Origin of the sequence: Tardiphaga sp. 709 (assembly GCF_032401055.1) — a bacterium.
Classification (GTDB): Bacteria; Pseudomonadota; Alphaproteobacteria; order Rhizobiales; family Xanthobacteraceae; genus Tardiphaga.
In genome coordinates this window covers 5131279-5188949 of the sequence record NZ_CP135529.1, presented here as the reverse complement: position 1 = coordinate 5188949, position 57671 = coordinate 5131279, and the positions used below count along the sequence as shown (strand labels likewise).

General features: G+C 61.7%; 53 protein-coding genes and 1 pseudogene (2 of these 54 only partly in view). 32 read left to right on the top strand and 22 right to left on the bottom strand.

Annotated elements, in window-relative coordinates; all coding sequences use genetic code 11:
• Nucleotides 1–304 carry the start of a MarR family winged helix-turn-helix transcriptional regulator gene (locus RSO67_RS25175; RefSeq protein WP_315841050.1) on the bottom strand. It extends 377 nt beyond the left edge of the window, so only the first 304 of its 681 coding nucleotides appear in the window; the start codon lies at nucleotides 302–304; its stop codon lies beyond the left edge, outside the window.
• Nucleotides 305–447: 143 nt separating this feature from the next.
• On the opposite strand from RSO67_RS25175, the gene RSO67_RS25170 reads away from it, so the two are divergent.
• Together RSO67_RS25170 and RSO67_RS25165 are read left to right on the top strand one after the other, a co-directional pair.
• Complete coding sequence (locus tag RSO67_RS25170) at nucleotides 448–1029, top strand: amino acid synthesis family protein (protein ID WP_315841049.1); 582 nt, start codon at nucleotides 448–450, stop codon at nucleotides 1027–1029.
• A gap of 49 nt (nucleotides 1030–1078) precedes the next feature.
• On the top strand, nucleotides 1079–2278 hold the full coding sequence (locus RSO67_RS25165) for an amidohydrolase family protein (protein WP_315841048.1): 1200 nt from the start codon (nucleotides 1079–1081) through the stop codon (nucleotides 2276–2278).
• Nucleotides 2279–2456: 178 nt separating this feature from the next.
• Here the strand turns inward: RSO67_RS25165 and RSO67_RS25160 are convergent, their stop codons facing one another.
• The gene (locus RSO67_RS25160; RefSeq protein ID WP_315841047.1) at nucleotides 2457–3965 is read right to left on the bottom strand and encodes a 4-hydroxyphenylacetate 3-hydroxylase family protein; all 1509 of its coding nucleotides are present in this window, start codon (nucleotides 3963–3965) and stop codon (nucleotides 2457–2459) included.
• Nucleotides 3966–4151: 186 nt separating this feature from the next.
• On the opposite strand from RSO67_RS25160, the gene RSO67_RS25155 reads away from it, so the two are divergent.
• The 6 genes from RSO67_RS25155 (at nucleotide 4152) to RSO67_RS25130 (ending at nucleotide 9773) form a co-directional block, all read left to right on the top strand.
• Entirely contained in the window at nucleotides 4152–4838 is a 687-nt protein-coding gene (locus tag RSO67_RS25155; RefSeq protein WP_315841046.1) for a MarR family winged helix-turn-helix transcriptional regulator, read from the top strand.
• Between the two features lie 448 nt (nucleotides 4839–5286).
• Entirely contained in the window at nucleotides 5287–6513 is a 1227-nt protein-coding gene (locus RSO67_RS25150; RefSeq protein ID WP_170849727.1) for an ABC transporter substrate-binding protein, read from the top strand.
• A gap of 89 nt (nucleotides 6514–6602) precedes the next feature.
• Nucleotides 6603–7481 (top strand): branched-chain amino acid ABC transporter permease, encoded by an 879-nt coding sequence (locus RSO67_RS25145; RefSeq protein ID WP_315841045.1) that lies wholly within the window; start codon nucleotides 6603–6605, stop codon nucleotides 7479–7481.
• A complete protein-coding gene (locus RSO67_RS25140) occupies nucleotides 7481–8317 on the top strand; it encodes a branched-chain amino acid ABC transporter permease (RefSeq protein WP_315841044.1) in 837 nt (278 codons plus the stop codon). Before RSO67_RS25145 ends, RSO67_RS25140 begins: the two co-directional genes overlap by 1 nt.
• The gene (locus RSO67_RS25135; RefSeq protein ID WP_315841043.1) at nucleotides 8314–9066 is read left to right on the top strand and encodes an ABC transporter ATP-binding protein; all 753 of its coding nucleotides are present in this window, start codon (nucleotides 8314–8316) and stop codon (nucleotides 9064–9066) included. Before RSO67_RS25140 ends, RSO67_RS25135 begins: the two co-directional genes overlap by 4 nt.
• Nucleotides 9066–9773 carry an ABC transporter ATP-binding protein gene (locus RSO67_RS25130; RefSeq protein WP_315841042.1) on the top strand — a complete coding sequence of 236 codons (708 nt, stop codon included), beginning with the start codon at nucleotides 9066–9068 and terminating at the stop codon, nucleotides 9771–9773. Before RSO67_RS25135 ends, RSO67_RS25130 begins: the two co-directional genes overlap by 1 nt.
• A 180-nt stretch (nucleotides 9774–9953) precedes the next feature.
• Here the strand turns inward: RSO67_RS25130 and RSO67_RS25125 are convergent, their stop codons facing one another.
• Both RSO67_RS25125 and hydA read right to left on the bottom strand, forming a co-directional pair.
• Entirely contained in the window at nucleotides 9954–11069 is a 1116-nt protein-coding gene (locus RSO67_RS25125) for a DSD1 family PLP-dependent enzyme (protein WP_315841041.1), read from the bottom strand.
• Nucleotides 11069–12535, bottom strand: coding sequence for a dihydropyrimidinase (gene hydA / locus RSO67_RS25120; RefSeq protein ID WP_315841040.1), 1467 nt, complete (start codon nucleotides 12533–12535; stop codon nucleotides 11069–11071). The genes RSO67_RS25125 and hydA overlap by 1 nt, the downstream gene beginning before the upstream one ends.
• A gap of 98 nt (nucleotides 12536–12633) precedes the next feature.
• Here hydA and RSO67_RS25115 point away from each other — a divergent pair, with 98 nt between their 5' ends.
• On the top strand, nucleotides 12634–13293 hold the full coding sequence (locus RSO67_RS25115; RefSeq protein WP_315841039.1) for an aspartate/glutamate racemase family protein: 660 nt from the start codon (nucleotides 12634–12636) through the stop codon (nucleotides 13291–13293).
• A 170-nt stretch (nucleotides 13294–13463) separates the two neighbouring features.
• Here the strand turns inward: RSO67_RS25115 and RSO67_RS25110 are convergent, their stop codons facing one another.
• Nucleotides 13464–14393: an N-carbamoyl-D-amino-acid hydrolase gene (locus RSO67_RS25110; RefSeq protein WP_315841038.1), complete on the bottom strand. Its 930-nt coding sequence runs from the start codon at nucleotides 14391–14393 to the stop codon at nucleotides 13464–13466.
• A 212-nt stretch (nucleotides 14394–14605) separates the two neighbouring features.
• On the opposite strand from RSO67_RS25110, the gene RSO67_RS25105 reads away from it, so the two are divergent.
• From RSO67_RS25105 to RSO67_RS25080, 6 genes and pseudogenes are all read left to right on the top strand, one after another.
• Nucleotides 14606–15148 (top strand): DUF4142 domain-containing protein, encoded by a 543-nt coding sequence (locus RSO67_RS25105; protein WP_315841037.1) that lies wholly within the window; start codon nucleotides 14606–14608, stop codon nucleotides 15146–15148.
• Between the two features lie 80 nt (nucleotides 15149–15228).
• Nucleotides 15229–17345 (top strand): annotated as a pseudogene (locus RSO67_RS25100) (catalase).
• A 225-nt stretch (nucleotides 17346–17570) separates the two neighbouring features.
• On the top strand, nucleotides 17571–19184 hold the full coding sequence (locus RSO67_RS25095) for an ABC transporter substrate-binding protein (RefSeq protein ID WP_315841036.1): 1614 nt from the start codon (nucleotides 17571–17573) through the stop codon (nucleotides 19182–19184).
• Between the two features lie 24 nt (nucleotides 19185–19208).
• Nucleotides 19209–20186: an ABC transporter permease gene (locus tag RSO67_RS25090; protein ID WP_315841035.1), complete on the top strand. Its 978-nt coding sequence runs from the start codon at nucleotides 19209–19211 to the stop codon at nucleotides 20184–20186.
• Between the two features lie 4 nt (nucleotides 20187–20190).
• Nucleotides 20191–21021: an ABC transporter permease gene (locus RSO67_RS25085; protein ID WP_120289215.1), complete on the top strand. Its 831-nt coding sequence runs from the start codon at nucleotides 20191–20193 to the stop codon at nucleotides 21019–21021.
• On the top strand, nucleotides 21018–22652 hold the full coding sequence (locus RSO67_RS25080; protein WP_315841034.1) for an ABC transporter ATP-binding protein: 1635 nt from the start codon (nucleotides 21018–21020) through the stop codon (nucleotides 22650–22652). Before RSO67_RS25085 ends, RSO67_RS25080 begins: the two co-directional genes overlap by 4 nt.
• A 136-nt stretch (nucleotides 22653–22788) precedes the next feature.
• Here the strand turns inward: RSO67_RS25080 and RSO67_RS25075 are convergent, their stop codons facing one another.
• Nucleotides 22789–24093, bottom strand: a complete 1305-nt coding sequence (locus tag RSO67_RS25075; protein ID WP_315841033.1) for an FAD-binding oxidoreductase — start codon at nucleotides 24091–24093, stop codon at nucleotides 22789–22791.
• A 123-nt stretch (nucleotides 24094–24216) separates the two neighbouring features.
• Here RSO67_RS25075 and RSO67_RS25070 point away from each other — a divergent pair, with 123 nt between their 5' ends.
• Nucleotides 24217–25074 carry a VOC family protein gene (locus RSO67_RS25070; protein WP_315841032.1) on the top strand — a complete coding sequence of 286 codons (858 nt, stop codon included), beginning with the start codon at nucleotides 24217–24219 and terminating at the stop codon, nucleotides 25072–25074.
• Nucleotides 25075–25228: 154 nt separating this feature from the next.
• Here the strand turns inward: RSO67_RS25070 and RSO67_RS25065 are convergent, their stop codons facing one another.
• The 6 genes from RSO67_RS25065 to RSO67_RS25040 all read right to left on the bottom strand — a co-directional run bounded on the left by RSO67_RS25065 (nucleotide 25229) and on the right by RSO67_RS25040 (nucleotide 30169).
• The gene (locus RSO67_RS25065) at nucleotides 25229–26608 is read right to left on the bottom strand and encodes a M20 family metallopeptidase (protein ID WP_315841031.1); all 1380 of its coding nucleotides are present in this window, start codon (nucleotides 26606–26608) and stop codon (nucleotides 25229–25231) included.
• Nucleotide 26609: 1 nt separating this feature from the next.
• Nucleotides 26610–27953: an aspartate aminotransferase family protein gene (locus RSO67_RS25060; RefSeq protein WP_410001779.1), complete on the bottom strand. Its 1344-nt coding sequence runs from the start codon at nucleotides 27951–27953 to the stop codon at nucleotides 26610–26612.
• A 41-nt stretch (nucleotides 27954–27994) separates the two neighbouring features.
• The gene (locus tag RSO67_RS25055) at nucleotides 27995–28993 is read right to left on the bottom strand and encodes a phosphotransferase (RefSeq protein WP_315841030.1); all 999 of its coding nucleotides are present in this window, start codon (nucleotides 28991–28993) and stop codon (nucleotides 27995–27997) included.
• Between the two features lie 332 nt (nucleotides 28994–29325).
• Entirely contained in the window at nucleotides 29326–29562 is a 237-nt protein-coding gene (locus tag RSO67_RS25050; protein ID WP_315841029.1) for a DUF6719 family protein, read from the bottom strand.
• Nucleotides 29563–29567: 5 nt separating this feature from the next.
• On the bottom strand, nucleotides 29568–29708 hold the full coding sequence (locus RSO67_RS25045; RefSeq protein ID WP_315841028.1) for a hypothetical protein: 141 nt from the start codon (nucleotides 29706–29708) through the stop codon (nucleotides 29568–29570).
• 161 nt (nucleotides 29709–29869) lie between these two features.
• Nucleotides 29870–30169 (bottom strand): hypothetical protein, encoded by a 300-nt coding sequence (locus tag RSO67_RS25040; RefSeq protein WP_089268055.1) that lies wholly within the window; start codon nucleotides 30167–30169, stop codon nucleotides 29870–29872.
• Nucleotides 30170–30387: 218 nt separating this feature from the next.
• Between RSO67_RS25040 and RSO67_RS25035 the strand changes: the two genes are divergently transcribed.
• Nucleotides 30388–30849 (top strand): hypothetical protein, encoded by a 462-nt coding sequence (locus RSO67_RS25035; protein ID WP_315841027.1) that lies wholly within the window; start codon nucleotides 30388–30390, stop codon nucleotides 30847–30849.
• A 40-nt stretch (nucleotides 30850–30889) separates the two neighbouring features.
• On the opposite strand, the gene RSO67_RS25030 is transcribed toward RSO67_RS25035, so the two are convergent.
• The 3 genes from RSO67_RS25030 to RSO67_RS25020 form a co-directional block, all read right to left on the bottom strand.
• A complete protein-coding gene (locus RSO67_RS25030; protein WP_315841026.1) occupies nucleotides 30890–32209 on the bottom strand; it encodes a UDP-glucose/GDP-mannose dehydrogenase family protein in 1320 nt (439 codons plus the stop codon).
• A gap of 71 nt (nucleotides 32210–32280) precedes the next feature.
• Nucleotides 32281–33072: an FkbM family methyltransferase gene (locus RSO67_RS25025; RefSeq protein ID WP_092149417.1), complete on the bottom strand. Its 792-nt coding sequence runs from the start codon at nucleotides 33070–33072 to the stop codon at nucleotides 32281–32283.
• Between the two features lie 126 nt (nucleotides 33073–33198).
• Nucleotides 33199–33966, bottom strand: coding sequence for an exopolysaccharide biosynthesis polyprenyl glycosylphosphotransferase (locus RSO67_RS25020; protein ID WP_315841025.1), 768 nt, complete (start codon nucleotides 33964–33966; stop codon nucleotides 33199–33201).
• An 818-nt stretch (nucleotides 33967–34784) separates the two neighbouring features.
• On the opposite strand from RSO67_RS25020, the gene RSO67_RS25015 reads away from it, so the two are divergent.
• The 9 genes from RSO67_RS25015 to RSO67_RS24975 all read left to right on the top strand — a co-directional run bounded on the left by RSO67_RS25015 (nucleotide 34785) and on the right by RSO67_RS24975 (nucleotide 46438).
• Nucleotides 34785–35513: a metallophosphoesterase family protein gene (locus RSO67_RS25015; protein ID WP_315844356.1), complete on the top strand. Its 729-nt coding sequence runs from the start codon at nucleotides 34785–34787 to the stop codon at nucleotides 35511–35513.
• A gap of 149 nt (nucleotides 35514–35662) precedes the next feature.
• Complete coding sequence (locus RSO67_RS25010) at nucleotides 35663–36244, top strand: polysaccharide biosynthesis/export family protein (protein ID WP_093759184.1); 582 nt, start codon at nucleotides 35663–35665, stop codon at nucleotides 36242–36244.
• A 309-nt stretch (nucleotides 36245–36553) separates the two neighbouring features.
• Nucleotides 36554–37978 (top strand): outer membrane beta-barrel protein, encoded by a 1425-nt coding sequence (locus tag RSO67_RS25005; RefSeq protein ID WP_315841024.1) that lies wholly within the window; start codon nucleotides 36554–36556, stop codon nucleotides 37976–37978.
• On the top strand, nucleotides 37959–40271 hold the full coding sequence (locus RSO67_RS25000) for a polysaccharide biosynthesis tyrosine autokinase (RefSeq protein WP_315841023.1): 2313 nt from the start codon (nucleotides 37959–37961) through the stop codon (nucleotides 40269–40271). Before RSO67_RS25005 ends, RSO67_RS25000 begins: the two co-directional genes overlap by 20 nt.
• On the top strand, nucleotides 40268–41689 hold the full coding sequence (locus RSO67_RS24995; RefSeq protein ID WP_315841022.1) for a VpsF family polysaccharide biosynthesis protein: 1422 nt from the start codon (nucleotides 40268–40270) through the stop codon (nucleotides 41687–41689). Before RSO67_RS25000 ends, RSO67_RS24995 begins: the two co-directional genes overlap by 4 nt.
• Nucleotides 41686–42768, top strand: a complete 1083-nt coding sequence (locus RSO67_RS24990; protein WP_315841021.1) for a glycosyltransferase family 4 protein — start codon at nucleotides 41686–41688, stop codon at nucleotides 42766–42768. Before RSO67_RS24995 ends, RSO67_RS24990 begins: the two co-directional genes overlap by 4 nt.
• 65 nt (nucleotides 42769–42833) lie before the next feature.
• Nucleotides 42834–43940: an acyltransferase gene (locus RSO67_RS24985; RefSeq protein ID WP_315841020.1), complete on the top strand. Its 1107-nt coding sequence runs from the start codon at nucleotides 42834–42836 to the stop codon at nucleotides 43938–43940.
• Nucleotides 43941–43944: 4 nt separating this feature from the next.
• The gene (locus tag RSO67_RS24980) at nucleotides 43945–44997 is read left to right on the top strand and encodes an acyltransferase (protein ID WP_315841019.1); all 1053 of its coding nucleotides are present in this window, start codon (nucleotides 43945–43947) and stop codon (nucleotides 44995–44997) included.
• A gap of 1 nt (nucleotide 44998) precedes the next feature.
• Nucleotides 44999–46438 (top strand): lipopolysaccharide biosynthesis protein, encoded by a 1440-nt coding sequence (locus RSO67_RS24975; RefSeq protein WP_315841018.1) that lies wholly within the window; start codon nucleotides 44999–45001, stop codon nucleotides 46436–46438.
• A gap of 13 nt (nucleotides 46439–46451) precedes the next feature.
• On the opposite strand, the gene RSO67_RS24970 is transcribed toward RSO67_RS24975, so the two are convergent.
• Nucleotides 46452–47648, bottom strand: a complete 1197-nt coding sequence (locus tag RSO67_RS24970) for an endo-1,4-beta-xylanase (protein WP_315841017.1) — start codon at nucleotides 47646–47648, stop codon at nucleotides 46452–46454.
• Nucleotides 47649–47756: 108 nt separating this feature from the next.
• Between RSO67_RS24970 and RSO67_RS24965 the strand changes: the two genes are divergently transcribed.
• From RSO67_RS24965 to RSO67_RS24940, 6 genes are all read left to right on the top strand, one after another.
• On the top strand, nucleotides 47757–48551 hold the full coding sequence (locus RSO67_RS24965; protein ID WP_089268066.1) for a WecB/TagA/CpsF family glycosyltransferase: 795 nt from the start codon (nucleotides 47757–47759) through the stop codon (nucleotides 48549–48551).
• Entirely contained in the window at nucleotides 48548–49828 is a 1281-nt protein-coding gene (locus RSO67_RS24960) for a glycosyltransferase (RefSeq protein ID WP_315841016.1), read from the top strand. Before RSO67_RS24965 ends, RSO67_RS24960 begins: the two co-directional genes overlap by 4 nt.
• A gap of 8 nt (nucleotides 49829–49836) precedes the next feature.
• A complete protein-coding gene (locus tag RSO67_RS24955) occupies nucleotides 49837–51027 on the top strand; it encodes a glycosyltransferase family 4 protein (protein WP_315841015.1) in 1191 nt (396 codons plus the stop codon).
• Nucleotides 51024–51431, top strand: coding sequence for a hypothetical protein (locus tag RSO67_RS24950; RefSeq protein WP_175366899.1), 408 nt, complete (start codon nucleotides 51024–51026; stop codon nucleotides 51429–51431). The genes RSO67_RS24955 and RSO67_RS24950 overlap by 4 nt, the downstream gene beginning before the upstream one ends.
• Before the next feature lie 19 nt (nucleotides 51432–51450).
• The gene (locus tag RSO67_RS24945) at nucleotides 51451–51846 is read left to right on the top strand and encodes a hypothetical protein (protein WP_116664041.1); all 396 of its coding nucleotides are present in this window, start codon (nucleotides 51451–51453) and stop codon (nucleotides 51844–51846) included.
• Between the two features lie 255 nt (nucleotides 51847–52101).
• Entirely contained in the window at nucleotides 52102–53277 is a 1176-nt protein-coding gene (locus RSO67_RS24940) for an acyl-CoA dehydrogenase family protein (RefSeq protein WP_315841014.1), read from the top strand.
• Here RSO67_RS24940 and RSO67_RS24935 read toward each other — a convergent pair.
• The 6 genes from RSO67_RS24935 to RSO67_RS24910 all read right to left on the bottom strand — a co-directional run.
• A complete protein-coding gene (locus tag RSO67_RS24935) occupies nucleotides 53274–53732 on the bottom strand; it encodes a carboxymuconolactone decarboxylase family protein (RefSeq protein ID WP_244499898.1) in 459 nt (152 codons plus the stop codon). The two genes, RSO67_RS24940 and RSO67_RS24935, sit on opposite strands and share 4 nt — an antisense overlap.
• 82 nt (nucleotides 53733–53814) lie before the next feature.
• Nucleotides 53815–54729, bottom strand: coding sequence for a branched-chain amino acid ABC transporter permease (locus RSO67_RS24930; RefSeq protein ID WP_315841013.1), 915 nt, complete (start codon nucleotides 54727–54729; stop codon nucleotides 53815–53817).
• The gene (locus tag RSO67_RS24925) at nucleotides 54726–55586 is read right to left on the bottom strand and encodes a branched-chain amino acid ABC transporter permease (protein ID WP_315841012.1); all 861 of its coding nucleotides are present in this window, start codon (nucleotides 55584–55586) and stop codon (nucleotides 54726–54728) included. Before RSO67_RS24925 ends, RSO67_RS24930 begins: the two co-directional genes overlap by 4 nt.
• The gene (locus RSO67_RS24920) at nucleotides 55586–56281 is read right to left on the bottom strand and encodes an ABC transporter ATP-binding protein (protein WP_315844355.1); all 696 of its coding nucleotides are present in this window, start codon (nucleotides 56279–56281) and stop codon (nucleotides 55586–55588) included. The genes RSO67_RS24925 and RSO67_RS24920 overlap by 1 nt, the downstream gene beginning before the upstream one ends.
• Before the next feature lie 32 nt (nucleotides 56282–56313).
• Entirely contained in the window at nucleotides 56314–57093 is a 780-nt protein-coding gene (locus RSO67_RS24915; RefSeq protein ID WP_315841011.1) for an ABC transporter ATP-binding protein, read from the bottom strand.
• On the bottom strand, nucleotides 57077–57671 hold the end of the coding sequence (locus RSO67_RS24910; RefSeq protein WP_315841010.1) for an ABC transporter substrate-binding protein. It continues 626 nt past the right edge of the window; the window shows 595 of its 1221 coding nt (coding positions 627–1221); its start codon lies off the right edge, out of view; the stop codon is at nucleotides 57077–57079. The genes RSO67_RS24915 and RSO67_RS24910 overlap by 17 nt, the downstream gene beginning before the upstream one ends.

Genomic DNA, 57671 nt, shown 5'->3' with positions numbered 1-57671 from the left:
CGCCTTCGGCGGCCAGATATTTGACCGAGATCAGCACGGTGTATTCGATCCCGGCCAAGCCGATCGCGGCGGCATGCCCCTCGCGCACGGTCTCGTGTCGCGCCAGGAACGCCAGCAATGTGTGCACGAGTTGCCGGAATGCATGATCGGAGCCATCGACCAGCAGCGCCTTGCGCGACGTGGTCAGCGCCGGTGCCGGAAGTTTCGCCTTGAGCGCAGTTTTGGCTCCCGTCTTCACCTCAGGCTTTTCGGATTTACGCAGTGCCGGCGTCTTGGAGAGCGGCGCAACCTTGGAACGAGACATACCGCTTCCCAGTGAACGATCCGCTACAGGATTGGCTGGCGCCCCCTGCTTCGTCAAGCGATTCCGCATACCTTCTAAACGAAGCTATTGATCAAACGCATTTACTGCGTCAGGATCGGCGCCAAATCTGACGGGAGAACATCATGAAACTCGATATCAGGCGCCTGCTCTGCTTCACCGACCACAAGGAGGTCGAGGCCGGCCACCGGCACGAGCAGCCGCTGCGCCGCGTCACCGCCGTGGCCATCGTCGCCAATCCCTATGCCGGGCGCTATGTCGAGGACCTCTCCGAAGCGATCGCTGCCAGCGTCGAGGTCGGCGCCGTGCTGGCGAAGCTCGCCGTCGAGGCGATGGGGTCATACAAGGTCGAGAGCTACGGCAAAGGCGGCGTTGTCGGCCTCGGCGGCGAACTCGAACACGCCAATGCGATGCTGACCACGACTTTCGCGACGCCGCTGCGCGAGGCCGTGGGCGGCGCCGAAGCCTGGATCCCCTCTTTCACCAAGCTCGCGGCCCCCGGCTGCCTGATCGATGTTCCCCTGGCGCATAAGGACGCGCTCTATGTCCGCTCGCATTACGACGGCGTCTCGGTGACACTGCCACCCGACGCGCCGACCGCCGATGAAGTTGCGCTGATCGTCTGTCTCGCCAATCGCGGGCGGCTCAATGCGCGGGTCGGCGGATTGAATGCGAGGGATATCGGCGGCAAGGACGGCTTGCGCTAGGCTGCAGCTTCGTGCGGCCTTGGACGGCCTTGAGATTGCGGAGACGGGTATGAAAACGGCCATCGTCAATATCGGCACCATCGTCACCGGCGATCTCAAGACGCCGTTCGCCGACGGCGATGGCATCCTGATGCAGGACGGGCGCATCAGCGCGATCGGCACGTTGTCATCGGACCAGGTGTCATCGGCCGATGTGGTGATCGATGCTGCCGGCACCACAGCGATTCCCGGCCTGATCGACAGCCATGTGCACATCACCTTCGGCGATTACACGCCGCGGCAGCGCGTCGTCGGTTATCTCGAAAGCTACGTGCATGGCGGCACCACGACGTCGATCACCGCGTCCGAAGTGCATGTGCCCGGACGCCCCAAGGATCCCGCGGGCGTGAAGGCGCTGGCACTGGCGGCGCGCGCCTGTTTTCTCGACTATCGCCCCGGCGGCATGCGCGTGCATGCCGGCTCGATCATCCTCGAGCCGGGACTCACAGAGGCCGATCTGGAAGAACTGGTCAAAGCGGGCCTGTGGCTCGCCAAGGCCGGCTTCGGCGCGTTCGAGACGCCATTCGACTATGCGCCGTTGATGCTCGCCGCACGCAAGCTCGGCATGGTCACCACCATGCATACCGGCGGCTCATCGATCCCCGGATCATCGGGTATCTGGGCCGAACATGTGCTGAAGTCCAATCCGAGCGTGTCGTTTCACGTCAATGGCGGACCGGTGGCGATGCCGGAAGCCGGCTTTGCGCGGCTCGTGAACGAGAGCGACATCGCGCTGCAGCTCTGCACCGCCGGCAATCTGCGCACCGCGCTGCTGACGGCGAAGCTGCTCGACGAGGCCAAACAGCCGGAGCGCCTGCTGATCGCGACGGACACGCCGACCGGCAGCGGGATCATGCCGCTCGGCATGTTCTACACCATCAGCCATCTCGCCAGCCTGGGCGGCATGCCGCCGGAACAGGCGATCGCGGCGGCGACGGGCAACAATGCAACGGTCTATCGGCTCAACAACGGATTTCTGAAGACCGGCAAGGATGCCGACGTGGTGCTGATCGACGCCTGCGCCGGCGGCTCGCAGGACGATGCACTCTCGGCGCTCCGCAATGGCGACGTGCCGGCGGTGAGCGCCGTGATCACCGACGGCGTGCCGCGCTTTGTCGGCCGCAGCCGGAATACGCCAGCGGGGATGCGGAATGCTCGCGTGGCGGAAACGAGATTGCCGCGGGATTTCTCGGGCGCGGCGGCGCACTAGAGACACTCGCAGGCGTCGTCCCCGCCTAGCGCGCCGAAGGCGCGCGCGGGGCGGGGACCCATAGCCACCATCGTCGAAATTAAAGCTCTGGCACAGCCACACCTACGACGCTTCAACCAGTATTTCAGCGTGTATGGATCCCCGCCTTCGCGGGGATGACAGCTGAGGGGCTTTCGCCTTACTTCGCCCCACCGAACTCCGGCAAATCATACTTCCCCGTCATCTTCTCGGCCATGCCGCCCGCCCGCTCCCAGTCATAGGTGCGATAGCTGTGGCCGCGGGTGACGAACTGGGCGCCGGCATAGAACATCTCGTATTGCAGATGGCGCGAGGCGAATTCGGAGCCGACGGCGTCCCAGGTCAGCTTCAGCAGCTTGACGCGGTCCTGGCCCGACATCGCCGGCGAGATCTGGGTCAGCCCGATAATGTCGGCGATTTCCGGATTGCTGAAATCATCTACCGAGGACGGCAGCATCAAGAGCGCGCCGCCAGCGAGTTCGCGGATGGTCGAGATGATCTGCGGATACATCTCCTGCGATTGCACCTGCGCCGCATAGAGCAGATGCTTGTTCGGCAGGAAATACTCGCCGCGCATCGCGCCTCCGGCTTCCATGCCCAGCACCATGCCCTCGATCAGCGCTGCCTGCGAGGCCAGCTTGCCGAGCGTATCGACCACGGGCGGGAAATTGATCGTGCCAATGGTCTTGGCGATGCCGCGCGCAAGGCCGACCAGGAAACGCAGCTTCACCGACAGACGGATCTGCGCCTGATAGTTCTGATAGACATGGGCTGGCGTATCATGGAGCTGGGCGCGGCACATATCGGTGTTGCGGAGCAGGAACACGCGCTCCCATGGCACCTTCACGTCGTCGAAGAACACCAGCGCGTCGTTCTCGTCATAGCGATAGGCCAGCGGATTGTCGTACTCGTTCGGCGCATGGGCCTCGAAGCTCTTGCGCGACAGCATCTTGAGGCCCTTGATCCCCATCGGCAGCGCGCAGGAGAACGCCAGATGCTCCTCGCCCGGCCGCAGCGGCTGGCCGGAACCGACGAAGATCTCGTTGGCCATGATGGCTGACGTGGCGAACAGTTTGGCGCCGCGGATGGTGATGCCCGATGCATCCTCGTCGACGATGTGCGCGACCATGTCCTGGGCATTCTTGCCCTGATCGCCGAACGCCTTGGAGCGGTCGCCCTGCACGTTGTTGATCACATAGGTCAGGAACAGGTCGCTCTTGCGGGCGTAGTCGTACCAGTCGCGGAACGCCTGCGCGCGTTTCGGATCGTAGTTGTCGAACACCTCGATGCCCATCATCATGCCGGACATGGATGACGCCACGTGATCGGGCGAGCGGCCGAGGAAACCGCCGGACAGCTCAGCCCATTCCACCAGCGCCTTGCGGCGCTCGACCAGTTCCGCGTAGCTCGTCGGCAATTGCCAGGCGCGATTGACGCGGCGGCCGCCGCCGATATCGAAGGTCATGCGTTCGATATTGGCGGGGTCGGCTTGATAGTCATACAGCGCGCCGGCCGAGGCGACCGCATGGCGATAGGCCGGATGGGTCGAGACGTCGTCGACCTTCTTGCCGTCGAGATAGACCGCACGACCGTCGCGCACAGCGGCGACATGCTCGGCGCCATTCTTGACGCCGGCCACTGCCGCCCCGGATCCAAATGCCTTGTTCATCACTTTTCTCCGTCACCTGCTGCCGGCGGCGCGCCGGTCATCTTCATTAATAGCTATCATCCGAAGCTATTTTAAATCCGTTGTCAAGCGGACCTGTGGCATTCGCACCTTGCATCGCTCGTCGTGATTGCAATTAGCTCACGAAGCCGCCAAGCTCGGGCAAGTTTTGATACATGGGATCATCACGTGGCCAAATCCGCAGCGCGCTCCACTTCGATCGGCAAATCAGTGATCGGCAAGTCCGTTGGCAAGGAGATCAGCAAGAAGCCTGCCACGGGCCGGCCGGCCTCCCGCGCTGCACTCACGGTGTCCCGTCCGGAGCTACTGGTGGACGGTTCGGATGCCCAGTTCCGCCGCCTCGTTCACAGCCTGTTCGGCTTCCTGGTCCGCCACCAGACATTGCGTGAAGGCCATGCCGCCGTCATCGGCCTCGCCGGCATTGAATACACGACCCTGATTTCGATCCGGCACCTGTCGGCGCAAGGCGACGTCCACGTGCGCGCCGTCGCCGATCACCTGCATCTGAGTGGAGCCTTCGTCACCACCGTGACCAACAAGCTCGAAACCAAAGGGCTGATCACCAAGACCTCGCACACCGGCGACCGCCGCCGTATCAGCCTCGTGGTGACACCGCATGGCGCCGAATTGCTGGAACGCCTCGCCCCCACCCAGGCCCAGGTCAACGATGTCCAGTTCGGTTGCCTCGGCACCCGGGAATTCCACCAGTTGCTGGACATGGTGCAGCGGCTCGTCGATTCCAGCGACCGCGCCATTGCGCTGCAGCGTTATCTGGCCGACACCAATGTGAAGCAGCTCTCGCCCGAGGCGCATTCAATCGCCGTCGCCAAGCGCGGCAAGCCGCGCAAGGGCTGAATCCGGGCTAGAATCTGTACACGCGCCAGGACCGGCTGTTGCGCCCGGCCAAGGCCCCGGGATAGCCACAGCCCGGGTCGCCATTGCTGCGACAAAACGGCGTCCGTGCGTGCAGCCCCTGCCCGCCCACCGGCGACACGGGAATCAGCCCCGACGCGCCCGCAACATTCAAACACCCGTGAAACAGGCAGTTGCGCGCATTCCCGCCCGCCGCGGATTGCTGCATTTCCGGGCCGCACTGCCGCATAAATTAGCTTCTTAAGAGAACTATTTTATAAAGATACTCAGAATGACGATTGTCAAAGCCTGAAATTTATTGGACGATCCGACCAACGCTGTCATTCCGCTGTCACAGCTGGCGATGGCACATGGCGTGCATAGAAATCTTTATCTGGATTATGCTGCGGATCACCGCAGCAAAAGCATCAGCAGAAGAGGACGATCGTCGATGTCACGGATCAAATCGAATTTGCCGCGCGTATTGGGCACAGTTGCCGCCGTCACGCTCTCCGCCATGGTTGGCGGTCAGGCATGGGCGCAGGAAATCGCCATCGGTGCGGTGGTGCCAAGCTCCGGTCCGTTCGCCGAGTGGGGCCGCAGCAACACCGTGACGCTGAAGATGCTGGAACAGCAGACCAACGATGCCGGCGGCATCAATGGCGCCAAGCTGAAGATCACCATTCTCGACGACGCCGCCAAGCCGGCCCAGGCCGCAAGCTCGCTGCGCAAGCTGGCCGGCGACGAAAAGGTTCTCGCCGTGGCCGGTCCGCTGACCTCGAGCGCCGCCGAAGTGACCTTCCCGGTGGCCAATGAGATGAAAGTGGTCTCCACCTCGCAGGCCTCCTCGAAGCCGGGCGTGGCGAAGCTCAACCGTCCGTGGGCGTTCCGTAACACCATCGACGAAGGCGTTCTCGCCAAGACCACCGTGCCCTTCTACAAGAAGGCCTTCAACATCAAGACCGTCGCCGTGATCTTCGACGCCAAGGACGCCACGGCGTCCACCGTCGGCAAGGTGATCATGCCGGCCGTGCTGAAGGCCAATGACATCATCGTTGCCAACGAGAACGATCTGCTGTCGTTCAACACCGGCGACCTCGACGTGTCCGCACAGGTCACCAAGCTGAAGGCCCTGAATCCCGACGGCGTCGTTGTCAGCGCCGATTACAGCCAGGCCATCACCGTGCTGCGCGAAATGAAGCGCCAGGGTCTGATCAAGCCGGTCGTCGGCGCCACCCAGTTGATCTCTTCGGCTATTCTCAAGGCTGCGCCGGAAATCCCGGTGATCGCGCCGGCAACCTTCTACGCCACCATGACAGGCCCGGCACCGGAGAAGTTCACGGCAACCCTGACGCCGCTGCTGCGCAAGGAATCCGGCCTGCCGAAGGACATCGAGCCCTCGATGTATGACGCCAACATCTACGAGATCGTCTCGATGTATATCGACGCGATCAAGAAGACTGGCGTCACCGGCAAGCCGGCCGATCTCGAAGCCGACCGCACCAAGATCCGCGATCACCTTGCCAAGCTCGAAGGCTTTGCCGGTCTCGGCGGCCCGATCGGCTTCAATGACGACGGCGACGCGATCAAGGCCTTCTACGTGCTGCAGGGTCAGAACGGCGCCTGGGATACCAAGGTCAAGGGTTGCAGCTCGGCGCCCGGCCACCCGGCCTGCTGATCTCTCACATTATCCACGCCGCTGCGGCCGGGAAGTCCTCCCGGCCGCAGTCATGATGACGACCACCTGATTTAACGATTGCGATTCCCATGCTGATACAGCAACTCGTCAACGGCCTGACGCTCGGAGCGGTCTATACGCTGCTGGCGCTGTCGTTCTCGCTCGTGATGGGCATTCTCGGCATTCTCAATCTCGCGATTGCCGAACTCTTCATGATCGGCGGCTATCTCGGCTTCACGCTGATTACCGCAGGCTTCCCGCTTCCGGTCGCCGTACTCGGCGGCATGCTCGGCGCAGCCGTGATCGCCATCGCCATCGAGAAGATCGGCTACCAGCCGCTGCGCGACGCGCCGCTGGTGACGCCGATGCTATCAACGCTGGGTTTCTCGATCATCCTGCAGAATGTCGCCACCAACATCTGGGGCTCGGATCCTGCCCAGCTCCCCGACGAATATTTCGGCAAGCAATATTCGCTCGGCCCGGTCAATATCGGCGAGATGCAGCTGATCGTGCTCGTTGCCACCGTCGTTCTGGTCGCGCTGGTTGCCTATATCGTGCAGAAGACCCCGATGGGCCGCGCGCTGCGCGCCGTCGCCGAGAATCGCGAAGTCGCACGAATCCTGGGCGTCTCCGCCGACCGCCTGACCATGCTGGCCTTCATCCTGTCGGGCTCGCTCGCCGGCGTCGCCGGCGTGTTGATCGCGCTGCATTACGGCACCATCACGCCCTATCTCGGCGTCGAGATCGGCCTCAAGGCCATCGCCGTGATGGTGATCGGCGGCACCCGCCAGATCTGGGGCGCGCTGGTCGCGGGTCCCTTGATCGGCATCGCCGAAGTGCTGACCGTCGCTTATGGCGGCTCTCAGGTCCGCGACTTCGTCGTCTACGGCTTCATGATTTTGATTTTGTTGCTGCGTCCGCAGGGCCTGCTTGGCGGCGCGCGATCCGATCAGGGGCAGCGCGTCTGATGTCGACCTATTATGCAAGCCTGCTCGCCGAGTCCGGCATTCTCCTGCTCGGCGCACTCAGCGTCTATATCATCCTCGCCACCGGCCAGCTCTCGCTTGGCAACGGCGCCTTCATGGGAATCGGCGCGTATCTGTCGTCCTGGCTCACCGTCGCGCTGAACGTGCCGCTGACGCTGGCCCTGCTGATCTCGGCGATCGCCGCCGGCATCATCGGCGCCATCGTTGCCTTCCCCGCGCTGCGGCTGAAGGGCATCTATCTCGCCATGGCCACCGTCGGCTTCGGCGAAATGGTGCGCAGCTTCTTTCTCAATTTCGACGCGATGGGCGGCTCTGGCGGCTATCGCGGCATGCAGCACATCTCGGTTGGTTATGTCTGGCTGTGGGCCGGCGGCATCCTGATCGCTGTGATGCTGCTGGAGCGTTCGCGCGTCTGGCTGGAAATGCAGGCGGTGCATGATGACGAAACCGCCGCGGGCCTGATCGGCCTCAACACAACGGTGACCAAGATCGGCGCCTTCGGTGTCGGCGCCGCGGTGGCCGCGATCTCCGGCGGATTGTTCGCGCATCACAACGTCTATATCGAGCCGGCGAATTTCGGCTTCGATCGCTCGATCGAATTCGTGCTGGCCGTGATCCTCGGTGGCTCCACCGTCGGACCGGGCTCGCTGGTCGGTTCTCTCCTTCTGGTGTTCCTGCCTGAATTCCTGCGCCCCATCGCCGACTGGCGCCTCGCCGCCTTCGGCACGCTGCTGATCGTCGTGCTGCTCGTACGGCGTCAAGGCATTCTCGATCGTTCACTGATCCGAACGCTGACCTTCCGGAGGGCCGCGGCATGAGCAACGCGCTGCTTCAACTCACCGACGTCACCAAGACGTTCGGCGGCATCCACGCGCTGTCCGGAATGGTCTGCGAAGTGCCGGAAGGCAAGATCGTCGGCGTGATCGGCCCGAACGGCGCCGGCAAGACGACTTTGTTCAACACCATTACCGGCGCCTATCGCGCCGATGCCGGCGAAGTCAAACTCAAGGGCGTCGACGTCACGCAGTGGCCGTCCTATCGTATCGTGCGCGAGGGCATTGCCCGCACCTTCCAGAACATCCGGCTGTTCGGCAGCATGACGGTCTGGGAACATCTACTGGTGGCGCAGCCGCACAGCGAGAGCGCGTGGCGACGTCTGCTGCCGATCTCCTGGGCCAATCCGGCGGCGCAGGAGCGCGCCGAGGAAGTGATGGAGTTCTTCGGCCTCACCGAACTGCGCGACCGCCCGGCCAAGTCGCTGCCCTACGGCATCCAGCGCAAGGTGGAGATGGCGCGCGCCGTCACCGCGAAGCCGAAGCTGCTGCTGCTGGATGAACCCGTGGCCGGCATGAACCACGACGAGGCCGAGGAGATCCGCGCGCTGATGATCCGCTTGCGCGACACCGGCCTCACCATTCTCCTGATCGAACATGACATGAATTTCGTGATGCGGCTCTGCGACTATCTCTATGTCCTCGATTTCGGCGTGCTGATCGCCGAAGGCAGGCCCGAGGACGTGCGCGCCAACCCGGTCGTCCTCGACGCCTATCTCGGAAAGGACGACTGATGCTCACGATCCGAGGCTTGCAGGTCCGCTACGGCGCCATCACGGCAGTGCGCGGCGTCGATTTGGAGATCAAGAAAGGCGAGATCGTCGCGCTGCTCGGCGCCAATGGCGCCGGCAAGAGCACGATTGCGCGGTCCATTGCAGGACTGCTGCCATTCCAGGGCGACATCACCTATCAGGGTGAGAAGCTCGTGCCGAATGCGGCCGAAAAGAATCTGCGCCGCGGCATCGCGCTGGTGCCGGAAGGCCGCGGCATTCTCGCGCGCATGACGGTGCATGAGAATCTGCTGATGGGCATCTACACCCGCAGCGACAAGTCTGCCGCGATGGCCGATGTGGACAAGATGCTGGAGCGCTTCCCGATTCTCGGCAAGCGCCGCGACGGTCTCGCCAGTCTGCTCTCCGGCGGCGAACAGCAGATGCTGGCCATCGGGCGTGCGCTGCTGTCGAAGCCGAAGCTGCTGCTGCTCGACGAGCCGTCGCTCGGCCTGGCCCCGCTGATGACGGCGAGCCTGTTCAGCATGATCGCGCAATTCCGCGATGAAGGCCTGACGGTATTGCTGGTGGAGCAGAAGGCCCGGCAGACGCTGAAGATCGTGGACCGGGCCTATCTGCTGGAGACCGGACGCGTGGTGACGTCAGGTTCGGCGGAAGCGCTGATCAACGATCCGACATTGTCGGAGGCGTTTCTGGGCGGGACGCATTAGATCCCTGCGCCACACTCGTCATTCCGGGGCGTGACCGGCCTTGCCGGACACGAACCCGGAATCTTGAGATCGGTGAAACTCCGAAGAGCCAAACACTCCGGGATTCCGGGTTCGGCACGTCGCCTGCGGCGCCGAGCCGCCCCGGAATGACGAGTGTGGGGTGATGACGCGTCTGGGGCGCTACGCCCCATACCGCGCCAGCACCGGCCACGCCTCGACGCTGCCATTGTGCCCGACCACCTGATAGCTCCCATGCAGGTTCACCGTGGGATCACAATGGGTCGTCAGCAGCAGCACGCGGCTGCCGAGCTTCGGCGCTTCGGCCCCCTCCGGCAGCGTGATCATGCCGTGTTCGTCGCCGCCGAAGCGATAGGTCGAACCTTCCGGCACACCCAACATCAGCGACGGCACCGGGCCGTTGAAGGCCATTGCCTTCACGCCGGCATCCACCGTGAACTCGCCGGCACGATTCACCGACGTGACCGTCGCGAGAATAAACAAACTTGGATCGTAAGGCAGCGCAGCACCCTCGTGCTCCAGCTTGCCGTAGTCGGAATCCATGAAGACATAGGAGCCGACCTGCAACTCCGTAAAGGTGCCCGTGACATCATAAGCGCAGGCGCCCGTGCCGCTGCCGGTGACGATCTCCGCCTTGATGCCGGCTTCCGTCAGCACATGCAGATGGTCGTCGAGCATGGCGCGCACGCGCGCAGCGCCTGCCCTGCGCTCCTGGGCATCGATCATGTGCTGCACATGACCCGCGAAACCCTGGATGCCACCGAATGTCATGCCCGGCGTCGCTTCGATCAGTTGCGCAAGCGCGAGTGTCGATGCTGTGTCAACAACACCGGTGCGGCGCTGGCCGACATCGATATCGATCAGCACCTGCAGCGGACGGCTGCCGGCATCGAGCAATTCGTGCAGCACGTGAATCTGGTCGGCATGGTCGACGACGATATTAATATCGGATTGGTCGGCGACAGCGGCCAGACGCGCGAGCTTCGGCCGATCGGCGACAGGTGTCGTCAGCAGCAGACCCGTGATACCGGCCTGCGCGAAAGCCTCGATCTCGGCAACCGTCGCGCAGGAAATCCCGACGGCGCCGGCCTCGATCTGCAATTGCGCGATACGCGTCGACTTATGAGTCTTGGCATGCGGGCGAAGCGCAACGCCGTTCGCTTTGGCGAACTCGGCCATCCCCTGGATGTTGCGCTGAAGCGCAGACGCATCCAGCACCAGCGCAGGCGTCTGGATATCCGCGAAACCCGGCAGATTGGGATCGAGCATGTTTGTCATCACAGCAGCTTCGCGCCGAAGTTCTTCGCCGGGTCCATTTCGGCGGCGAGCCTGCCTGACGGCGTGGCGGCCCTGCCGCCCTCGCGCAGCATCAGGCGCCCCTCGCCCGGCTTGCTGGTGAACGTATCGCCGTCGACGAGGACACGACCGCGCAACAACACCTTCTCGGGCCAGCCGGTGACGGTGCGGCCAGAGAACGGCGAGAAGCCGGTGAGATCGTGCATCATCTCATCTGAGAGCGTCACCTTGCGCGCCGGGTCCCAGATCGCGATGTCGGCATCGTTGCCGATGGCGATCGAGCCCTTCTTCGGCAGATTGTAGATCTGCGCCGGGGCGGTGGATGTGAGCTCGACGAATTTCGACAGGCCGAGACGACCTTTCGACACCATGGCGTCGAACAGCAGTGGCAGGCGCACTTCGAGGCCGGGCAGACCGTTGGCGACCTGCTTGAATGTCGGGTTCGGCCCGGCGCGCAGCTTGCCGGTCTCGTCATAGCGATAGGGCGCGTGGTCCGACGAGATCAGTTGCAGATCGCCGAGCGACAATGCCTGCCACAACGCCTCCTGATCGTCCGTGGTGCGCGCCGGTGGGCTGCACATCCACTTGGCGCCTTCGGCACCGGGCTTGTCGAGATCGTCGGCGGTGAGGAACAGATATTGCGGACAGGTCTCTGCGAAAATCTTGACGCCGCGGCCGCGCGCCTCGCGGATCACCGCGGCGCCTTCGCGCGTCGAGACGTGGAAGATCATCACGGGCTGATCGAGCAATTCACTGAAGGCGATCAGCCGCGTGAAGGCTTCGGATTCCGACACACGCGCATGGCTGACAGCGTGATATTTCGGCGCGGTGTAGCCCTTGTCGATCAGCCGCTTCACCATCCAGGCGATGACACCGTGGTTCTCTGCATGGACGCAGACCAGCGCCTTCGCCTCGCGCGCGGCGGCGAGGATATCCAGCAGCTTCTCGTCGTCGACCTTGAGCCGGTCATAGGTCATGAAAATCTTGATCGAGGAATGGCCTTGACTCACCAGTGCCGGAATATCGTCGGCGATGACCTTGTCGGTGACGTCAGAGACGATGATGTGAAAGGCATAGTCGATCATCGCGCCCTTCTTTGCGAGCGCCGTATAATCGCTGACGACCTCCTGCACATCCATGCCGACATGCTGGGCGGCAAAGGAGATCACGCTGGTGGTGCCACCGAAGGCCGCGGACCGCGTCGCGCTCTCGAAGGTGTCGGCATTCATGATGCCGGCAGCGGAGAGCTGTTCGATATGGGCGTGGGCATCGACCCCACCGGGCAGCACCAGCCTGCCTGTTGCATCGATCTCTTTACGGCCCGCTGCAAGTCCGCTGCCCAGCGCCACAATGGTCTCACCGGTAATACCGACATCGGCGGCAAACACATCGCTCGATGTGGCGACGGTGCCACCGCGGATTACGAGGTCGTAGACGGGATCGGACAAGGGCAGAACTCCAAGATTAGATCGGCTATGCGAACATTTTACAGGCTTTGACGGTCGGCACTTTCCGGTAATACTGCTGTCCTGACAAGGAGCCGAATATGCAGCGCCGCAAGAAGATTCTGGTGGTCAATCCGAACAGCAATCCGCAGGTGACGCGCAACCTCGCCGAAGCACTGCAACCGGTGATGTTCGAGGCCGGGCCCGAGATTGAATGCATCACGCTGGCGGAAGGACCATTGGGCGTGCAGACGCAGGCCGATCTCGAAAGCGTCACGATACCGCTGAGCCGGCTGGTGGCCGCCGACAATTCCGCCGATGCCTTCGTCATTGCCTGCTATTCAGATCCCGGCCTGCATGTGTGCCGTGAGGCGACGGAGCGGCCGGTCTTCGGCATCGCCGAATCCGGCGTGCTGACTGCGCTGTCACGCGGCGACCGCTTTGGCGTCATCGCGGTGGCGCAGGGCTCGATCGGCCGGCACATGCGTTATCTCCGCCAGATGTGCCTGATGGATCGCTTCGCCGGCGAACGACCGCTCAACATGACCGTGGCGGAAGCGGCTTCCGGCGACGACACGCTGGCGCGCATGATCAAGGTCGGCCGCCAGTTGAAGGACGAGGACGGCGCCAATGCCGTCGTCATGGGCTGCGCCGGCATGTCGCGTCATCGCAGCGCGCTCGAGGATGCGCTGGGCATTCCCGTGATCGATCCGACTCAGGCCGCCGTGAGTATGGCGATCGGCACGGTGATGTTTCAGTAGAATTTGCGCGTCCCGACCGCGCGCAAAGCCCTCTCAGCCGTCATGGCCGGGCTTGTCCCGGCCATCCACGTCTTCGCTTGGAGCCAAGACGTGGATACCCGGCATACGCCGGGCATGACGGAGTTTAGACGAGCAGCTGCAAGGAGTGGGTAAGCAAGCGCGTAAGTCACTTACTCCGGCGGCAGAACCACACCCGTCTGGCTGGTGATCCGGCCATAATGCTCGATGCGTCGATGGCGCTTGAAGTCGAAGATGGTGTCCTTGCCGAACTTGGTGTCGTCGAGATCGACGGTGCAAACCAGCAGCTCATCGCCTTCGGTCTTGGCTTCGGCGAGAATCACGCCATTGGGATCGACGATCAGCGAACCGCCGATCAGGGGATGACCGTCTTCGTCGCCGGCCTTGGCGACAGCGACAACGAAGGTCGAGTTCTGATAGGCGCCGGCCTGCACCGACAGGCGATTGTGGAACAGGCGCTGCTCCGGCCCCTCGACCGACTTCTGCGAATTCACCGACGGCGTGTTGTAGCCGAGCACAATCATCTCGACGCCCTGCAGGCCCATCACGCGGTAGGATTCCGGCCAGCGTCGATCGTTGCACACCATCATGCCGAAGATGCCGCCCAAAGCGCGGAACACGGGAAAGCCGAGATCGCCCGGTTCGAAATAACGCTTCTCCAGATGCTGGAAGGCACGCTCGGTATCGAATTCCACATGGCCGGGCAGATGCACCTTGCGATATTTACCGACGATCTTGCCGGTCTTGTCGGTGAGGATCTGGGTGTTGAAGTGGTGGCCGTCATCAGTCAGCTCGGCGTAACCGATGGACAGCGCGATACCAGCCTTGGCGGCGGCATCGAACAGCGGCTGGGTCGCAGCGTTCGGCATTTCGGACTCGAACCAGGTATCGACCTCCTTCTGGTCGGTCATGTACCAGCGCGGAAAAAATGTCGTCAGCGCCAACTCGGGATAGACGACGAGGTCGGCGCCCTTCCCCTTGGCTTCGTCCAGCAGCACCAGCATGCGCTTGACCACGGCCTCGCGGCTTTCGGCTTTCTGGATCGGGCCCAATTGGGCGGCGGCGACGGTGAGCTTACGCATAAAATTATCCGGGTTCGGGTTGCGTGCGGTTTGTAACAGAACCGAAAGCAATGATCGAGCCAACACGAGGCCCTTCCGCAGGGATGGGACCGGGGCGGTCCAGACAGGCCTGATCCGGGCCTTCGCACCCATGACTCATTTGGTCCGGAACACAACACGATTGATCCGGTTGTGCTGACACCTGATGCCCTCGTCCAAACATTGGAAGAATCATGAAACGCAGCACCCTTATTGCCGCGAGCCTGTTGCTCGTGTCCTCCGCCCTCGCCCCAGCCGTTTACGCGCAGTCCGTCGGCGAAAAGACGGGAGTCAATTCCGTTCTCGGTGTCAGCCCGAGCACCCCTGATTTCGTCAAGCAGGTCGCGATCAGCGACATGTTCGAGATCCAGTCCAACACACTGGCAGAAAGCAAGGGAAATGCCGCCGAGAAATCCTTTGCAGCCATGATGGTGAAAGATCACACCAAGACCAGCACCGAGCTGAAGGCGATGGTCGGCAGCGGCAAGGTCAAGGCCGAACTTCCGGCAGCGCTCGACAGCGCGCATCAGAGCAAGCTCGACAAGTTGAAGGAACAAAGCGGCGCTGACTTCAGCAAGAACTTCAATTCGGTACAGGTCGACGCCCACAAGGACGCGGTCGATCTGTTCGAGCGCTACGCCAAAAGCGGCGACAACGCCGAATTGAAGGACTGGGCCGGAAAGACCCTGCCGGCGCTGAAGCATCACCTCGAAATGGCGCAGAACCTCGGCAAGTAACGCCTGCCAACGCCGAACTCCCTGAGGCCCGCGAACGCAATCGCGGGCCCTTCTCCCCGGTAACTTCTGCGAGACATCCCATGGCCAAATCATCGACGCCCAAGAGCGACACCACCAATGCAACGATTCACGATCAGACACTTGTTCGCGGTGAGGGCGGCGAACTCCATCAGATCGGCGGACCGGACGACGCGTTGCTGACCACGGCCCAGGCGGCCCGGTCTTCGACGATCAGAACTCGCTCAAGGCCGGGTCGCGCGGACCGACATTGCTCGAGGATTTTCACTTTCGTGAAAAAATCTTCCATTTCGATCATGAACGGATTCCCGAACGCGTGGTCCATGCACGCGGCTATGCCGCGCATGGCTTCTTCGAAAATTACGGTTCACTGGCCAAGCATACGCGCGCCGATCTGTTTCAGCGCCCAGGCGAGCGAACCCCGGCCTTCGTTCGGTTCTCGACGGTCGCGGGCAGCAAAGGGTCGTTCGACCTCGCACGCGACGTGCGCGGCTTTGCCGTTAAAATCTATACCCAAGAGGGCAACTGGGACCTGGTCGGCAACAACATCCCGGTGTTCTTCATCCAGGATGCCATCAAGTTTCCCGATCTGGTCCATGCCGTGAAGGAAGAGCCCGACAGTGCCTTCCCGCAGGCGCAGTCGGCGCATGATAACTTCTGGGATTTCATTTCGCTGACGCCCGAAAGCATGCACATGGTCATGTGGCAGATGTCGGACCGCACCATTCCCCGCTCTTTCCGTTTCATGGAGGGGTTCGGCGTCCATACATTCCGCTTCGTTAACGCCAAGGACGAATCGACCTTCGTCAAATTCCACTGGAAGCCGAAACTGGGTCTGCAATCGGTGCTGTGGAACGAGGCCGTCAAGATCAACGGTGCCGATCCGGATTTTCATCGACGCGACCTGTGGAGCGCGATCCAGTCCGGAAATTACCCGGAATGGGAGTTGCAGGTGCAGCTGTTCAACAGCGAATTCGCCGACCAGTTCGATTTCGATATTCTCGATCCGACCAAGCTTATTCCGGAAGAACTCGTGCCACCGATTGCCATCGGCCGTCTTGTGCTGGACCGTATGCCGGATAATTTCTTTGCCGAAACCGAACAGGTCGCGTTCATGACGCAGAATGTTCCGCCCGGCATCGACTTCACCAATGACCCGCTGCTGCAAGGCCGCAATTTCTCCTATCTGGATACACAGCTGAAGCGGCTGGGAAGCCCGAACTTCACCCATATCCCGATCAATGCTCCGAAATGTCCGTTCGGACATTTCCAGCAGGACGGGCACATGGCGATGCACAACCCTGTCGGTCGCGTCAACTACCAGCCAAATTCGTTCGGCGTAGGCCCACGCGAGTCCACCGCCAAAGGTTTCAAGACGTTCGCGGACATAGAGCATGGCGCGAAGCGCCGGCTGCGCGCAGAAAGCTTTGCGGATCACTACAGCCAGGCACGGCAGTTCTTCATCAGCCAGACCAGGGGAGAGCAACACCATATTGCCGCAGCGCTGACTTTCGAATTGAGCAAAGTGAAGACGCCGGTGATCCGCGAGCGCATGGTCTCGCATCTCCTGAACATCGACGAAGGCCTGGCCAACAAGGTCGGCACCATGCTGGGTCTTCCGACAATGCCGAAGCCCGCCGATGCAGCGATGCCAACGCGGCAGGATCTGGCGGAGTCGCCGTCACTCAGCATCGTCCTGAAAGGCCCGCAGCGTTTCGAAGGCCGCAAGCTCGGCATCCTCGTCACCGACGGGGTCGATGCCAAGCTCCTCGCCGCCCTGCAAGGCGCGGTGACGCAGGCCGGCGCAACATACGAGATCATTGCGCCAAAGGTGAACGGGGTTGAAGCCAGCGATGGTAGCCTGGTCGCCGCCGACCAGATGATCGATGGTGGCCCTTCTGTTCTTTATGACGCAGTCGCCTTGCTCCCGGCGGAGGCCGGCATCGACGACCTCCTGCAGGAGTCGACGGCCCGCGACTTCGTCACCGACGCCTTTGCCCACTGCAAGTTTATCGGACATTCCGAGGCAGCCGAGCGGTTGTTCGCGAGGGTGGGAATCTCGGACGACCTCGATGAAGGCGTGGTTGCGCTGGGCAGCGCCGACGACGTGCCGGGCTTCATGGACAAGCTGGCCAAGCTGCGGCTCTGGAGCCGCGAACCGAGCGTCAAGATGCGCTGAAGCGTGCGGTTGCCCGCGCCGTGTGCGGGCTGGCATAACTTTTGAGCAAAGCTTTCAGGTCGAAGCAATGGCGCGGCATTTATGCTGCGCCATTGCCATGTCTTGCAAGAATTCTCTGAGGCGCCGTAGCATTAGGGAATGACTTGGCCGCCGGTTATGCCCTAGGTTGCGCGGGCTATGCGCTGGTTCCATCTGCGCAGGCACGACGCAGGAGACTTCGACACCATGACCCGCCTGGAAATGACCCGCCGCACGGCGCTGCTGACCTCCGCCGCCATTGCCGCCAATGTCGCGAACCCGCTGCGCGCCTTCGCGCAGGAAACGCCCCGCAAGGGCGGCGTGTTCAATGTCCATTACGGTGCAGAACAGCGTCAGCTCAACCCCAGCATTCAGGCCTCCACCGGCGTCTACATCATCGGTGGCAAGATCCAGGAAGCACTGGTCGATCTCGACGCCAATGGCCAGCCGGTCGGCGTGCTCGCGGAGAGCTGGGAATCCACACCGGACGGCAAGACCATCACCTTCAAGTTGCGCAAGGGCGTGACCTGGCACGACGGCAAGCCGTTCACCTCGGCCGACGTCCAATTCACCGCCATGAACATGTGGAAGAAGATCCTCAATTACGGATCGACCCTGCAGCTGTTCCTCACCGCTGTCGAAACGCCGGACGCGCAGACCGCGATCTTCAAATATGAGCGCCCGATGCCGCTCGGCCTGCTGCTGCGTGCGCTGCCGGACCTCGGCTATATCTCCGCCAAGCATCTCTATGAGGGCAGCAGCGACATCCGCCAGAACCCCACCAACCTCGCCCCCGTCGGCACCGGCCCCTTCAAGTTCGTCAAGTACGAGCGCGGCCAATACATCATCGCCGAGCGTAACGAGAACTACTGGCGCCCGAACGCCCCCTATCTCGATCGCATCGTCTGGAAGGTCGTGACCGATCGCGCCGCGGCCGCCGCCCAGATGGAAGCCGGCGACATCCAGTACAGCCCGTTCACGGGCCTCACGATTTCCGACACGGCACGGCTCAGCAAGGACAAGCGCTTCATCGTCTCCACCAAGGGCAATGAAGGCAACGCGCGCACCAACACCATCGAGTTCAATTTCCGCCGCAAGGAGCTTGCGGATATCCGCGTCCGCCGCGCCATCGCGCATGCGATCAATGTGCCGTTCTTCATCGAGAACTTCCTCGGCGACTTCGCCAAGCTCGGCACCGGCCCGATCCCCTCGGTCTCCACCGACTTCTATCCGGGTCCGGATACGCCGCAATATGCCTATGACAAGAAGAAGGCGATCGCGCTGCTCGACGAGGCCGGCTTCAAGCCGGGGGCCGGCGGCACCCGCTTCTCGCTGCGCCTGCTGCCCGCGCCATGGGGCGAGGACATCTCGCTCTGGGCGACCTTCATCCAGCAGTCGCTGGGCGAAGTCGGCATTCCCGTGGAAATTGTCCGCAACGATGGCGGCGGCTTCCTGAAGCAGGTCTATGACGATCACGCCTTCGACCTCTCAACCGGCTGGCACCAGTATCGCAACGATCCCGCGGTCTCGACCACGGTCTGGTACCGCTCCGGCCAGCCGAAGGGCGCGCCCTGGACCAACCAGTGGGACTGGAAGAACGACGCCATCGACAAGGTGATCGACGACGCGGCCACCGAAATCGATCCCGTCAAGCGCAAGGCGCTCTACGCGACCTTCGTTAAGGAAGCCAACACCGAACTGCCGGTGTGGATGCCGATCGAACAGATATTCGTCACGGTGATCACCGCAAAGGCGCGTAACCATTCCAACACGCCGCGCTGGGGATCGTCGAGCTGGCACGATCTTTGGCTTTCCGCCTGAGCCAAACTTCGCCACAATAGCCAGATGCGCATCCTGAGCCTTGCGGGGCGGCGGCTCGCCGCCTCGATACCCACACTATTCCTGATCCTGATCGGCGTGTTCCTGCTGCTGCAATTCGCACCGGGAGACACCGTCGATGCCATGATGGCACAGATGGGCGGCGGCGATGCCGCAACCGCACGCGAGCTCCGCAAATTCTACGGGCTCGACCTTTCGATCCCGATGCAGCTCGGCAACTATCTGTGGCGGCTGATCCGGCTCGATCTCGGCTTCTCCTCGATCTATGGCAAGCCGGTGGCGACCGTGATCCTCGAACGCCTGCCGCCGACAATCCTCTTGATGACCGCGTCGCTGTCCTTTGCGTTTTTCTTCGGTCTGCTACTTGGCGTCGTCGCCGCACGCGGCGTCAACAAATGGCCGGACACGCTGATCTCCACGCTCGGCCTCGTCTTCTACGCCACTCCGTCGTTCTGGTTCGGCCTGATGGCCATCGTGGTGTTCTCGATCTATCTGCAATGGCTGCCGGCCGGCGGTTTCGAGGATATCGGCGCTGTACAAACCGGATTTGGCCGCACCGTCGATATCGCGCTGCATCTGATCCTGCCGACGCTGACGCTGGGGCTAATCTTCCTCGCGATCTATCTGCGCATCATGCGCGCCTCGATGCTGGAAGTGCTCAATCTCGATTTCGTGCGCACCGCGCGCGCCAAGGGACTCGACGAGACCCGCGTGGTGGCGAAGCATGTGCTGCGCAATGCATTGCTGCCGATGGTGACGCTGATCGGTCTGCAGGCCGGCACCATGCTTGGCGGCTCGGTTGTCGTGGAGAGTGTGTTCTCCCTGCCGGGCCTTGGACGTCTTGCCTACGAATCCGTCGTGCAACGCGATCTCAACACGCTGCTCGGCATCGTCTTCGTCTCGGCGCTTCTCGTCATCCTCGTCAACTTCCTCGTCGACCTTCTCTATGCGCGGCTCGATCCGCGCATCCAGGCGGAGACGTGAGATGATGGACGCGATCAAGCGCTATTTCCGCAGCCCGGCCGCCGTCGTGGGCTTGTTGCTCCTGCTGGTGGTCATCGTGATGGCCATCACCGCAAGCTGGATCTATCCGCGCGATCCGCTGGCGCTCGCAGGGCGGCCGCTGATCTGGCCGTTCTCCAATCCGCGCTTCCTGCTGGGTACCGACAATTCCGGCCGCGATATCGCCGCGCAGATCTTCTACGGCGCGCGCATCTCGCTGCTGATCGGCGGCGTGGCGACTGTCATCGCCGTGGTCATCGGCGTGCTGATCGGCGCCTTTGCCGGCTATTATGGCGGCTGGGTCGATACGGTGCTGATGCGCATCACCGAAGCGTTCCAGACGCTGCCGAACTTCGTGCTGCTGCTGGTGCTGGTCGCCGTGTTCGGCTCGACCATCACCACCGTCACCATCGCCGTCGGCATCGTCTCATGGCCGGCACCGGCGCGATTGACGCGCGCGGAATTCATGTCGCTGCGCAGCCGTGAATTCGTGCAGGCCGGACGCACGCTGGGCATGAAAGACATCCAGCTCATCCTGGGTGAAATCCTGCCCAATGCGCTGCCGCCCGTCATCGTCTATGCCAGCGTGGTGATGGCGCTATCGATCCTCTTGGAAAGCGCACTCGCCTTCCTGCGCCTGTCCGATCCCAATGTGGCGTCATGGGGCAATCTCATTGGTCTCGGCCGCGACGTGCTGCGCGTGCAGTGGTATGTCTCGGCAATCCCCGGCATCGCCATTCTGCTCACCGTGCTCGCGGTGTCGCTGGTTGGCCAGGGCCTCAATGATGCGCTCAATCCGAGGCTGAAGAGCCGATGAGCGCCGTGGACAATCCGATCCTCACCATCGACGGCCTCAGCGTGAAGCTGCCGAAAGGCGCCGACCGCTCGCATGCGCTGGGCGGCGTCTCGATGGCGATTGCCGCCAATGAGATCGTCTGCGTGGTTGGCGAGTCCGGTTCCGGCAAGTCTGTCATGGCCAATGCCATCATGCGGCTATTGCCCGGCGAAGTCGCCATCGATGGCGGCCGTGTGCTGTTCGAGGGCAAGGACCTCGCCAGCGCCAGCAATGCCGAGATGCGCAAGGTGCGCGGCGCCGGGATCGCGATGATCTTCCAGGAGCCGATGACGGCGCTCAATCCGCTGCGCACCATCGGCGACCAGATCGGTGAGATGTTCGAGATCCATACCGAACTCTCGAAGGTCGACATCAAGGCGCGCGTGCTGGCGTTGCTGCAGGACGTGCACATTCCCGATCCTGCGCAGGCCGCGCGTGCCTATCCGCACGAACTCTCTGGCGGACAGCGCCAGCGCGCCATGATCGCCATGGCGCTCGCGCTCGATCCGCGTCTCCTGATCGCCGACGAGCCGACCACCGCGCTCGACGTCACCACACAGGCGCAGATCCTGAAACTGATCAAGGAACTGCAGAGCCGCCGCAACACCGCGGTGCTGTTCATCACCCACGATTTCGGCGTGGTCGCCGAAATCGCCGACCGCGTGGTGGTGATGCAGCATGGCAACGTGGTCGAACAGGGCACGGTGAAGGATGTGCTGACCAATCCGCAGCATCCCTATACGCAGCAGCTGATCGCCGCGGTGCCACCGCTGACGGCGCCGCCGCCGCGCGCACTGTCCGACGACATCATCCTGACGCTCGACAACGTGTCGAAGACCTATCGCAATGGCGGCTTTCTCGGACGCGGCGTGCGCGTGACCCATGCGGTGAAGTCCGTCTCTCTGAAACTGCCGCGTGGCGCGACGCTGGGCATTGTCGGCGAATCCGGTTCGGGCAAATCGACGCTCGCCCGCTGCATTATCAGGCTGATCGATCCCGATGGGGGATCAATCGTGCTGGAAGGCAAGGACTGGGCGAAGCTCACGCGCGACGAGGTGCGCCGCGAGACCAAACACATTCAGATGGTGTTTCAGGACCCGTTCGCCTCGCTGAACCCGCGCCGCAAGGCCGGCGATCTCGTGGCGCAAGGTCCGATCGTGCACGGTACGCCGCGTGCGCAGGCGGTGGCACAGGCGAAGGAGCTGTTTCGGCTGGTCGGCCTCGATCCCTCGGCCATCGATCGCTTCCCGCACGAATTCTCCGGCGGGCAACGCCAGCGTATCGGCCTTGCGCGCGCGCTCGCGCTGAAGCCCGACGTGCTGGTGGCCGACGAGGCGGTCTCGGCGCTCGACGTCTCCGTGCAGGCGCAGGTGCTGAAGATGCTGCACGAGCTGCGCGAGCGGCTCGGGCTCTCGATCGTCTTCATCACGCACGACCTGCGCGTTGCCGCGCAGATCTGTGATCTCGTCGCCGTGATGAAAGACGGCGAAGTCGTCGAGCACGGCCTGGCCGGCGAGGTATTCGGCAATCCGCAGCACGCCTATACGCAGGCTCTGCTGGCCTCGATCCCCGGCGGCGATTTTGCGCGCAGCCGGAAGCCAGTGACGGTGTAGCTCCATTCCTCATGGTGAGGAGTGCGCACTTGCGCGCGTCTCGAACCATGAGATGGCTAGGTTCCGGAGCTCGCGGCCATCCTTCGAGACGCCGCTGCGCGGCTCCTCAGGATGAGGGCTGAGTGTGTGGCGTACGCTACGCCATCTCCTTCGCGTCCCTGCGGCGATAGACCAGCAGCATGAAGGGCGCGAGCAACCGCATCAGGCCGTGCGCTGCGATCGGCACCGGCTCGGAGAATGGCAGCGCCAATTCGCTTTCCGGCACACCGCGCACCACCTTCGAGAATTCATCGCCGAGCGCCACCGACAGCGCGACACCGCGGCCATTGCAGCCGGTCCAGCCATAGGCATTGGGCCCGAGTCTGTGCATGCGCGGCAGGAAGTCCGTGGTCATGCCGACATAACCGTTCCAGACATAATCGAACTGGACATCGCCGATCTGTGGCCATAGCCGTTTCAACCGTTCGGCCACCATGACTTTCAGCCGCTCCGTCTTGTCGCCGAGCCCGACCACATTGCCGCCGGTGACCAGACGATTGCGCGCGTCGTAGCGCGCGAAATACAGTTCGCCATGGGTATCGGACATCGACTGCCGACCGGGGATGATGGTCTTGCGTGCCTCGTCGGACAGCGGCTGTGTCGCCATCTGCCATGACAGCACCGGCATCACCTCGCTGGCGATGTCTGGCGAAAGCTGTTTGGAGAACTCGCCGGTATAGGCATTGGTGGCGACGATCAGGCTGCGCGCGCGGACCTCGCCGTTCTTCGTCTTGACGATCCAGCGATCGCCCTTGCGCTCATAAGTCTCCACCGGCGAGCGCGCATAGATGCGGCCGCCCTGCTCCAGCACCACGCGCGCAAGGCCGCGTGCCAGCGCCAGCGGATTGATATGGCCGCCGGTCTTGTTCCAGAAGCCGCCGAACCATGCGTCTGAGCCGAGCAGCGTGCGCATCTGCTCGCGTGACAGCAACTCCACCGGTGCGCCGTGTTTGGACCACTGCCGCACGCGGCGCTCGGCGATCTTGATACGCCCCGGCGAATGCACCGGCTGGATCCAACCGTTCTGTTCGGCCTCGGCCTGGATCTGATAACGGCGCGTGAGATCGAACAGGATCGAGGCGCTGTCGCGGATCAGACCGACGAGACGTTCGCCGGCCGCGCCATAGCGCTTGATGATGTCTTCGGGATCTGGCCGCGACAGCGTCGGAATCACCTGGCCGTTATTGCGCCCCGAAGCGCCCCAGCCCGGCTCCATGGCCTCGACAACCGCAACATCGATACCGGCTTCGCGCAGATGCAGCGCCGTCGAGAGCCCCGTGAAACCGCCACCGATGACGACCACATCGGCTTCGACAGAGCTCTTCAGCTCGGGCAAGTCCGGCCCCGGAGGCGTGACGCCGGCCCAGAGCGACTTCGGCCAAGGCACGTTTGCGGTATCCATCGTCACGCCTTTCTGCAGCATCAATCATGCATTGCGCCGCGCAACCGAACATAACCGTTCTCTTGCGGCACCCCTGCATTCTGCATAGTTTACGCGCCTGATCCATTGCAAGGTAATGAGCACGTGACGCTGAAAAACATCGTTGGAATCGACCACGCCGTGGTCGTCGTGAAAGACCTCGACGCCGCCGCCGCGAACTGGAAGAGCCTCGGCTTTACGGTGTCGCCGCGCGGCACCCACAGCGCCAAGATGGGCTCCGGCAATTACACCATGATGCTCGGCCCGGACTATGTGGAGCTGCTCGGCGTTCTGAACGAGACCGAGCACAATGCGCCGACGCGGGCGTTTCTCGCCAAGCGCGGCGACGGCATCGAGCGCATCGCCTTCACCACCACCGACGCGACCGTCGGCGCCGAGGAAATCCGCGCACGCGGCTACACACCGATCGGCCCGACCGATTTCGAACGTCCGGTGACGATGCCGGACGGAAGCCTGAGCGCAGCAAAATTCGCCACCTATCAGTGGCCCTATGAGGAAGCCCCCGGCGGCCTCCGCATCTTCGCCTGCCAGCACAAGACCCGCGAAACCGTCTGGATTCCCGAGCTGCAGGTGCATGCCAATACGGCGAAGCGCCTGAAGAAGGTGTTCATCGTCACGCCCGAGCCGGAGACAGACGCACAGCATATGGCGAAGCTGATCGACGGCGCGGTCAAGACCGAAGCCGATGGCGCTGTGACAGTGCCGTCGGGCGGCGACCGCGCGGACTTTGTATTCGTCACCAAGGACGTGCTCGCGAAACACTTCCCCGGCACGTCGCTGGCCGGCATTCCGGACCGCGGCGGCATTTCGCTGGTGTTCGGCGTGGCGGATATTGCAGCGGCGGAGAAGGCTGTGGGTTCAGCCGGCAGCCGCAGCGATGTCGGCGTCGTCGTGCCGCCGAGCAAGGGCAATGGCGTGCTGCTGGCGTTTGTGAAGGATTGATATCAACTCCTCATTCCGGGGCGCGAACGCCACTTGGCGATCGCGAACCCGGAGTCTCGTAGTGTTAAGTCACCTATAGCACCAAGCCATACTGGGATTCCGGGTTCGCGTTCGGAAGGTCGAACGCGCCCCGGAATGACAGTGAGGGTGGCTACTACGCCTTCCCCTTCTCACCCAAATCCCAGAACAACCCGGCCATGATGTTCAGCGCCTGTTCCGTCACCGGCAGGAGAATGTGTTCATCCGGCGCGTGCTGCGAGCAGCCGGGATAGGAATGCGGCACCCACACGGTGGGCAGGCCGAGAATATCCGTGAATACGTCATTCGGCAGCGAGCCGCCGAAATTCGGCAGCAACGCCGGCGCGCTACCCGTGGTCTTACGGACGGACTCGACGGCCCAGCCGACCCAGGGATTGTCGATATCGGTACGTGACGCCGAAAAATATTGCGACTGGCTCACCTTGATATCAGCGAAGCCGTTTTCAGCGAGATGCTTCTGAATCGCCGGCACGACATTCTCGATATCCGTGCCAACGACGAAGCGCAGCTGCAGCACCGCGCCGGCCTTGCCGGGAATGGCATTGGCGGGATTGTTGATATTGCCGGCATTGATCGCCAGCACTTCCAGCGTATTCCAGGCATAGAGCCTTTCCGCCGGCGACAAGCCGTCTTCGCCCCAATTCTCCGACAGAGCCGGTTCATCGGCCGACGGCGCGACGATCACGTCAGCCAGAGCCGCACGGACCTGATTGGAAATGCGCGGCGGCTTCAATGCATCGAGCAGAATACGACCGTTCTTGTCGACCAACGTCGCGATCGCCGACGCGAGGATCGTTGCTGGATTCGCGAGTAGCCCGCCCCAGTTGCCGGAATGATGCGCGCCGTCACGCAGTTCGATATCGAGATGAATGCGGCGGCCGCCACGGCAGCCGAGAAAGATCGTCGGACGCTCCGCTGACAAACGTGGGCCGTCGGAGGCGAGAAACAGATCGGCCTTCAGCGCGTCGCGATTGCTCTCGCAGACTTTCGGCAGATCGGGTGAGCCGATCTCCTCACCCATCTCGATGATGAACTTGGCATTGAAGCCGAGTTTGCCGCCGCGCGCTTCATGCACGGCGCGAAGTGCCGCGATGTTGATCGCATGCTGGCCTTTATTGTCAGCGGTGCCGCGGCCATAGACGCGCTCGCCAACCGTCGTGCAGCGCCACGGGTCGAGCCCGTCGCGCCACTCGCCTTCCATACCGGGGACCACATCGCCATGGCCATACATCAGCACGGTCGGCAGATCGTCGCTCTCGTAATAGGTCGCGAGCAGATGGGGTCCGCGCCCGGATGGCGACGGGATGATGTCAGTCGTAAAGCCGAGCGCCGTGAAAGTCGGCGTCAGTTCCTGCTCGAGATACGCGCGCAGCTCATCGGCGCGCTTATCGCTCTGGCTCTCGGTCTTGTAGCCCACCATGCGATCGAGCGTGGCGAGGAAATCACCTGATGTGAGCTGCGCGTTGACCCGCGCGATGGCATCAATCCGTGTCATCTCAGAGCGACGCCATCACGGCTTCGGCCTCGGTCAGCAGGCGATCGGCGTTCGCTTCGGTGAACACCAGCGGCGGGCGGACCTTCAGCACATTGGCATGAGGGCCGGTGGCCGAGATCAGCACGCGGCGCGCGCGCAAACCATTGACCACGGCCGATGCGGCGGCGGCATCCGGCTCCTTGGTGCTGCGATCCTTCACGAGTTCAACGCCCACATAGAGGCCGGAGCCGCGGACATCGCCGATCTGCTCATATTTCTTCGCCAGCGCATGGAAGCCGTCGCGCAGGATCTTGCCGACGCGGAGCGAATTCTCGACGAGCTTCTCGTCGCGAATGACATTCAGCACGGCCTGTGCGGCCGCCATCGCGACGGTGTTGCCACCGAACGTGTTGAAGTAGCGATTGTCGCGGCCGAATTTCTCGACGATCTCCGGCAGCATCACAGCAGCAGCAACGGGATAGCCGTTGCCCATCGGCTTGCCCATGGTGATGATATCCGGCGTGATGCCGTGGCGCTGATAGCCCCAGAGCTTTTCACCGCTGCGGCCGAAGCCCGACTGAACTTCATCGGCGATGAAGACGCCGCCGGCCTTGTGCACGACATCAAGCACCGGCTTCAGCACGTCGGTCGGATGCGAGAAGATGCCATCGGACGAGAACATCGAATCCGCGATGAAGGCGGCAACACCGGCACCGCGGCGCTGCAGGTCGACGATCTGCTCGGACACCTTCTCGGCCATCCAGGCACCGATCTTCTCCGGCGCGATGCGATAGGAGTCCGGCGCGGGGACGCGGCGCACGAAGGTGCCGAGCGGCGAATACGGCCCGAGCGACGGCGAGAAGCCGGCCGTCAGCTCCGAATTGCCGTGATAGGCCTCCTCGGTGATGATGATGCCCTGATTGCCGGTATGATGCTTGGCCATGCGGACGGCGAGATCATTGGCTTCCGAGCCGGTACAGGTGAACATCGCATGGCGCTTCGGCCCCTCGAACGTGCCGAGCAGGTCTTCGGCGTAATCGAGAATGCCCTTCTGGATGTAGCGCGTATGGGTGCAGATGGTCTGTGCCTGCTGGGTGATCGCATCGACCACGCGCGGATGGCAATGGCCGACCGACACCACATTGTTATAGGCGTCGAGATATTCGTTGCCTTCTGAGTCATACAGCAGCACGCCCTTGGCGCGCGCGACCTCGACGGGGTTGCTGTAGAACAGCCGGTAGGCCGGGCCAAGTAACTCAGTGCGGCGCGTGACGAGCTTGCGGCTCTCCTCGGTGAGGCCGGTTGCCGTGGCGGGGTCGAAGCCGTTGACCATCTTGCCGCGCTGGGCACTGGTGACTGCGGTCATGTTGTTGTTTCCTCTGGAAGCAGGGTCGGATGTGGCGGAGATTATCTGGCGAAATCCATCAACTGATCGGAGAGCTCGTCCATCGAGCGGGCGATGAACCAGTCCATCTGCACCCAGGTCTGCTCATTGTTGCGCAGGACATAGGCGGCGACGGATGGCACCCGGTTGGCCATTGCGTTTGACAGCAGCAAGCGCGTCGCCAGTCGGGAGAAGATCAGATGCGGAATGAGGCTGAGTTCTTCCGCGGTCAGATCGGCGACGGAGAGATAGCCTTTGAGGAGATCGCGGCCGTCCGCAAAGACATCGCCGTCCATTGCGACAGGCAACTGATTGAGCATCGCCGTCGACGCATCGATGGCGATGGCGGTGCGGACCGTATCGCCGAAATCGATGATGCCACTGACGAAACCCGGCAGCGACGCATCGACGACGACATTGGAGCGGGTGAAATCGTTATGCAGCACCTGCGTGCGGCATTTTTTAAGTCGGGTTTCGATGGCGGCGAAACGCTCCAGCGCAGCCTCGACCTTGCGACGCTGGCCCACCTCAGTGATTTCCGCGAGCAGATCGCGCAGCGTCAGCAGGTTCTTCACGTCCCATGCGACAACCCGGGAATCCGACGGATGGCTGAAATCCGCCAGTGCGAGGCGGAGCCGCGCCAGCAATTTGCCGATCTCGGCCCTGCCCGACGCAGTGGACGGCACCTCACTCAAAGGCTGGCCTTCGAGATAGGACATCATCCGCACCTGCCGGTTCTGACCGGCGCGATCCAGATAATTGAAATGCCGCTCGCCCTTGTCGTTGGGAATGACACGCGGCACCGGCAGATCGGGCGCGCGTGCCGCGACGTGATCGAGAACCTGCACCTGCAGATCAATCTCGGGAATATCCTCGATGGGGTTCGCAACCTTCAGGATAAAGCGCGGCCCACTCACAGGCGCGATCCTGAACGTATCGTCCTTCTCGGTGGCAAAGCGTGTCGGCCGGCCTTCGATGCCAAACCGCTCGCGGGCGAGATCGACGGCCTCAGCATCCGTCATATTTATATACGATGCCGCGAGTCCGCCCTGCATTGCACCCGGACGCGCGGAAGGCTCAAATGTCACCTGAACTTATCCATCTCGATTCGGAACCCGGCACGTCGCGGCCGGTACGCGCGACCATAGCAACGCTGTTCCCGCTTGTCAGGGCGTCCGCGCGGATGTGGGCATTTTCGACGAATTAAGCCCGTATTTTCTGCCTTTGCTGCCCATTTGGGCACGGATTCCACAGGAGCCACTTGGCATACACGCCGCATCGATCAACGCCTATGGCGCTGGCTGGCCGGTGATACAGCGGACAACGGCGTAAGCGCCGTTGGGGGCGGCCTTGGCTATTTGCCCCTGACGGCACCAGGCCGCACATCGCTGATTGGCACACAGCTCTTCTTGCGACGCTGGTTGTTCGGCGCACCTTGTACCTTCAGCACCTTGCCCGCCGAACACGAACCGTTGTCGACGAACACGGTCGCATACGGATCCATCATCAGAGGTTCGAAGGAGAGAAATTTTTGCGCGAAACACGGCTGGGCGACGGCCGTCAGGAACAGTCCAAGTAGAATAGTACGCACGACGATTATCTCACATAGATGACGAGACCGCCGATTATCACCAGGGCCGCGATCGCAAGAATATGGGCGCATGCAATCGAAACCGCCTCGATGGCGGAACCGACCTTCTGCCTGAGCTTCGACTCCTTGAATCGGAGCATAGGCATGCGAGACGCCACTTGCGCCTTGAAACGAGAGTCAGTCAATGAGCAGTCCCCAAATGCCGGCGCAAGATTTGTCCCACTTTGCCAGCAAGTAAAGACTTGCGGTCAAATGAGGCGACAGTGAGTCAGGGTAACAGCCGACAATGATCGCCGGGATTCGCGGGTCAGTTGGATTCCATGATCCATGCCCTACCCGCCTGCGCGACGGACGGCGCCACGTCGCGGCCGCAAAACTCCGCAGCGCGCTCGAATTGTTCCTGAATTTCCGATGTTACCACCCCATTTGCGGCATCGAGTTCCCGCAGCGAGATGGTCGATGTGAAGGTTCCGGCAAAACAGCTGCAGAACTTTTTGGAATCGCTCGAAGGTTTGTTCGGCCGCTTGCGAAAGTGGTTCGAACAGCTTGTTTCCAGATTGTTCGCCATCTGATCGATTTCGTTCGCATAGATCGGCGAGGCGATCACGGTGGCAAGTGCCAGTATAAATGTAGTTTGTCTCATAGTGCGATCATAACCTCGGTACTCCAGCAACGCATCGTCACTCTCGCGTCATCCTCAGGTTCCACGGGAGAAAGCTCGTGCTCACGCGCCTGTGTTCGGTATTCCGACATTCTGGGTTGAATTGTTGCAATTGTGACGGTTGAACGAATGAGCCGCATTGGCGATGTTCGCAAATGGGGCGGATGCCGAAACTGATTGTGATTCTGGCGATCTGCGGTCTGAGCGCCGCATTATTCGCATATTCAATCGGTTCTCTGCTACGCGACGATCTCGGCATTTTCAGCAGACATGTCAGGTCGATAACGCTACACTGTCCGGGATTGATTGCGCTGTTGCTTGCGCTCGAATTCCTGAGCACCAACTGGACCACGCCGTTGCAGGATAGCGGCATGCCCCATAGGGACGCCTTCATGGACAAGATCGCTCCGCATAAAGTCACGAAGGCCGATATCGTCTTCTCGGTCGGCCGCGGCCTCGTGATGGCCGCAGCCATTATCGGCGCCACATATTTCCTTGGAAGCTGGTATCTCGGCGGCAGCGACCTGGAATCGATCTACCAGACTGAAAGCTATAACGACGCCTCCCCGACGCCGCGAAGCGAACATGCGACTGCGCCCGGCACGACGGAGGAAGCGACGCAGTAAGAACACTGCGCGCCTCCCCGTATCTGCGCAGATGCGCGAGCTAGTAAGCCACTGCTTGCGGCCGCCCGATGCCGCTGTAAAGAAATCCGTTCCGCGTCACTTCATCCGGCGAATAGATGTTGCGGAGATCGATGATCACCGGACAGGCCATGATCGCCGCCATCTCCTTGAGATCGAGCGCGCGGAACTGCTCCCACTCGGTGACGATGACCATGGCGTGACACCCGCGGGCACATTCATATGGGCCTTCGCAAAAGGTGACGTTTTCAAACACCTTCTTCGCCTGCTCCATGCCCACGGGATCATAGACCCGCACCTCAGCCCCCATATCCTGCAGCGCAGTGATCAACGGGATCGACGGCGCATCGCGCATGTCGTCCGTGTTCGGCTTGAAGGTCACGCCGAGAATGGCGATGGACTTGCCGCGCAGATTGCCGCCGAAGGCATGCGCGACCTTGCGCGCCATCGCGCGTTTGCGCTGGTCGTTGACGGCAACCACGGTCTCGACGATGCGCAGCGGCGCTTCGTAATCCTGGCCCGTCTTGATCAGTGCCAGCGTGTCCTTCGGAAAACACGAGCCGCCATAGCCCGGTCCGGCGTGCAGGAATTTCAGGCCGATTCGGTTGTCGAGGCCGATGCCCCGCGCGACTTCCTGCACATTGGCACCAACCTTCTCGGCGAGATCGGCGATCTCGTTGATGAAGGCGACTTTCGTGGCCAGGAATGAATTGGCGGCGTATTTGGTCAGTTCGGCCGTGCGGCGATCCGTATACATGATCGGCGACGAATTGAGATGCAGCGGCCGGTAGACTTCCGCCATGACATCCTTGGCGCGCTGGTCGCTGGAACCGATGACGATACGGTCGGGATGTTTGAAGTCTCTGATTGCCGCGCCTTCGCGCAGGAACTCCGGATTCGAGACCACGGCGAATTCGGCCTCCGGGTTCTCCTCGCGAATGATGCGCTCGACCTCGTCGCCGGAACCGACCGGCACCGTCGACTTGTTGACCACCACGGTGAACTTCTTGATGGCCTTCGCAATCTCGCGCGCCGCTGCATAGACATAGGACAGGTCCGCATGACCGTCACCGCGCCGCGACGGCGTGCCGACGGCGATGAACACCACCTCGGCCGCACCGACAGCAGATGTGACATCGGTAACGAATTTCAGCCGTCCCTGCTTGGCATTGCTCGCGACCAGTGCATCGAGACCAGGCTCATGGATCGGAATCTCACCGTTGTTCAGCGCATCAATCTTTCCCTGATCCGTATCGACACAGGTGACGTGATGGCCGAAGTCCGAAAAGCACGCCCCCGACACGAGCCCCACATAGCCAGCGCCAATCATGGCAATTCGCATTGCATGTCCTGTCTTGTAAACAGTCCGCGGTCAGAACGACCCGGACATCCCCCGAGAATTCCGCATGCGCCTCAGCTGTTGAGGATCAACTCGCCGTCGAGATGCTGCGGAAAGAAAAAGAAGTTGTTGACGTAAGCTTGCCCGGGTTTACGGCCACCATTGGGCAACAGCGCATCGGCGTCCTGCATTTCCCCGGCGTTGAAATGATCGATGGAGATCACCTCGTCGTCCTGGAGGAAGAAGCCCCGATAGGACTTGTCGCGAAAGAAATCGAACACCGAGCGCGTCGCCTCGGCACGGTGACGATCCTCTGCCTCGACAAGGAAGACCGGCTGGCACCGGTCGATCAGGCCGACGGCACCATGCAAGACGCTCAACTCGTGCCCCTCGACGTCCACCTTCACGAAGGACACGTCCTCGCGCACAACGCCATCGAGACGCGCCAATGGAACATGCGTGGTGATCAGTTGCTTCACGGACGGCTCATATTGCTGTTCAAGCGATGCCCGCCCGTAAACAAGGCCATCCTCGCCTTGCGGCGTATAGAGCTCGGCATCGCCTTCATGATCCGAGAGAGCCACTTCATGAATGCGGACATTGGACGCGGAGGTGCGCCGGAGCAGATCGGCCATCTCGTGCGACGGCTCGAACGCATGGACCTGACCGGACAGCCGCGCCAGTTGCTGGGTATAGAGACCGCAATTGGCGCCGACATCCACCGTGACAGCACCCTGCGGCACGATCTTGTCGAGATAGGCCAGTTCACGCTCCGCCGATTTGGGACGCTTCATGAAGCGCCAGCGCAGATACATCGACGGGAAAGCGTCTTTCAGGAGTTGCTTGGTCCGTTGCGTCGCCGTCATGGCTGTCACCCTTCGTTCGAGGCTGGTTTCAAGGCAAAACAATTCCGGGCGCCGGACGGGGGTCCGCCAGCGCAATGCCTGCGATGTGTGGTGTGATCGATGCCGCCGCTCAATCGGTCGTGGGCGTCAGAAGGCATTACCGGAGAGGAATTCGCGCCGAACAGTCTGCACGATGATCATGATGTCCATACGCATCGACCATTTCTCGATATATTCGAGGTCGTAATCGATGCGCGAGATCGCCCGGGGCGCCTCGACAGTGCTGCCGCGGCAGCCGCTCACCTGGGCCAGGCCGGTGATGCCGGGCCGTGCGCTATGACGCGTAAAGTAATACGGCACGAGATCTTCATAGAGCACGTTGGCGGCCAGCATGCCCGGCACATGGGGCCGCGGCCCAACCAGAGACATATCGCCCTTGAGCACGTTGATAAGCTGCGGAATTTCGTCGAGGCTAGTCTTGCGCAGCAGCTTGCCGATCCGCGTCACCCGGGCGTCGCCTTCGACCGTCTGCTGAATGCCGCGCTTATCGCCGGCATCGGTGCGCATCGAGCGGAACTTGTAGATCTTGAAGAAGCGGTTGCGGTAGCCGTAGCGATACTGGGTAAAGAACACCGGTCCCGGCGAGGTCGCCTTGATGATGATTGCAATCGTGATCAGCAGCGGCGCAAGAAACAGCAAGGCCGAGCCCGCGGCCACAATGTCGAACAATCGCTTGGCAATCGACTCCGACGGCTCGCACCGGGCAACCTGGTTCGTCCGGCGGCTGCGATAGGCGCTGTTGCGATAGGACCCGTGGCCGGCAAACTCGACCGGCCGCACAGAAATGAACTGCCGCTCCTTCCAGAGCGGTGTCACCTTGTTGCGATCAAAACCAACTGAAACTGTAGAGGCCATGCTCTCGCTCCCTGCTGGAACTTTGGTGCGCGATAATCGAACAGAAACATGCCTATGTGGCAGGCATGCGAATTCAGAACCCTTCCCTTCGACGAACATTCGCAATTGCGAAACCATCTTCGTCGATCAGCAAGAACCTTCATCACTGAAGATTTCTTAACTGTGCGAACGAATTAGGGCGGCAAAACGGTATTGGCGTGTAACATTACGCAGTCGCAATATTGATATAATTGTGCGGCGCGCAAAATTCGTTGTGCACGGAAGCGCTTAGATCGTTTTGTCCGTCTGTTGCGCTGCATCACGCTCACAGCAGCCATGCAAAATAATTACACGACGCAGATCGATGAATTGCATCGCGTCGCTGCGAGATCGGGTGCATGATCTTCGCAATTAACAAATCGCCACCAAGCGGCAATCGATTCGAGCTTGATTTTTCACTCGATACTAAAGCGCGCCCATTATGTTGCGCACTGAGACTGCTCACTCCGCCAGATATTTCGGCATCGCCATGGTCGCTCGACGAACACCTCAGATGACTACAGGGGACATTTCATTTCCCCCGCGCGCGATCGCCGTGGATAAGGCGGCGATCTCGAGCCCTGTGGATAGTTCTGCCAGCGATGTGCGTAACGCATCTGGCCGCAAACTGCGAAACAGACTTCTTCTTATCAACGCGGCCGTCTGGGTCGTTGTGATCGTCGCGGTTCGCATCATTTTCTTCTGAGCTCATCGCTATCCCCAAAGCTTTATGAGTCCCAAGGCGTTGCGCGGCCGATTGAATTTGACCGCGACGGTTCCCTGATCGTAGCTTGCGCGAAATGCCGCGCTCCCTCTCCAGGTCAGATTCGAACAAGGCGGCACTGCCGCCCGATACGCGTATCTATGCCATCGGTGATATTCACGGACGCGCCGACCTGCTGCAGGAAACCATCGCGCGCATCGATGAGGACATCCGACGTCGCCCGATCACATATGCGGCGGAAGTCTATATCGGCGATTACATCGATCGTGGCGCAGATTCGAAAGGTGTGATCGATTTGCTGGCAGTCCGCATGGTGCACAACCATGCAATCTGCCTACGCGGCAATCACGAAGCCATCATGGAAGACTTCCTGGAGGATGCCAGCGTGCTTGAGCACTGGCGCCAACTGGGCGGACTTCAGACACTCGCGTCCTATGGCGTTTCTCCATCGCGCACGGCAACGGCCCGCGACGTGCAGAAAGCCTTTCACGCCGCATTCCCTCCGGCGCATGACGCTTTCCTGCGTTGCCTGCGGAACAATATCAGATGCGGCGACTTCTTGTTCGTTCACGCGGGCATTCGTCCCAATGTACCGCTCTCGTCTCAAGATCCGCATGATCTGATGTGGATCAGGGACGAGTTTCTGGATTCAAAGCGCGATCATGGCGTCTATGTGGTGCACGGACACACGCCGGTTCCCCATGCAGATATTAGAGATAACCGTGTGAATATTGACACAGGTGCGTGGCGCAGCGGCATCCTCACGTGCATTGCCATCGAAGGCACAGAAATTCTGGTTCTCTAAGAAGACATTAGTACGCAATCTGCGCACTCTCTGAGTACGCCACATTCTTTCGCCGTTTTTTGCCGGACACTCTCGCGCAATTGTCGTCTGCATCAATTGTCATCGAATTGATGCAGATGATCACATTGATGTTGTGTTGGGGGTCTACCATGTTGCGAACGAACCGATGCGCCGGCATTTTGATAGTACCGGTGCTTTCATTTTTCCTTGCTGGCGTCGCTCCGTCGATCGCGCTCGCACAGGACCAGCGGGTTTCTGCGGCTTCGCCGTCAGGCACCTATCTTCTTGGACCAACTGACAGGATTCGTCTGAAGGTCTATGGCGAAGCTGATATCACCGGTGAATATGAAGTCGACAGCAACGGATTTGTATCGATTCCCCTTGCGGGCCACGTGAAGGCCGCTGGACTGACCACACGGCAATTAGAGAAGGGCATCTCCTCCGCGTTGGCCAAGGGAATCGTGCGAGACCCACGCGTGAATGTGGAAATCGCGCTGTATCGACCCTTCTATATCCTCGGCGAAGTGAAGAAGAGTGGCGAGTATCCTTATCGCATGGGCCTGACCGTGATGGATGCCGTCGCGACCGCAGGCGGGTTCACCTACCGTGCCAATGAGAACAAAGTGTATTTGCGGCGGTCGGGCTCAACCGTCGAAGAGATCTATGCGCTCGATTCGCCAGTCTTGGTATTTCCCGGCGACAATGTGCGTGTCCCAGAACGATACTTCTGAACTCATCATTTTTTATTTTGTCTGATGTGTAGTGACCGATGCGCGCCTTCATGTCGCGCGTCGCCATAGTCTCGACTTTTTGCGGTGCGTATTCTTGTGCAGTGCGACGAACTTTACTTCGTACTTCGCATTGTGGGCAGCAAAGAGAAGGGCGTTTCATCAGACGAGTGTTGAGTGCGCTAGTGGGGGCGCGACATTCATCACGGGCTTGCTGAGTTTGTAAGCGACGGGATGAATTTCTAAGCGGCAATCAAGTCTCGACGACAATTCGATAGCGGAGGAATGCATGTCCTTCGCAAGGGATGAGTGATGAAATGTACGTTTGTATCAGCAGGATCGGATGCGATCGGCGAAGGACCGGAGGGGCTGCGGCCGATTCCCGTCACGCGCCGCGCTCTCCGTATCGCGCCATGGCCGGTCACGGCGATTCTGCTCGGTATTGCATCACCCGCCAATGCCCAGGCGATCCCGGCAACTAGCGACGAACTCGCGCCGCCCTGGAATGCGCAACGGATTTTCGAACCGTCCGCGCTGCCCGATCTGGTCGACCGGGATAACCGCGAAGCAGTAGCGCCAGAGGACATGCCAGTAAAAAAACGACAGCAGCCTGGTTATGAACCCGTCGGCATCCGCCAGGGATCCTGGATGTTCAACCCGTCGCTGATGACGGGCGCGCTCTATGACAGCAATGTGTTTGCCTCGAACACCCAGAAGCGTGGCGACGTCGCGGCAGTGATCGAACCCAGCCTGCGTGCGCACACGCTGTGGGAGCGACATGGCATCGACATCAAGCTCAATTCACGAACCACGGCCTATAATGAAAATTCGAGTCTCGACCAGACCGATGTGAGCCTGAAGGGCGCCGGCTGGATCGATATCGCCAACGACATGGTCGTGCTGGGCAGTTTCCAGATCGCGCATCTCAATGAGGGCGTGGGTTCGCTGAGCTCGCCCTCCAATGCCGTGACACCGACGCCTTATAATCTGATGTCCGGCGACCTGACCGTCCGCAAGGAATTCAACCGGCTGGCGACCTCGATCGGCGCGCGCGTCGACTCCTACGATTACGGCACAGCGCGCGCGCAGGATGGCAGTCTGATTGACCAGAGCAGCCGCGATGGCCAGATCTATGCACTTCATGGTCGCGTCGATTATGCGTTCTCGCCTGTGCTCGGCTGGTTCGGCGGCGTCGAAGGCAACCAGCGCAATATCCGCGGCGTGCCCGGCCAGACGCTGGACTCCACCGGCTATCGCGCGTTGTCCGGCTTGACCGTCGGTTTCGGCAATCTGCTCCGCGGCGAATTCGGCGGCGGCTATGTCGAGCAGCGCTTCGACAATCCTCTGATCGGCACCGTCGACGGACCGTCCTATCGCGCCAAGCTCACATGGAGCCCGACGCGATTGATGGACATCCACGTCAAGGCCGAACAACTGGTCACGCAGACATCCGATACCAGCTCGACCGGCGTGCTGGCCAATGCCGTGCAGGTCGGCGTCGACTACGAACTGCGTCGCAACGTCATCCTGTCGCTGGCGGGCGCCTATGAGATCGATCGCTTCTTCGGCCAGGCCCGCAAGGACCGCGTGACCACGACCAATGCCAGCGTGAAGTATTTGATGAACCGCTTCGGCGCGATCTCGGCCTATCACCGCTACACATCGCGCGACAGCGATATACCCACCTTCAGTTACGACAAACATCAGGTAGGGCTCAATGTTACAGCGCAATTTTGACCAGCCTTATCCGGCGGCACCGGAACCGCTTCCGACCGCCGTTGCCGGTTGGCAGGCGCCGACCGTCGATCTCCGCGAAATGGCGCGCATCCTGCGCCGGCGCTGGCGCGCGGTCCTGCTGCCCGCCGCCGTGCTCGGCGGCATCGCCCTCGCCTATGTGGCGACGGCGACCACACTCTATACTGCGAACTCCACCGTGCTGGTCGATCCCCGACGCGCCAATGTGGTCGAAACCAATCAATCGGTGCTGACCAATTTCGGCACGGACGATGCGACCATCGAGAGCCAGACGCTGCTGATCCAGTCGCTCTCGATCCTGCAGCGCGTGGTCGACAAGTTGAAGCTGACGCAGGATCTCGAGTTCATGCCAAAGCCCGGCCTGCTCGACCCGATCCGCAATCTGTTTCGCAGCGACAGCCCCGTCGATGGTGTGAGCCCCGAAGACGCCGCGCGTGCATACTCTATATATCTGCTCCAGCGCCGCATGAAGGTGACACGACAAGGCACGACATTCCTGGTCGATATCGCCGTCAGCTCGGAATCGCCGCAGAAAGCCGCGACCATCGCCAATGCGGTAGCTGACGCCTATTTCGAGGAACAGGTCCGCGCCAAATTCGACGCGACGCGCATCGCAGCCAAATGGCTCGGCGGCCAGATCGATGCGCTGAAGAATCGCGTCGTCACCTCCGAACAGGCCGTCGCGGATTATCGTTCCGCCAATAACCTCGCAGTCTCGCAGGGCGTGACCGTCAATGACCAGCAGATCACCGATCTCAACAGCAAGCTGATTGCTGCCCGGGTGCAGACCGCCGAGGCGCGTGCCAAGTTCGATCAGGTGCAGCAATTGGCGAAAACCGGCGGCGATGCCGGCGGGCTCAATGCCGCCGTCTCCTCGGAGATGGTGAGCAAGCTGCGCGCGCAATATGCCGATATCGCCAAGAACGAAGCGGACCTGACCAGCAAATATGGTCCGCGGCATCCGCAGGTGGCCAATGTGCGGGCGCAGCTCAAGGACACGCAGCGGCTGATCAACGAGGAAATCGGACGAATCGTGCAGGGCACGACGCATGATTATGACGTTGCGAAATCGCGCGAGGCGTCGCTGCAGGACAGTTTCGACAAGCTGCAGGGCGTGTCCAGCACGTCCGGTCAGGCCGTGGTCCGGTTGCATGAGCTGCAGCGCGAGGCCGAAGCCAACCGCACACTCTATGAGTCGTATCTGGCGCGCTCGAAGGAGACGACGGCGCAGGAAAGCCTGGAGATGCCGGACTCCCGCATCGTCAGCTTTGCCAGCATCCCGCTCAAGCCCTCCGCACCGAAGACGATGCTTATTCTCGGCTTTGCTATCCTGCTCGGCCTCGGCGGCGGCACGGTGCTGGCATTCCTGACCGACTATCTCGACGGACGGATCAAGACGCTGGAACAGGCCGAAGAGATTTCGGGCGTCCCCGCCCTCGCAGCCCTGCCGTCAATCAGCAGCCGCGAACTCGCCGGGCGCGCCAAACGCGGCCGCACCGAACTCGGCAATTACGATCCACGCACCATGCGGCTGCTGCCGGCTGCATTGCAGCCACCACTGATGCGCTATGCCATCGAGGAGCCCGGCACATTCTTCGCCGAAGCGATTCGTGCCGTGCGTCTGGCGATCCAGCGTGCGCGCAAGATCGACACGGTCAAGGTCGTGCTGGTGACATCGGGCCTCGAAAGTGAAGGCAAGACAACCTTCGCCGGCAATCTCGCTTTGTCCTTCGCCACGCTGGGCATCAAGACGCTGCTGATCGATGGCGATCTGCGCAATCCCGGCCTGACACGTGCTGTCAGCCCCAATGCCGACGCCGGCCTCCTGCAGGTGGCGACTGGCGAAGTGCCGCTGGAGCGCGCCATCCTGCTCGATCGCAGCACCGGCCTCTCGATTCTGCCATCCCCCGCGATCAAGGATGTCGATGCCATCACCGAGTTGATGTTCTCCGAGCAGATCGTCGAAATCCTCGACCGCCTGAAGTCGCATTATGAATTGATCATCATCGACTCGCCGCCGTTGATCCCGCTGGTCGACGGCCGCGCGCTGGCCGAACTGGCCGACCGCATCGTGCTGGCCATGGCCTGGAATCAGACACCGCGCGAGGTCGTCGCCCACACGATGGAGCTGCTGGCTCCGGTGCATGATCGCATCCTCGGTACCGTGCTGACCCAGGTCGATCTCAGCAAGATCCGCTTCTACGACTATTATCGCAGCTCGGCCTATCTGAAGCCCTATGGTGTCGCCGCCGCCAGTGCGGGGGCCGCGCGTTGACATTGACCCGGACCGCACCGCTCAGGCTGCATCGCAACGGCGCCCTCGCCGCGGCGGGCCCGCGTGCGCGCGTTCCGCAACGACGTCAGATCGTCAATACGGCCCAGCTCATCAATTTCATGATCATGTGCGTCCTGCTGGGCGCCATCGTCGCAATCTTCACACTGTCCGGCGGCGTTCTGACCAATCTCAAGATTCACTATCTGACACCCGGCGGAAATTTTCTGGAGAAGCTCCACCCCGGCACCTATGCGACTTTCATCGCGACGCTTCTGCTGCTGATGCGCGACGGTGACCCGATCGGCGAGATCAACCGTGCCTTCACGGACGCCAAGCTTTTGCTGGTGCATCTGTTCTGCTGGTTTGTCCTGTTGATCCAGATGTTCGTGCTGGAGCGCCCGTTCACGGTCATCATCGACACGTTCCTGCTGCCGGTCCTGCTGTGCCTGCTGATCTGGCGGCTGACGCCGGCGCAGCGGCGGCCGCTGGTCTGGGCCATCCATGCGACGCTGCTGCTCAACATCCTGATTGGCTATTACGAATATTTTTCCGGCCATCGCATCATTCCGCTGACACTCGGCAGCGTGCTGGTGGTCGGTGAATGGCGCTCGGCTGCGCTCCTCGGCCATCCGCTGACGGCCTCGGGCATCGTCGGCGCCTATATCATGGCGCTGGTGCTGCGACCGGCCATCTGCCCGCCGATCATGATCCGCGTGCCACTGATCGCCTTCAGTCTGGGCTCACTGATGGCCTTCGGCGGCCGTACCGCGCTGATGACGGTATTGCTCGTGTTGGCCTGCCTCGGTCTGCTTGAGACGATCCGGCTGATCCGCGGCAAGCGCGTGCCGCTGTTGTTCGCTGTCGGCGCAATCTGCTTTCTTTTTGCGGCGGCAGGCGTCGTGTTTGCTGCGCTCTATCTCGGCATCTTCGACAAGATGCTGTTGCGCTTCTCGTCGGACAAAGGCAGCGCCCTGGCGCGCTTTGCGACCTTCGACATGCTCAATCATTTCCAGTGGAGCGAACTGATCCTCGGACCCAATCCGGTTCGCGTGAACGCGCTGCAGTCGCAGCTCGGTTTGAATTATGGCATCGAGAATTTCTGGGTGTCCTGCATCGTGCAATTCGGCCTGATCCACACCATCCTGATCACGCTGGGTCTGACCTGCTTCTTCATCGAACTGCTGCGCCGGTCGGACCGCGCAGCCTTCGCCATCTTGCTGCTGATCCTGATGATTGCAGCAAGCTCGGTGAGCTTCTCGTCTAAGAACATCCAGCTCGCGCAGCTCGTTCTTCTCATCGCGCTGCTGTTGCCGCGCGAACGCGCGCCGGCCGTGGCGCCACCCCGCTACGTCCATCAGCGGCCGCCGATGGCCGCCCCGCATGTCCGCGCCGTCCCCCGGGATCAGGAGTTCGCATGACCATCTATGTCGATCACACGCATCTCGGACGCCATGTGACCGGGCTCGAACGGATTACGCTGGAGCTGTTCTCGGAACAGGCGCTGGCGCCGCTCGATGTCGTGCCCGTCACCTCGCGCGGCACCGGCCAGATGGTGGCGACGCAGACTTTCGGTCTGCCGATGCGCCTGGCGTCTCCCTCGTCGTTCCTGCTCTGCCCCGGCTTTCCGCCAAGCCCGCTGCTGCGGATGTTTTCATCACGTGTGCTGCCCTATATGCACGACGACTTCCTGCTGACACGACAGGCCGATCTCAATGCCCGCGCGCGCCTCTATATGGCGACGCCTTTCAAGATCGCGCTCAAGAACTATCCGCGCTTCCTGACCAATTCGCGCGACACCCAGCGCAAGCTGGCCGAACATTGTCGCCCGGATGCTGAGATCACGCTGTATCGCCCACCGGTGCGCAACGTGTTCAAACTGGAATCCGCCGAGCGCGCCGAGCGCGAGCCCGAGACGTCGCCGCTACGCGTCGTTGCCCTCGGCACCGTGGAGCCACGCAAGAACTTCATCGCCGCGGCCAATATCGTCCGTGAATTGCGCCAGCACGGTTTTCCCGGCGCCACCCTCGACATCGTCGGTCGCAAAGGCTGGGGCGATGACTGGAAGACGCTGGAGCGTATGTCGTGCGTGACCCTGCATGGCTACCAGTCGTCCGAGAACGTGACGCGTATTCTCAATGAGGCCGATATTTTCCTTTGCACCTCGCATGATGAAGGTCTCGGCCTACCGCTGCTCGAAGCCCAATATGCCGGCCTGCCGATCGTGGCGCCGAATGCGCCCGTCTTCCATGAAGTACTGGGCAAATCCGGCATCTTCATCGATCCGTCGGACCACGGCACCGCGGCGTCGCAGATTGGCGGAGCCATCGCGGCTTCGCAGTGGCGCAGGCAGTATGTTGCGGCGGCTACCGAGAACCTCGCGCGCTGGAACGCGCTGGCGGCGAGCGACCACGACGTTGTCATCGACCTGATCGCCGAACTCGCTGGCGGGCAGTTGGCCGGCCGTCGTCCAGCGGCGAAGCCCAACGTCGCGCATTAGGATCGACGCCGGCGTCCATGCCGGATCGGGGCCACGCTCGGTCCGTTCAACAGGGGACACTTTTCTTGCAGGATATCGACACCAGCACACGACATCTGGACGGGCTGCGCATCCTTGCGGCCAGCGCCGTCGTGATCCTGCACTATTCGGATTACATCAAGGAACTGCCAATTGGTCGCTTCATGGTGGACCACACCTGGCACTTCAATCTGTTTGTCGATCTGTTCTTCGTCATCTCCGGCTTCGTCATTGCCAGCCAGTATCTGGCGAAAGTCGGCTCACCCACCGCGGTGGGCCGCTTCCTGTGGCGGCGCCTCGCGCGGATCTATCCACTGCATCTGGCAACGCTGGCTTTCTACATAATGATCGCACTAGCGCTTCATGCCGGCATCGCCAAGACCGACAACCCGGCACGTTATCCATTCTCCGATCTGCCGGCGCAATTCCTGCTACTGCACGCCATCGATGGCGACCGGCTGACCTTCAATTTTCCGAGCTGGTCGCTGTCGGCGGAGTTCTTCTGCTACGTGCTGTTTCCGCTGATGGTGCTGACGATCGCGCGGAGCAGGACGGTGATTGTGGCGCTCGTCGTGCTGCCGCTGCTGGCCAACAGCATCTATGCCGTTGCCATGGGCACCGAGCCCTGGCCGGACTGGATCAATAAGGGCGGCGCCTTCCGCGCTTTGCCTGCCTTCAATCTCGGCATTGCCTGTTGGCTGTTTCGCGACCGGATTGCGCGGCTTCCGGCGCTACCGGGCCTGCTGACCACGGCCCTCGTCTTGTTCCTGATCTTCGGCGCGCAGCTTCCAATCATGGCAGCGCTGGCAGTCATCTATCTCATCGCCGTACTCGCCATCCATCACGATCTTTCCAGCCAGACCACCCTGTTCTCGCGCCTTGGTTTTGAGCGCTGGTCGTCGCTGACCTATTCCTCCTACATGCTGCATATTCCGGTCGCGACCGTCGTCCTCACGCTGGCGGCACGCTTCCTTGCCCCCGTCATTCCCGGCGGCAAGCTGACGCTGGTGCCGCTCGCCATTGCCGTTCTTGCCGCTGCCAGCATTCTGTCCCTGCGCTATTTCGAGACGCCGATGCGGCGCGCTCTCAATGAGGCTTATGATCGCCATTTCAGCACGCGAATTGCCGCGGCGACAGTGCCAAGGCAGACGTGACCTGATGGTGGATGCAACGCAGACAATGTCCGGGACGGCGCGGCCGCTGGCTCAAGCGAGGGCGGCCAGCCGGGATATGGCCATCGACAGCATGCGCGGCCTCGCCATTCTGATGGTGATCGGTATCCATTCGCTGCAGCAACCGCTCGATGCATCGTGGAAAACCATGCTCGACGCGGCGCTGCGCCCCTGTGTGCCGATTTTCCTGTTCGCGTCCGGCTATCTGACCGCGCTGTCGGGCCGCGTTCCACTCGGCAAGCGCGTGATGGCGGCATTGATCCCCTACGCCATCGCTTTCGCGGCTGCCTATCTCTACATGGCGCTGCAGAATCCGGCGATGGATCACCGCCCGACGACAACGGCTGCCCGCTTCGTGCTCGCTTACGTGTTCGTGTATTATTATGTCTTCGTCTATCTCGGCTGCACGCTCATGCTCTGGCTGACCCTGTGGTTTGCCCATCGTGTGCCGACCCAAGCCAATGAGCGACTGCGCGTCGTCCTGATGCTCGCCCTCGTCTTCGGCCTGATCATCGGCAGCTATGTCGATCCCTTGCTGATCCAGCGCGGGCTGTCCGAAGGACTGATCGAGGAAGTGCGCATGCGCGATATCCCGTTCTGGTTCAGCTTCGTGGCCCTGGGAATGCTGGTCGCCGGATCGACGGCGCGGCTGGCCCTTCCGCGGACGCGCCTGACGCTGACCGCTGCGGTACTGTTGGCCTATGTGATCTATGCGGCATCGAGACTGCTCAAGATCGGCGACGCTGCCGATTATGATTCGATGGCGTTCTTCGGCTATGCCGCGGCGCTCTGCGTCCTGTTACTCGCACTCGGCATCCGCGCGCCGGTCCTCGCCACGCTCGGCTCCGGCAGCTACTTCATCTATCTCTGGCATATTTTCATTGTCATGGCCTTGCGCGATCATGGCGGACTGCGCCAGTTCGGCCCGGTTGCGGGGACATTTCTGATGTATGCGATCACCGTCGCCTTGAGCCTTGTCGCGTTGCTCGCCGTGCAACGATGGGCGCCGCCGCGCGCGGCCCGCTGGCTTGGAGCCTGACATGCTGCTGAAACGCACGATCCTTTATCTTCCCGCCCAGATCGTCGGCCCGTTGTTCCAGCTGGTCGCGATGATCGTGTGGACCCATGTGGTCAACGAGCATACGCTGGGTGTGATCACGCTGATTACGGCGACGCATGAACTACTGCAGATCGCGTTCCTGGCCTGGTGGTCGCAATATGCGCTGCGCTTCTTCGGCCGCTATCAGGACGGCGAACAGGCCGAACGCTTCTACCGCACCGAGAATGTCGTCATTCTTGTTTCGCTGGTGCTGCAGAGCGCCGCCGTCATCGGCGTGCTCTATACAGTCATTGCCACGGACACCAATCCAGCGCTGCTCGGCGCCACCGTCGCTTACGTCATCAGCCGCTCTCTCAATCTCTATATCGCCGAACGCGCCCGGGTCCGGCACCAGATCGGCGTCTACTCGATCCAGCAGATCGTGGGGCCGTCGATCGGCTTCATTCTCGGCCTGGTACTCATCAAGTTGATCGGCCCATCGCCGGAATGGCCGCTGCTGGGCTATGCCGCCGCGCAGCTCTTTGCCGCTTTGGTCGTCCTGCCCCATATCGGCTACAGCCGCCGTTTGTGGCCGATCGACCGCGAGATCATTCGCCATGCGGTGAGCTACGGCATTCCGCTGATCATCGGCGGCGCGCTGGGCTGGGTCGGCCTCAATGCGTCGCGCTTTATCGTCAACGACATGCTCGGCGTCGCCGCCGCCGGCCTTTTTGCCGTCGGTTATGGTCTGGGCCAGCGCGCCGCGGCGGTGGCTGCGATGCTGGTGACAGCAGCGGCGTTCCCGCTGGCGGTCAAGAGCATGGAGCAAGGCGGCAGCAAGGCCGCAATGCGCCAGCTTGCCGACAATAGTGCACTGCTCATCGGCATTCTGGCGCCGAGCATTGCGGGCATCTTCCTGCTACGGGCCGAGATCGTGCACCTGCTGATCGCCACGCCGTTTCAACAGGTGACGCTGGCAATTCTGCCTCTCTCGGCCCTGGCGGGTTCGGTCCGCAACATCCGCGCCCATTTCGGTGATCAGGTGTTTCTCCTGCACAGCAGGACCCAGCTCATGATCGTCGTCTCAAGCATCGACGCACTGGTGACGATTGTGGCGAGCTTCATCTGTATCCACTATTGGGGGCTCGTTGGCGCAGCCGGCGCGACAGTGCTGTCCGCCATCGCTGCGGCATTGACCAGCTTCATCATCGGCTTTTCGAAATTCGGCCTGACGCTGCCCTGGGCGCATCTCGCCCGCATCGTCCTCGCAACCGGGGCTATGGCGGCGCTCCTGACGCAACTGCCGGAAGCGCCAAACCATGTCTTGTTGGCGGCACATGTCGCCGCAGGCGCGGCGATCTATGTGTTGGTCCTTGCCATCCTTTACGGACCGACGTTGCTTCGAATGCTGCGCCGTCAGCCGCAACTCTCCGAGCTCTGATGTCGTGAAACCGTCACGACCGTTTGGCGGTCTCCAGGGCACGGGCCATTGCGTACCACAGCGGCTTTTTCTGCATGTTCTCATCAAACGGCAGCGGCCGTGGCAGTCGTTCTGCGAGAGGATTCTTCTTTCTCGCGGCATCCGTATAGAATGAATAGTGATCGGACAGCTGCCACGCGATCACGGCCTTGACCGCGGGAACCTGCAGCACAGTTTCGAGGAATTTCCCGCCGGTCTCCGCGATCATCTTGTCGCGCGTGGCCACGTCATCGGGGAACGTGTCGTCACGGACATCGAACTCGGTGATATAAATGTCGACCTTGCGTTCGGCGAGCGCGTGGACGAATTCCAGAAATCGCTGGGGATCGTGCGGATAGCGCGGCTGCAAGTGGCCCTGCAGGCCGACGACATCGAGCCGGACGCCGGCATGCTGCAATTCATCGACCAGACGCAACAGTCCGGTGCGCACCGCGAGACCGACATCGTCATCGCGTTCCGCCTGTGCCTCATTGAGCACAAGTTTAGTCTTCTTATCCACAGCACCTGCCCGCGCGAAGGCGCGCCTGATATAATCAGTGCCAAAGGCATCGTACCACGGGCCAAGGCGATAACCGCCGGGGGCCTTGTGACCGGGCCAGAACGGCTCATTCACGACGTCCCACGACTGCAATTGGCCGGCATAACGTCCAGCGACTTCATCGATATAACTATCGAAGAAGGCCTGACGCTCAGTATTGCTCATGGACTTGATCCATTGCGGAACCCATTCGTTCCAGATCAGACAATGACCGCGCATGGGAATGCGATTGCTCGCACAAAATTGTAGCAATCGATCAGCGCTCTCGAATCGTTTCGGTCCCGCCATCGGCGCAAGCGTGCCCATTTTCAGAGCGATATCCGTCGTTATAATTTTCGTCTGTGTTGTGTAAAGCTCACGATATCCCACATCCTTGTCGATCACCGGCCCCGCAGCAGCGCCGAACATCAAACCATTTTTCGCCGCAATTGTACCAAGGCTCTGCGTTTGAGTCGCGCCGACTGCATGTCCTTGCATAGCAACTGTCGCGCCAGCGATGACTGCGAGCGACTTTCTCCTTGAACATTCGAACATATCCACTCTCCATCGATTCAAAATCGTGACTGCTATCTTTTCCATGTTGCGCGACAGCATCGCCATCGTTGCGTCGCAATAGTTCGTTTTGATGTCCATGATGTCGAGGAGATGATTTTCGACTCACTTTTCTTTGCTGCATCGGCAGCAAGCAGGTGTGCACTTCGTTCAAGCGTACCTCGGCTACATCGTCATCAGGGGACCGACATGTCGAAGACGCAGGCGCCACACGCCAAAAATCTCACCGTTGACGGAGTCACCGTGAACGTTTCATCGCTCGACGAAGCCGTTTTATCGATCGTAGAAGCGGCCGAACGCGGCGATAACTTCAGTGTATGCACGCTCAATCTCGATCATGTCGTACATCTGCAACAAAAGCCCGATTTTCGCGCAGCCTATCGGCGTGCACGCTTCGTGACTGCGGATGGCTTTCCGATCGTCGTTCTCAGTCATCTGCTCGGCAAACCTATTTCGCGAACAACCGGCGCTGATCTTGCCGCTCCCTTGTGTGAAGCTGCAGGCAAGAAGGGACTTCCCATCTTTCTGTTCGGTTCCGACAGGCCAACGCTGGACAAGACTGCAGCAGAATTGCGCAAACGATATCAGGGCTTGCAGATCGTCGGCACCTTCGCGCCTGGTCGCAACTTCGAGGCCTATTCAGCGGAGGCCGATACAGCGATTGCACAGATCCGCGCATCCGGTGCAAAGCTCTGCTTCCTCGCGCTGGGCGCGCCGCGACAGGAAGTGTTTGCGTCGCGCTGTATCGATGAGCTGGATGGGACGGGCTGCCTGTGTTTCGGCGCGGCGCTGGACTTCATCGCAGGTACACAGGTTCGCGCACCGATGTTCACCCAACGTGCCGGTCTCGAATGGGCCTGGCGCATGTTGCGGGATCCGCGCCGCCTTGCGCCCCGTTACGCACGCTGCGCTGCCGCCGTGCCACGTTTGATCGCTAGTACGCTTCCACAAATCCTGAACGCTCGCATGAGGAAAGCCGCATGACCTCGACACTCACTCTGGGTCTTCGCGCCCGGAACACCGCGCCGGCCAAGCAACGCTACCAGATCTGCCTCATCCACCCGTTCGATCCGCGCGGCCAGAAGGTGGGTGGGCTAGAGACCTATATCCGCGACTTCATCACGTTCCATCCCACGGACACCGACATCCTGTTCGTTGGCGTGGATTCGATCGGCGACCTCAAGCTCGGCGAAGTGCGACGGCTGACTTTCCGCGGGCGCGACTTCGACTTTCTCCCGATCCTGCATTATTCCGACCAGCAGGCCCGAGAGGCAGCGCGCACCATCCGCTCGTCGCTGACCGGCCAGTTCTTCATGGCTTTGCTGCGCTATTTCGGCCCGGTCTCGCGGCTGATTCGCGAGCGCGGCTGCACAGTCGATCTTCGCCGTGTCGAATTCTCGTGGCTGCCGACGCTGCTGCGCCGCCCCTTCATCCAGATGCTGCATGGCGAGGGCGCGCCGAAGCTGCAGATGGATTCGCTCCTGAAGAAATATTCGTTCGTGCATAATATCGGCGAGCGTTTCGCAGTCACGACCAGCGCAAAATTTCTATGCGTGAATCCGTTCATTACCGAACGGCTGCAAAAGACCTATCCCGGCCAGAGTGGCAAGATCGACACGCTGTGGACCTGGGTTAATACCGACATCTTCAAGCCACAGCCGTTTCCGGCGATGACCGAGCCGTTTCGCATCATCTTCGCGGGGCGCCTTGACGAGTTCAAGGATCCGCCGTTGATGTTCAGCACCATCGCCCGCCTGCGCGAGCGGCTGCATGGCCATCTCGAATTCCATTATATCGGGACCAGCGATCCGCATCGCTTTGCCGAATTCGCTGCTATCGAAGACATCACCATCCGGCACGGTTTCAAGGACGCTGTCGGCATGGCGACAACACTGGCCAATGCCCATGCAGGCATCCTGACATCGGAATTCGAGGGCATGCCACGCTGCGTGCTCGAGACGCTTGCGGTCGGCCGCCCGGTCGTCGCGGTGCACCTGCCGCAGCTGGAATCGGTGATCCATGATGGCGAGAGTGGCTACCTGATTTCACGTAGCGCGTCGCGCGACGAGATGATCGAGAACCTAGCCCAACGTTTCCTCGATACCCGCGATGCGATCGGCACAGGCGAAATCAACCCGGTGCAGGTTGCCAGCGCGATCGATAATTTCACACCAGCAACACAGCTGGCGCGCGTCTTTACCTATCACCAGGACATCCAGAACGCGCGCAACATGACGATGACGCCCTCCGCGGCACACTGAGGCTATCTGTGAATATCCTGTTGCTATCGAGCGAATATGCTCCCGCACGCGGCGGGATAGGCACCTACGCCCACGAGATCGCATTGGCCGCAACTCAGCTCGGCGCGCGGGTGACGCTGGTCGCTCCCGATTACGCACAGGATATGTCAGCCGACGATCGCGCCATGCCCTTCGCAATCCACCGCTTCAGCGGTGGATTGCATTCGGCGCGCGATCTGCCCGCCAAGATCATGCTGGCGCGCAGCCGCATTGGTACGGCTCCATTCGACGTGGTGCATGCTGCCGACTGGCCGTTCTTCATTCCGGTCGCACTCGCGCGCGGCCGCACACCGGCGCGGATGCTGATGACCGTGCACGGTACAGAAATCAATGAGACGCAGACGCCGCTGAAGCGACTGGCGATCCGCTTCAGTGGCGTGTTCGGGCCACGCACCGAGGTCGCTGCCAATAGCAGCTTTACACGCGAGCTGTTCCGCAAGAGATTCACGATCGACGAACGCCGCATCCATGCCATTCGCCTTGGCGTCTCCAATTTCTGGTCCGGACGGCGCAGCGACCGCGCTGCCACGCGCGCGATCTATGACATTGCGCCGGACCGGATCGTCATGGTCACCGTCGCGCGGCTCACGCGGCGCAAGGGACATCATCTCACGCTCGCCGCCCTCGCGCAGCTTCCTGACGAATTACGTCAGCGCATCACCTGGCTGGTCATCGGTCCGCAGGGGGAAGCGGATTATGTCGATGAGCTTCGCGGCATGATCGCAGCGTCGGACTGCGACATCAGGCTACTCGGCACACTATCGAATGAAGAAATTCGCGATATCTACGGTGCGGCGGACTTCTTTTGTCTGACCGGTGTGCCGGATTCGTCCGGCCGTGTCGAAGGCTTCGGTCTCGTCTATCTCGAGGCCGGTGCCACAGGCCTGCCGAGCGTCGCGAGCAATATCGGAGGTGTGCCCGATGCGGTGCTCGCCGGCCAGTCTGGCCTTTTGGTCGCCCCCCGCGTCGACATGATCACCCATGTGATCCGGCAACTGGCCGAGGACGATGAGCTGCGGGCGCGCCTCGGCGCTGGTGCCGCCGCACATGCGCGTGATCTGTCGTGGGAACGTTGCGCCGCAGAAACCTATGGTTTGAAGCGGCCATCACCGTCGGAGGATGCCTTGCAGACCGGATCGGAGCTGAGGGCATCGGCATGAAACAGCTCGCTGCCATCGTCACATTGCTCGTGCTCACCGCGAGCACCGCGCATGCCGACAATTGCAACAAGAGCCGGGAGTATCTGCTCGGCGGCCTTGCAGGCGATCTGACCATGCCGCCCCAGGCCTATGAAGGCCTGTTCAAGGTCTGCACCGCGACGGCGACGATGCCGAACGTCAAGGATGCCTACATCCTGAAGGATGGGGCCATCGCGGTGATTCCGAAACAGGACACGGTGGCCGCCACCGCGGCGACGCTGTCGCGATTCTGCGATGCCAACCCCAGAGCCACGCTACGCTTCATCTCCGCCAAGGAGCTCGTGCTAACGAAATCGACATCGGGCATTGTGCAGATGTCGTCAGGCTCCGCAACATCGTGTAAGAAGATCAAGGGTCTCACCTGAGCCAGAGGGAAATGCCGCCATGCTGAAGCGCATCTTTCGCTCCTCGTCCGAGACATTCCGGACCCGCTCGCCGGAGCGCGACCGCATCACCGATGAACGGCTTGTTCTTGCCATTGCGGCGACCATCGACTCCGGCCTGCGCAGTGCAGAATACGAGCATGACGGCCTGAAGCGTCGGCTGGAAGACGTCATCTCCATCGCCGCAATTGTCGGCGGTAACGAGATCGAGGACGTCAACAGTCAGTCGGATCCGCGGGCAGAACTTCTGCAGAAATCAGACGACGAGATCCGCATCGGCGAAGCACGGCTGCGGACGCTCGAAAACAATATCGAGCATTTCAGATCGCTGAAGCGGGACCTGAGACGGCGTTTCCCGGGCATCAATCTCGATGCCGCCGAGCCGGCGCCGAAATAAAGGTTTTCCGCCGACCAATACGCGGCCAATCAAGATTCGGCCAATCAGCACGCCACGCGTGAATCAGCGACGCCACGGCACCCTTCAGGGTGGTCGATGCCTCGTAGCCGAATTCGATACGATCAGGCATACTGATCGTGTAAATGTTATCCCTCACCTCGTCGCTGGCCGCCACCCGTACCGTGATCGGCCCCGCATGACTGCCTCACGCCCCAAGGCTCCCCCCAAAGGGGATCGACCGGAGTATCCACATCCATGACTGATCGCGCCGACGCCATTGCCGCCAGGATCGAGACCTTCATTCGGGCCGAAGTCATCCCCTATGAGAAAGATCCGCGGACAGGTGCTCACGGCCCGAGCGACGAACTGGTGCAAGAGCTGCGCGACAAGGCCCGCAAGGTCGGCGTGTTGACCCCGCACATTCTTGCGGATGGGTCACATCTGACGCAGCGCGAAACGGCAAAAGCCCTGATCAAGTCCGGTCTTTCGCCGCTGGGCCCGCTTGCCTGCAACACGATGGCACCCGATGAGGGCAATATGTATCTCCTCGGCAAGGTCGGTACTGCCGAACAGAAGACGCGGTTTCTCGAACCGCTGGTGTCAGGGAAAGCGCGTTCGGCGTTCTTCATGACCGAGCCGGCAGACGAAGGCGGCGCGGGCTCCGATCCGTCGATGATGCAGACCACCTGCAGGCTCGATGGCAATCACTGGGTGATCAACGGGCGGAAGAAGTTCATCACCGGTGCGGAAGGCGCCAAAGTCGGCATCGTCATGGCGAAGTCGGACGACGGCGCCTGCATGTTCCTTGTCGATCTGCCCGATCCTGCGATCCGCACCCTGCGCGTGCTGGATACGATCGACAATTCGATGCCCGGCGGCCATGCAGAGATCGAGATCGATAACCTGCGTGTGCCTGCAGACCAGATGCTTGGCGCGTCAGGCGACGGTTTCAAATACGCGCAGATCCGCCTCAGCCCGGCGCGCCTGTCACATTGCATGCGTTGGCTGGGTCTTGCGATCCGCGCCAACGAGATCGCGACCGACTATGCCTGTCGTCGCCATGCCTTCGGAAAGGCCCTGATCGATCACGAAGGCGTCGGCTTCATGCTGGCGGAAAACCTGATCGACATCAAACAGTCGGAACTGATGATCGACTGGTGCGCCGATGTGCTCGACACCGGCTCGCTCGGCACGGCCGAAAGTTCGATGGCCAAGGTGGCCGTGTCGGAAGCGCTGATGCGGATCGCCGATCGCTGCGTTCAGGTGATGGGCGGCACCGGTGTGTCCGGCGAAACCATCGTCGAACAGGCCTTCCGCGAGATCCGCGCGTTCCGCATCTATGACGGTCCGACCGAAGTCCACAAATGGTCGCTCGCCAAGAAGATCAAGCGCGACTGGAAGACCGATCAGCCAAGCGTACCGACCGCCTAGACATCCACCTCGACCTGCAGGACGTCGTTGAAGCGGTTGAACGCGCCGCACAGCGCGATCCGCCAGGTCAGTTCGACGATCTGCGCATCGTTGAAATGCGCGCGCAGGCGCTCGAACATCGCGTCGCGGATTCGATGCCAGTTGCTGGTGACCGCGATCGCGTATTCGACCACGAGCCGATCGACTTCGGTGAGCTCGGGATGCTTCTCCCAGTCGAGCAGGTTTGCCGCACCTTCCGTCGTGATACCTTCAACCGCGAGCTTCGGCGTGTGCTGCGCAACGCAGAAGTCGCATTGATTGACCAGCGAGACGGCAACGATGGCAAGCTCAAGGTATCGCTTGGGCAGCACGCCTTCGTCGGCGAGCTGGGTGAGAAGGCGCCACATATGCTCGAACACCGGCAGCCGGTTGGCCATTGCGGCGGCCTGCCCTTCGAACGGTCCATATGTGGTCATGCGATCCCACAAAGCCCTCAGGTGCTCGGGCAGTTGATCTCTTTTTTGCAGGGCGACGCGGGCCATATCGAAACTCCGGTTATCAGAAACGAGAGGATGTCTTGTCCGCGAGCGCAGAGCGCGGCTCGCGGCCGAAGCCATCCGGCTTGAAGATCAGCAATACCACCAGCCCCACGCCAACGAGGAACAGGCGAATGGCGGCGAGTTCGGACGCCCCAAGACCAGGGACGAGGTCTATCAGAAACCGGCTGCCTTCCAGAAGGAAGATCAGTGTGAAGGCGCTGGCAACGACGCCGCGGTTGCTGCCGCGCCCGCCCACCACCACGGCCATGAAGGCATAGGCGGTGATGATCGGGCCGAATTGCGTGGGGTCGATGTAACTGTAATAGAATGCGTGCAAGCTGCCTGCGAGACCGAGGATAGCGCCACCGATGGCAAACACCCGCACGCGGACGGCGAGCACGGACTTGCCGAGCGCTTCCACGACGCCGGGGTCGTCGCGCGTCGCACGCACAAGGCGCCCGAAGGGGGAGCGAGCCAGCGCCTGCAGGACGGTGTAGACGATCAGCACGGCCAGCAACGCCAGGAGCAAAAAGCCTGTATCGCCCCAACCGCGGGGCCACCACGCCTGGAACGGTCGTTCGATCCCCGAAACACCGAGCATGCCGCGGGTCAGCCAACCTTCGTAGCTGATGACGAGGCGTAGGCATTCAGCAAAACCAAGCGTCACGATAGCGAGATAGTCTTCGGACAACCGCACGGAGATGAGCGCGCTGACTGCGCTCAGCGCTGCCACGCCGAGCATGGCCACCCCAAGAGCGACCAGAGGCGGCAGCCCCTGCACCGTCAGCAAACCGGCGATATAGGCACCGAGCATGTAGAAGCCGAACAGGCCGAAATTGACCAGGCCGCCCATTCCCCATTGCAGATTGAGCGCGAGCCCTGCCAGCGCAGCCAGCGCAACGAGCGTCAGAGTGGCGATGAGATAAACCGTCATTTGGTAACCCACCGCGTTCCAAACAGGCCCCATGGCCGCACGAGCAGAAGCGCGACCATCACAAGGAATGTCACGATCATCCGGTAGTGCACGGGCATCACTAACGTCGCGAACTCCTCCGCGAGGCCAAGCGTCAGCGCGCCAGCGACAGCGGCCATCGGATTGGAAATGCCGCCGAGAATGGCGGCCGTGAATACGGGCAGCAGATAAGTCCAGCCCATCTGCGGCTCGACATTGGCATCCAGCCCAACGAGCACGCCGGACAGCGTTATCAGCATTCCAGCGATCAGCCAGACATAAGCGACGACGCGGGACCGCGAGATGCCGCGCACTGCTGCAAGATCCGGGTTATCCGCCACGGCGCGCATCATTCGGCCAAGCCGCGTAAAGCGAAAGATGATCCACACCACAGCGAGTGCCGCAATGACCGTAACGAGAATGGTGAGCTGTTCGTGGTTCAGCCGGATATCGCCAAAACGCATCGGTCGCGCTACCGGCACGTTATAGGCCCGCGGCGAGTTGCCGGCAAAGAAACGGATCACGTTCTCCAGCGCGATGGCGACTCCCATGGAGGCTACCAGCAGCGTTACGCCCCCGCGATTGCGAAGCGGACGATAGGCAAGCCAGTCGATACCGACAGCGATCAGCGCAAAGAGTGCCGCGCCGGCACCAGCCGCCAGCCACAGCGGCATGCCCAGTACGACATTGCCGATATAGACGAGATAGGCACCGCAGGAGAGATAGGATCCGACCGCATAATTGGCAAAGCGCAACACGCTGAACGTCAGCGACAGCGCAAGCGCAGGCAATGCCAGTAGCAGACCGGCGACAATGCCGTTGACAAGAAGCTGACCCATCACACCCCTCCGAGATAGAGGCGGCGGATATCCGGATCGGCGAGCACCTCGGCGGCGGGCGCGGCAAGGCGTATCCGCCCACCCACCAGAACCACGCCGTGATCCGCAGCGCCGAGCCCGAGGCGCGTGTTCTGCTCGACGATCAGCAGCGTCACTCCTGAGGCGGCCACCCGGCCGATCACCTCGAACAAAATCTCCGCATTGCGCGGTGACAATCCGGCGGAAGGTTCGTCCAGCGCAAGGACGGATGGCTCGGGCATCAATGCGGTGGCCATCGCCACCATCTGTCGCTGACCACCGCTGAGATGCCCGGCCGTGCTGCGCAGCTTGGCGCGGATTTCCGGAAACAGGTCGAGCACGGCATCGAGGCGCTCGCCGAACGATGGCGCCGAACATGATGCCACGAATTCATAACCGACTTGCAGATTTTCCAGCACGCTCATGTTGCGGAAGATGTTGGCCTCCTGCGGCACATAAGCGAGGCCCCGCGCGGCACGCGCAGGCGCACTGAGCGTCGTGACGTTCGCTTCACCGAGCAGGACTTCGCCCGAGATCGGACGCAACAGGCCAACGGCCGTCTTCATCAGCGTCGATTTGCCGGAGCCGTTGGGGCCGACCACGACCAGCGTCTCGCCTGCGCGAACCGAGAAGCTCACGCCATGCAAGATCGGATGGCCGCCATAGCCAGCCACCACGTCGCGCAATTCCAGTCCTGTTGCGGAGGTCGTTATGACTGCGCCCCCAGATAAGCCGACGCCACCTCCGTATTGGCGATGACATCGTCAAACCGGCCTTCGGTCAGCACCTGTCCCTCGGCCAGAACATAGACGCGGTCGCACAGCAGACGGACCATGCCCATATTGTGCTCCACCAGACCGAAAGTAGTGCCTTCCGCGCGCAGCGCCTGAACGAATTCCACGATCTCACCGATCCGCGTCGGGTTCACGCCGGCACTCGGCTCATCCATCAACACGATACGCGGATCGAGCATCAGCGCGCGGCAGATTTCCAGCAGCTTCTTCTGGCCACCCGATAGTGTACCGGCAGGCGCGTCTGCAAGTTTCCAGAGATCAACGCGCTGCAGCAGTGCGCGGGCCTTGTCGATGGCTGCGTCCTCCTCGTCACGCACCGCGCGGCGGGACCAGAGCAGCGACAGGACGTTTTCTCCGCGCATATGAGGCTGCGCGACAAGGACGTTCTCAAGCACCGTGAGGCTCGCCAATTCGCGCGAGAGCTGAAAGGTCCGCGCCAGCCCGCGACGCGCCCGCCATGCCGGGCCATGCTGCGTCACGATCTCTCCGCCGAGCTGCACCGCACCGGCAACAGGCCGCACCGCGCCGGCGAGTACGCCGAACAGTGTGGACTTGCCGGCGCCGTTGGGACCGATAAGTCCCGTGACGGCGCCCGCAGCGAGCTGCACCGATGCACCATTCAGCGCCTTGAAGCCGCCTTCATAGATCACACTAACATTGACGGCCTCGAGCATCGGTTCAGCGGATCTCGCCAACCAGTTTGCTGTCGCCTGCCTTGATCAGGAAGTGCCCGAAAGTCAGGTCGGTCTGGTCGCCATTGGGCGCAAAGCGGAAATCCGACGCTGCCCCCGCATAACGGAACGGCTCGCCTGCACGCAGCGCCTTGAGCGCTTCGGCCGGATCGCCGATCGAGGGGGCATCGGCATTGACCAGTGCAGGAACTTCCACGCCGAAACGGATGCCATCAGTGCTCTTGGCCTTCTCGATGGCCAGTGCCGTCAGCACGATCTGGTCGAACACCTGCGCACCGAAGGTCATGATGGTGCCGTCGGGCTTGCCGATTTCCTTCAGATAGCGGCTGTAAGCGGCAGATTTGCCAACGGGCACCTGCTGGGTGTGATGCACGCCTTCGGCGACTTCGGCACCGACATTCTTGACGAACTGACCGTTGCTGCCCGCAGCGTTGCCAAACGCATAGATCTTGCTGTCATAGCCCGAGCGGAAAGCTTCCTTGGCGATGGCGCTGAGCTCGTTAATGTAGGCAGCAACGAACACGGCGTCCGGCTTCTTGCCGAAGATGCGCTCCACCTCAACCCGATAGGACGGCTGGCCA

Coding starts and splice junctions, on each gene's coding strand:
- RSO67_RS25170 (WP_315841049.1), top strand. CDS start 448: ATGAAACTCGATATCAGGCGCCTGCTCTGCTTCACCGACCACAAGGAG.
- RSO67_RS25165 (WP_315841048.1), top strand. CDS start 1,079: ATGAAAACGGCCATCGTCAATATCGGCACCATCGTCACCGGCGATCTC.
- RSO67_RS25160 (WP_315841047.1), bottom strand. CDS start 3,965: ATGAACAAGGCATTTGGATCCGGGGCGGCAGTGGCCGGCGTCAAGAAT.
- RSO67_RS25150 (WP_170849727.1), top strand. CDS start 5,287: ATGTCACGGATCAAATCGAATTTGCCGCGCGTATTGGGCACAGTTGCC.
- RSO67_RS25145 (WP_315841045.1), top strand. CDS start 6,603: ATGCTGATACAGCAACTCGTCAACGGCCTGACGCTCGGAGCGGTCTAT.
- RSO67_RS25140 (WP_315841044.1), top strand. CDS start 7,481: ATGTCGACCTATTATGCAAGCCTGCTCGCCGAGTCCGGCATTCTCCTG.
- RSO67_RS25135 (WP_315841043.1), top strand. CDS start 8,314: ATGAGCAACGCGCTGCTTCAACTCACCGACGTCACCAAGACGTTCGGC.
- RSO67_RS25130 (WP_315841042.1), top strand. CDS start 9,066: ATGCTCACGATCCGAGGCTTGCAGGTCCGCTACGGCGCCATCACGGCA.
- RSO67_RS25125 (WP_315841041.1), bottom strand. CDS start 11,069: ATGACAAACATGCTCGATCCCAATCTGCCGGGTTTCGCGGATATCCAG.
- RSO67_RS25115 (WP_315841039.1), top strand. CDS start 12,634: ATGCAGCGCCGCAAGAAGATTCTGGTGGTCAATCCGAACAGCAATCCG.
- RSO67_RS25110 (WP_315841038.1), bottom strand. CDS start 14,393: ATGCGTAAGCTCACCGTCGCCGCCGCCCAATTGGGCCCGATCCAGAAA.
- RSO67_RS25105 (WP_315841037.1), top strand. CDS start 14,606: ATGAAACGCAGCACCCTTATTGCCGCGAGCCTGTTGCTCGTGTCCTCC.
- RSO67_RS25095 (WP_315841036.1), top strand. CDS start 17,571: ATGACCCGCCTGGAAATGACCCGCCGCACGGCGCTGCTGACCTCCGCC.
- RSO67_RS25090 (WP_315841035.1), top strand. CDS start 19,209: ATGCGCATCCTGAGCCTTGCGGGGCGGCGGCTCGCCGCCTCGATACCC.
- RSO67_RS25085 (WP_120289215.1), top strand. CDS start 20,191: ATGGACGCGATCAAGCGCTATTTCCGCAGCCCGGCCGCCGTCGTGGGC.
- RSO67_RS25080 (WP_315841034.1), top strand. CDS start 21,018: ATGAGCGCCGTGGACAATCCGATCCTCACCATCGACGGCCTCAGCGTG.
- RSO67_RS25075 (WP_315841033.1), bottom strand. CDS start 24,093: ATGGATACCGCAAACGTGCCTTGGCCGAAGTCGCTCTGGGCCGGCGTC.
- RSO67_RS25065 (WP_315841031.1), bottom strand. CDS start 26,608: ATGACACGGATTGATGCCATCGCGCGGGTCAACGCGCAGCTCACATCA.
- RSO67_RS25060 (WP_410001779.1), bottom strand. CDS start 27,953: ATGACCGCAGTCACCAGTGCCCAGCGCGGCAAGATGGTCAACGGCTTC.
- RSO67_RS25055 (WP_315841030.1), bottom strand. CDS start 28,993: ATGACGGATGCTGAGGCCGTCGATCTCGCCCGCGAGCGGTTTGGCATC.
- RSO67_RS25045 (WP_315841028.1), bottom strand. CDS start 29,708: ATGCCTATGCTCCGATTCAAGGAGTCGAAGCTCAGGCAGAAGGTCGGT.
- RSO67_RS25035 (WP_315841027.1), top strand. CDS start 30,388: ATGCCGAAACTGATTGTGATTCTGGCGATCTGCGGTCTGAGCGCCGCA.
- RSO67_RS25030 (WP_315841026.1), bottom strand. CDS start 32,209: ATGCGAATTGCCATGATTGGCGCTGGCTATGTGGGGCTCGTGTCGGGG.
- RSO67_RS25025 (WP_092149417.1), bottom strand. CDS start 33,072: ATGACGGCGACGCAACGGACCAAGCAACTCCTGAAAGACGCTTTCCCG.
- RSO67_RS25020 (WP_315841025.1), bottom strand. CDS start 33,966: ATGGCCTCTACAGTTTCAGTTGGTTTTGATCGCAACAAGGTGACACCG.
- RSO67_RS25015 (WP_315844356.1), top strand. CDS start 34,785: ATGCCGCGCTCCCTCTCCAGGTCAGATTCGAACAAGGCGGCACTGCCG.
- RSO67_RS25010 (WP_093759184.1), top strand. CDS start 35,663: ATGTTGCGAACGAACCGATGCGCCGGCATTTTGATAGTACCGGTGCTT.
- RSO67_RS25005 (WP_315841024.1), top strand. CDS start 36,554: ATGAAATGTACGTTTGTATCAGCAGGATCGGATGCGATCGGCGAAGGA.
- RSO67_RS25000 (WP_315841023.1), top strand. CDS start 37,959: ATGTTACAGCGCAATTTTGACCAGCCTTATCCGGCGGCACCGGAACCG.
- RSO67_RS24990 (WP_315841021.1), top strand. CDS start 41,686: ATGACCATCTATGTCGATCACACGCATCTCGGACGCCATGTGACCGGG.
- RSO67_RS24980 (WP_315841019.1), top strand. CDS start 43,945: ATGGTGGATGCAACGCAGACAATGTCCGGGACGGCGCGGCCGCTGGCT.
- RSO67_RS24975 (WP_315841018.1), top strand. CDS start 44,999: ATGCTGCTGAAACGCACGATCCTTTATCTTCCCGCCCAGATCGTCGGC.
- RSO67_RS24970 (WP_315841017.1), bottom strand. CDS start 47,648: ATGGACATCAAAACGAACTATTGCGACGCAACGATGGCGATGCTGTCG.
- RSO67_RS24965 (WP_089268066.1), top strand. CDS start 47,757: ATGTCGAAGACGCAGGCGCCACACGCCAAAAATCTCACCGTTGACGGA.
- RSO67_RS24960 (WP_315841016.1), top strand. CDS start 48,548: ATGACCTCGACACTCACTCTGGGTCTTCGCGCCCGGAACACCGCGCCG.
- RSO67_RS24950 (WP_175366899.1), top strand. CDS start 51,024: ATGAAACAGCTCGCTGCCATCGTCACATTGCTCGTGCTCACCGCGAGC.
- RSO67_RS24945 (WP_116664041.1), top strand. CDS start 51,451: ATGCTGAAGCGCATCTTTCGCTCCTCGTCCGAGACATTCCGGACCCGC.
- RSO67_RS24940 (WP_315841014.1), top strand. CDS start 52,102: ATGACTGATCGCGCCGACGCCATTGCCGCCAGGATCGAGACCTTCATT.
- RSO67_RS24935 (WP_244499898.1), bottom strand. CDS start 53,732: ATGACCACATATGGACCGTTCGAAGGGCAGGCCGCCGCAATGGCCAAC.
- RSO67_RS24930 (WP_315841013.1), bottom strand. CDS start 54,729: ATGACGGTTTATCTCATCGCCACTCTGACGCTCGTTGCGCTGGCTGCG.
- RSO67_RS24925 (WP_315841012.1), bottom strand. CDS start 55,586: ATGGGTCAGCTTCTTGTCAACGGCATTGTCGCCGGTCTGCTACTGGCA.